56 protein-coding genes, 1 other RNA gene and 1 pseudogene (2 of these 58 running past the window's edge) are annotated in these 55982 nt (G+C 65.1%); 43 read left to right on the top strand and 15 right to left on the bottom strand.

Annotation, left to right across the window (positions count from 1 at the left end):
- Both SZ55_RS18545 and nfi read left to right on the top strand, forming a co-directional pair.
- On the top strand, positions 1-236 hold the end of the coding sequence (locus tag SZ55_RS18545; protein ID WP_044409625.1) for an acyl-CoA dehydrogenase family protein. The gene continues 901 nt to the left of window position 1, outside the view; the window shows 236 of its 1137 coding nt (coding positions 902-1137); its start codon lies off the left edge, out of view; its stop codon occupies positions 234-236.
- Positions 237-321: 85 nt separating this feature from the next.
- Positions 322-1032, top strand: coding sequence for a deoxyribonuclease V (gene nfi, locus SZ55_RS18540; protein WP_044409622.1), 711 nt, complete (start codon positions 322-324; stop codon positions 1030-1032).
- A 1-nt stretch (position 1033) separates the two neighbouring features.
- Here nfi and SZ55_RS18535 read toward each other — a convergent pair whose 3' ends face one another.
- Positions 1034-2071, bottom strand: coding sequence for an NADP(H)-dependent aldo-keto reductase (locus tag SZ55_RS18535; RefSeq protein WP_044409619.1), 1038 nt, complete (start codon positions 2069-2071; stop codon positions 1034-1036).
- Positions 2072-2343: 272 nt separating this feature from the next.
- Here SZ55_RS18535 and rplM point away from each other — a divergent pair, with 272 nt between their 5' ends.
- From rplM to SZ55_RS18500, 7 genes are all read left to right on the top strand, one after another.
- Positions 2344-2772: a 50S ribosomal protein L13 gene (gene rplM / locus SZ55_RS18530; protein ID WP_044409616.1), complete on the top strand. Its 429-nt coding sequence runs from the start codon at positions 2344-2346 to the stop codon at positions 2770-2772.
- 15 nt (positions 2773-2787) lie between these two features.
- Positions 2788-3180, top strand: coding sequence for a 30S ribosomal protein S9 (gene rpsI, locus SZ55_RS18525; protein ID WP_044409613.1), 393 nt, complete (start codon positions 2788-2790; stop codon positions 3178-3180).
- 252 nt (positions 3181-3432) lie between these two features.
- Complete coding sequence (gene petA / locus SZ55_RS18520) at positions 3433-4026, top strand: ubiquinol-cytochrome c reductase iron-sulfur subunit (RefSeq protein ID WP_044409610.1); 594 nt, start codon at positions 3433-3435, stop codon at positions 4024-4026.
- Positions 4026-5237 (top strand): cytochrome b, encoded by a 1212-nt coding sequence (locus SZ55_RS18515; RefSeq protein ID WP_044409607.1) that lies wholly within the window; start codon positions 4026-4028, stop codon positions 5235-5237. The genes petA and SZ55_RS18515 overlap by 1 nt, the downstream gene beginning before the upstream one ends.
- Entirely contained in the window at positions 5237-6019 is a 783-nt protein-coding gene (locus SZ55_RS18510) for a cytochrome c1 (protein WP_044409604.1), read from the top strand. Before SZ55_RS18515 ends, SZ55_RS18510 begins: the two co-directional genes overlap by 1 nt.
- A gap of 83 nt (positions 6020-6102) precedes the next feature.
- Positions 6103-6720, top strand: a complete 618-nt coding sequence (locus SZ55_RS18505) for a glutathione S-transferase N-terminal domain-containing protein (RefSeq protein WP_044409601.1) — start codon at positions 6103-6105, stop codon at positions 6718-6720.
- 9 nt (positions 6721-6729) lie between these two features.
- Positions 6730-7155, top strand: coding sequence for a ClpXP protease specificity-enhancing factor (locus tag SZ55_RS18500; protein WP_044409598.1), 426 nt, complete (start codon positions 6730-6732; stop codon positions 7153-7155).
- A 44-nt stretch (positions 7156-7199) separates the two neighbouring features.
- Here the strand turns inward: SZ55_RS18500 and SZ55_RS18495 are convergent, their stop codons facing one another.
- Genes SZ55_RS18495 through SZ55_RS18480 form a run of 4 tightly spaced genes read right to left on the bottom strand, consistent with a single transcriptional unit; the run spans position 7200 to position 10526 of the window.
- Positions 7200-7730 (bottom strand): BON domain-containing protein, encoded by a 531-nt coding sequence (locus SZ55_RS18495; RefSeq protein WP_044409595.1) that lies wholly within the window; start codon positions 7728-7730, stop codon positions 7200-7202.
- Positions 7727-8320, bottom strand: a complete 594-nt coding sequence (locus SZ55_RS18490; RefSeq protein WP_044409592.1) for a phosphoheptose isomerase — start codon at positions 8318-8320, stop codon at positions 7727-7729. The genes SZ55_RS18495 and SZ55_RS18490 overlap by 4 nt, the downstream gene beginning before the upstream one ends.
- Positions 8321-8349: 29 nt before the next feature.
- Positions 8350-8718 (bottom strand): YraN family protein, encoded by a 369-nt coding sequence (locus SZ55_RS18485; RefSeq protein ID WP_044409589.1) that lies wholly within the window; start codon positions 8716-8718, stop codon positions 8350-8352.
- Positions 8715-10526: a penicillin-binding protein activator gene (locus SZ55_RS18480; protein ID WP_044409585.1), complete on the bottom strand. Its 1812-nt coding sequence runs from the start codon at positions 10524-10526 to the stop codon at positions 8715-8717. The genes SZ55_RS18485 and SZ55_RS18480 overlap by 4 nt, the downstream gene beginning before the upstream one ends.
- A gap of 122 nt (positions 10527-10648) precedes the next feature.
- Between SZ55_RS18480 and rsmI the strand changes: the two genes are divergently transcribed.
- The 18 genes from rsmI to lpxC all read left to right on the top strand — a co-directional run bounded on the left by rsmI (position 10649) and on the right by lpxC (position 29982).
- Positions 10649-11527, top strand: a complete 879-nt coding sequence (gene rsmI, locus SZ55_RS18475; RefSeq protein ID WP_044409582.1) for a 16S rRNA (cytidine(1402)-2'-O)-methyltransferase — start codon at positions 10649-10651, stop codon at positions 11525-11527.
- Positions 11528-11567: 40 nt separating this feature from the next.
- Positions 11568-11925, top strand: an RNA gene (gene rnpB, locus SZ55_RS27145) — RNase P RNA component class A.
- Between the two features lie 315 nt (positions 11926-12240).
- Positions 12241-12696 carry a division/cell wall cluster transcriptional repressor MraZ gene (gene mraZ, locus SZ55_RS18470; RefSeq protein ID WP_044409580.1) on the top strand — a complete coding sequence of 152 codons (456 nt, stop codon included), beginning with the start codon at positions 12241-12243 and terminating at the stop codon, positions 12694-12696.
- Between the two features lie 2 nt (positions 12697-12698).
- Complete coding sequence (gene rsmH / locus SZ55_RS18465; protein ID WP_107328728.1) at positions 12699-13640, top strand: 16S rRNA (cytosine(1402)-N(4))-methyltransferase RsmH; 942 nt, start codon at positions 12699-12701, stop codon at positions 13638-13640.
- A complete protein-coding gene (gene ftsL / locus SZ55_RS18460) occupies positions 13637-13930 on the top strand; it encodes a cell division protein FtsL (RefSeq protein WP_044409576.1) in 294 nt (97 codons plus the stop codon). The genes rsmH and ftsL overlap by 4 nt, the downstream gene beginning before the upstream one ends.
- On the top strand, positions 13927-15660 hold the full coding sequence (locus tag SZ55_RS18455; RefSeq protein WP_044409573.1) for a peptidoglycan D,D-transpeptidase FtsI family protein: 1734 nt from the start codon (positions 13927-13929) through the stop codon (positions 15658-15660). The genes ftsL and SZ55_RS18455 overlap by 4 nt, the downstream gene beginning before the upstream one ends.
- A complete protein-coding gene (locus SZ55_RS18450) occupies positions 15660-17120 on the top strand; it encodes a UDP-N-acetylmuramoyl-L-alanyl-D-glutamate--2,6-diaminopimelate ligase (RefSeq protein WP_044409570.1) in 1461 nt (486 codons plus the stop codon). Before SZ55_RS18455 ends, SZ55_RS18450 begins: the two co-directional genes overlap by 1 nt.
- Entirely contained in the window at positions 17117-18481 is a 1365-nt protein-coding gene (locus tag SZ55_RS18445; protein WP_044409568.1) for a UDP-N-acetylmuramoyl-tripeptide--D-alanyl-D-alanine ligase, read from the top strand. The genes SZ55_RS18450 and SZ55_RS18445 overlap by 4 nt, the downstream gene beginning before the upstream one ends.
- Positions 18482-18483: 2 nt before the next feature.
- Positions 18484-19566, top strand: coding sequence for a phospho-N-acetylmuramoyl-pentapeptide-transferase (gene mraY / locus SZ55_RS18440; RefSeq protein WP_044409566.1), 1083 nt, complete (start codon positions 18484-18486; stop codon positions 19564-19566).
- Between the two features lie 7 nt (positions 19567-19573).
- Complete coding sequence (gene murD / locus SZ55_RS18435) at positions 19574-20920, top strand: UDP-N-acetylmuramoyl-L-alanine--D-glutamate ligase (RefSeq protein ID WP_044409563.1); 1347 nt, start codon at positions 19574-19576, stop codon at positions 20918-20920.
- Complete coding sequence (ftsW, locus tag SZ55_RS18430; RefSeq protein ID WP_044409560.1) at positions 20920-22128, top strand: putative lipid II flippase FtsW; 1209 nt, start codon at positions 20920-20922, stop codon at positions 22126-22128. Before murD ends, ftsW begins: the two co-directional genes overlap by 1 nt.
- Positions 22125-23195 (top strand): undecaprenyldiphospho-muramoylpentapeptide beta-N-acetylglucosaminyltransferase, encoded by a 1071-nt coding sequence (gene murG, locus SZ55_RS18425; RefSeq protein WP_044409556.1) that lies wholly within the window; start codon positions 22125-22127, stop codon positions 23193-23195. The genes ftsW and murG overlap by 4 nt, the downstream gene beginning before the upstream one ends.
- Positions 23188-24648 (top strand): UDP-N-acetylmuramate--L-alanine ligase, encoded by a 1461-nt coding sequence (murC, locus tag SZ55_RS18420; RefSeq protein WP_044409553.1) that lies wholly within the window; start codon positions 23188-23190, stop codon positions 24646-24648. The genes murG and murC overlap by 8 nt, the downstream gene beginning before the upstream one ends.
- Positions 24645-25592: a D-alanine--D-alanine ligase gene (locus SZ55_RS18415; RefSeq protein ID WP_044409550.1), complete on the top strand. Its 948-nt coding sequence runs from the start codon at positions 24645-24647 to the stop codon at positions 25590-25592. Before murC ends, SZ55_RS18415 begins: the two co-directional genes overlap by 4 nt.
- A gap of 4 nt (positions 25593-25596) precedes the next feature.
- Entirely contained in the window at positions 25597-26460 is an 864-nt protein-coding gene (locus SZ55_RS18410) for a cell division protein FtsQ/DivIB (protein ID WP_044409547.1), read from the top strand.
- 16 nt (positions 26461-26476) lie between these two features.
- Positions 26477-27724: a cell division protein FtsA gene (gene ftsA, locus SZ55_RS18405; protein ID WP_044409544.1), complete on the top strand. Its 1248-nt coding sequence runs from the start codon at positions 26477-26479 to the stop codon at positions 27722-27724.
- A 43-nt stretch (positions 27725-27767) separates the two neighbouring features.
- Complete coding sequence (ftsZ, locus tag SZ55_RS18400; RefSeq protein ID WP_044409541.1) at positions 27768-28958, top strand: cell division protein FtsZ; 1191 nt, start codon at positions 27768-27770, stop codon at positions 28956-28958.
- A gap of 112 nt (positions 28959-29070) precedes the next feature.
- Positions 29071-29982 carry a UDP-3-O-acyl-N-acetylglucosamine deacetylase gene (gene lpxC / locus SZ55_RS18395; RefSeq protein WP_044409538.1) on the top strand — a complete coding sequence of 304 codons (912 nt, stop codon included), beginning with the start codon at positions 29071-29073 and terminating at the stop codon, positions 29980-29982.
- 83 nt (positions 29983-30065) lie between these two features.
- Here lpxC and SZ55_RS18390 read toward each other — a convergent pair whose 3' ends face one another.
- Positions 30066-30521, bottom strand: a complete 456-nt coding sequence (locus tag SZ55_RS18390) for a DciA family protein (RefSeq protein WP_044409535.1) — start codon at positions 30519-30521, stop codon at positions 30066-30068.
- An 80-nt stretch (positions 30522-30601) separates the two neighbouring features.
- On the opposite strand from SZ55_RS18390, the gene SZ55_RS18385 reads away from it, so the two are divergent.
- The 5 genes from SZ55_RS18385 to SZ55_RS18365 all read left to right on the top strand — a co-directional run bounded on the left by SZ55_RS18385 (position 30602) and on the right by SZ55_RS18365 (position 37417).
- A complete protein-coding gene (locus SZ55_RS18385; RefSeq protein ID WP_044409532.1) occupies positions 30602-31525 on the top strand; it encodes a M23 family metallopeptidase in 924 nt (307 codons plus the stop codon).
- Between the two features lie 117 nt (positions 31526-31642).
- Entirely contained in the window at positions 31643-34384 is a 2742-nt protein-coding gene (gene secA, locus SZ55_RS18380) for a preprotein translocase subunit SecA (RefSeq protein WP_044409529.1), read from the top strand.
- Between the two features lie 117 nt (positions 34385-34501).
- The gene (argJ, locus tag SZ55_RS18375; RefSeq protein ID WP_044409526.1) at positions 34502-35719 is read left to right on the top strand and encodes a bifunctional glutamate N-acetyltransferase/amino-acid acetyltransferase ArgJ; all 1218 of its coding nucleotides are present in this window, start codon (positions 34502-34504) and stop codon (positions 35717-35719) included.
- Positions 35720-35831: 112 nt separating this feature from the next.
- The gene (locus SZ55_RS18370) at positions 35832-36473 is read left to right on the top strand and encodes a glutathione S-transferase family protein (RefSeq protein WP_044409523.1); all 642 of its coding nucleotides are present in this window, start codon (positions 35832-35834) and stop codon (positions 36471-36473) included.
- Positions 36470-37417: a Nudix family hydrolase gene (locus SZ55_RS18365; RefSeq protein WP_044409520.1), complete on the top strand. Its 948-nt coding sequence runs from the start codon at positions 36470-36472 to the stop codon at positions 37415-37417. The genes SZ55_RS18370 and SZ55_RS18365 overlap by 4 nt, the downstream gene beginning before the upstream one ends.
- A gap of 94 nt (positions 37418-37511) precedes the next feature.
- On the opposite strand, the gene SZ55_RS18360 is transcribed toward SZ55_RS18365, so the two are convergent.
- The 5 genes and pseudogenes from SZ55_RS18360 to SZ55_RS18340 all read right to left on the bottom strand — a co-directional run.
- The gene (locus SZ55_RS18360) at positions 37512-37976 is read right to left on the bottom strand and encodes an REP-associated tyrosine transposase (protein ID WP_044409517.1); all 465 of its coding nucleotides are present in this window, start codon (positions 37974-37976) and stop codon (positions 37512-37514) included.
- Positions 37977-38049: 73 nt separating this feature from the next.
- The gene (locus SZ55_RS18355) at positions 38050-38625 is read right to left on the bottom strand and encodes a cob(I)yrinic acid a,c-diamide adenosyltransferase (protein ID WP_044409515.1); all 576 of its coding nucleotides are present in this window, start codon (positions 38623-38625) and stop codon (positions 38050-38052) included.
- 1 nt (position 38626) lies between these two features.
- Entirely contained in the window at positions 38627-40639 is a 2013-nt protein-coding gene (locus SZ55_RS18350) for a sensor histidine kinase (protein ID WP_044409512.1), read from the bottom strand.
- A gap of 49 nt (positions 40640-40688) precedes the next feature.
- Positions 40689-41600: a putative 2-dehydropantoate 2-reductase gene (locus SZ55_RS18345; RefSeq protein ID WP_044409509.1), complete on the bottom strand. Its 912-nt coding sequence runs from the start codon at positions 41598-41600 to the stop codon at positions 40689-40691.
- Positions 41597-42568, bottom strand: a pseudogene (locus SZ55_RS18340) (response regulator); the annotation flags it as partial. The gene SZ55_RS18345 and the pseudogene SZ55_RS18340, both read right to left, overlap by 4 nt.
- Before the next feature lie 215 nt (positions 42569-42783).
- On the opposite strand from SZ55_RS18340, the gene SZ55_RS18335 reads away from it, so the two are divergent.
- Positions 42784-43263 (top strand): YajQ family cyclic di-GMP-binding protein, encoded by a 480-nt coding sequence (locus tag SZ55_RS18335; protein ID WP_044409504.1) that lies wholly within the window; start codon positions 42784-42786, stop codon positions 43261-43263.
- 104 nt (positions 43264-43367) lie between these two features.
- Positions 43368-44192 (top strand): mechanosensitive ion channel family protein, encoded by an 825-nt coding sequence (locus SZ55_RS18330; protein ID WP_044409502.1) that lies wholly within the window; start codon positions 43368-43370, stop codon positions 44190-44192.
- A gap of 40 nt (positions 44193-44232) precedes the next feature.
- On the opposite strand, the gene SZ55_RS18325 is transcribed toward SZ55_RS18330, so the two are convergent.
- Together SZ55_RS18325 and SZ55_RS18320 are read right to left on the bottom strand one after the other, a co-directional pair.
- Positions 44233-45978, bottom strand: coding sequence for an AmpG family muropeptide MFS transporter (locus SZ55_RS18325; RefSeq protein ID WP_044409500.1), 1746 nt, complete (start codon positions 45976-45978; stop codon positions 44233-44235).
- A 75-nt stretch (positions 45979-46053) separates the two neighbouring features.
- Complete coding sequence (locus SZ55_RS18320; RefSeq protein ID WP_044409498.1) at positions 46054-46422, bottom strand: MGMT family protein; 369 nt, start codon at positions 46420-46422, stop codon at positions 46054-46056.
- Between the two features lie 171 nt (positions 46423-46593).
- Between SZ55_RS18320 and SZ55_RS18315 the strand changes: the two genes are divergently transcribed.
- Positions 46594-47598: a DUF481 domain-containing protein gene (locus SZ55_RS18315; protein ID WP_044409495.1), complete on the top strand. Its 1005-nt coding sequence runs from the start codon at positions 46594-46596 to the stop codon at positions 47596-47598.
- Positions 47599-47658: 60 nt separating this feature from the next.
- On the opposite strand, the gene SZ55_RS18310 is transcribed toward SZ55_RS18315, so the two are convergent.
- Positions 47659-48417 (bottom strand): SDR family oxidoreductase, encoded by a 759-nt coding sequence (locus SZ55_RS18310; protein WP_044409491.1) that lies wholly within the window; start codon positions 48415-48417, stop codon positions 47659-47661.
- Between the two features lie 112 nt (positions 48418-48529).
- Here SZ55_RS18310 and SZ55_RS18305 point away from each other — a divergent pair, with 112 nt between their 5' ends.
- The 8 genes from SZ55_RS18305 (at position 48530) to SZ55_RS18275 (ending at position 55706) form a co-directional block, all read left to right on the top strand.
- Entirely contained in the window at positions 48530-49261 is a 732-nt protein-coding gene (locus tag SZ55_RS18305) for a HugZ family pyridoxamine 5'-phosphate oxidase (protein WP_044409488.1), read from the top strand.
- A gap of 66 nt (positions 49262-49327) precedes the next feature.
- The gene (locus SZ55_RS18300) at positions 49328-49777 is read left to right on the top strand and encodes an FxsA family protein (RefSeq protein ID WP_044409485.1); all 450 of its coding nucleotides are present in this window, start codon (positions 49328-49330) and stop codon (positions 49775-49777) included.
- A gap of 219 nt (positions 49778-49996) precedes the next feature.
- A complete protein-coding gene (locus SZ55_RS18295) occupies positions 49997-50290 on the top strand; it encodes a co-chaperone GroES (protein WP_044409482.1) in 294 nt (97 codons plus the stop codon).
- A 40-nt stretch (positions 50291-50330) separates the two neighbouring features.
- Positions 50331-51971: a chaperonin GroEL gene (gene groL, locus SZ55_RS18290; RefSeq protein ID WP_044409479.1), complete on the top strand. Its 1641-nt coding sequence runs from the start codon at positions 50331-50333 to the stop codon at positions 51969-51971.
- A gap of 222 nt (positions 51972-52193) precedes the next feature.
- Positions 52194-52877 (top strand): response regulator transcription factor, encoded by a 684-nt coding sequence (locus SZ55_RS18285; protein ID WP_044409476.1) that lies wholly within the window; start codon positions 52194-52196, stop codon positions 52875-52877.
- Positions 52867-54153: a sensor histidine kinase gene (locus SZ55_RS18280; RefSeq protein ID WP_044409473.1), complete on the top strand. Its 1287-nt coding sequence runs from the start codon at positions 52867-52869 to the stop codon at positions 54151-54153. Before SZ55_RS18285 ends, SZ55_RS18280 begins: the two co-directional genes overlap by 11 nt.
- A 250-nt stretch (positions 54154-54403) precedes the next feature.
- On the top strand, positions 54404-54628 hold the full coding sequence (locus SZ55_RS27565; RefSeq protein WP_074971581.1) for a hypothetical protein: 225 nt from the start codon (positions 54404-54406) through the stop codon (positions 54626-54628).
- Between the two features lie 376 nt (positions 54629-55004).
- On the top strand, positions 55005-55706 hold the full coding sequence (locus SZ55_RS18275) for a lipopolysaccharide kinase InaA family protein (RefSeq protein WP_044409830.1): 702 nt from the start codon (positions 55005-55007) through the stop codon (positions 55704-55706).
- Positions 55707-55761: 55 nt separating this feature from the next.
- Here SZ55_RS18275 and SZ55_RS18270 read toward each other — a convergent pair whose 3' ends face one another.
- Positions 55762-55982, bottom strand: partial view of a multidrug efflux RND transporter permease subunit gene (locus SZ55_RS18270; RefSeq protein ID WP_044409470.1) — the end only. Its footprint extends 2839 nt past the window's final position; 221 of the gene's 3060 nt are visible here — the last part of the coding sequence; the start codon falls outside the window, past its right edge; its stop codon occupies positions 55762-55764.

The following is a 55982-nucleotide window of genomic DNA, read 5'->3' as shown; positions in this document are numbered from 1 at the left end:
ACCGCTGCCTGGAGCTGCACCTGCAGCGCAAGCTCGACGTTCCGACAGCCGCGATGCTCAAGTACTGGGGTACGGACCTGCAGTGCAAGGTGCTGGACGAGTGCGTGCAGCTGCACGGTGGCTATGGGTTCATGTGGGAGTACCCGGTGGCACGCGCCTGGGCGGATGCTCGCGTGCAGCGAATCTATGCGGGCACCAACGAGATCATGAAGGAGATCATTGCCCGTTCGCTGTAAGGCCCCGGGTCCGCCGCCGGGCAGTGCGGCGGACCCTTCCCGCTGGCTCCGTGTCTACCCTGTGTCGATTTTCCGGAGCCTGTTCATGAGTACTTCCCCCTTCGATGACTGGGACGGCAGCGTCCGCCATGCCAAGCGCCTGCAGGGCGAACTGGCTGCGCGGGTGGTGCTGGTGGATGACTTCGCGCCGCTTAAGGTGGTGGCAGGTGTCGACGTCGGTTTCGAGGAGGGTGGACAGATCACCCGGGCCGCTGCGGTGTTGCTGGATGCCGATGACTACCGCCTGCTGGGCCAGGTGGTGGCGCGGGTGCCGACGTCCATGCCCTACGTGCCCGGGCTGTTGTCCTTCCGTGAACTGCCGGCGCTGTTGAAGGCGCTCGCTGGATTGCCGCAGCGGCCGGACCTGGTGTTCTGCGACGGGCAGGGGATCGCCCATCCGCGCCGGCTCGGCATTGCGTCGCACCTTGGCGTGGTGACCGGGTTGCCGACCATCGGCGTGGCGAAGAAGGTGCTGGTGGGGCATCACGCTGAGCCAGGCCTTGCCCGTGGCGAGCATGTGCCACTGGAGCACGAGGGCGAACAGATCGGCTGGATGCTGCGCAGTCGAGACCGCGTGGCGCCGCTGGTGGTGTCGCCCGGGCACCGGGTGTCTATGAACAGCGCGCTGGAGCTGGTCTTGCGTGGCTGCCGAGGCTATCGGCTGCCAGAGCCGACCCGGCTTGCGGATCGGCTGGCATCCCGGCGGGGCGACATGCCCGCTGCTGGAGCGGAGACGCTGCCGGGGTTGTTCGACTAGGTCAGGGGGCGGGGTTCGGCTGGTCGCGATGAATCTCGGCGATCCCCTCCAGTACGGCATCGGGCAGCTTCAGTTCGCTGCTGGCGAGGTTGCTTTCCAGCTGTTCGAGGTCGGTCGCGCCGATGATGTTGCTGGTGACGAACGGTTGGGCGGTGACGAAGGCGAGGGCCATCTGCACCGGGTCCAGCCCGTGCTCACGGGCCAGGGCGACATAGCGCGAGCAGGCCGCCTTCGCTTGCGGGTTGGTGTAGCGGGTGAAGCGGCTGAACCGGGTGATGCGCGCCTGGGGCGGTTGTGCGCCGTTCTCGTATTTGCCGGAGAGCATGCCGAAGGCCAGGGGTGAATACGCCAGCAGGCCGCACTGTTCGCGGATGGCAACCTCCGCCAGGCCCACCTCGAAGGTGCGATTCAGCAGGTTGTAGGGATTCTGGATGGATACGGCGCGGGGGAGCCCGAGACGGTCGGCCAGTTGCAGGAAGGTCATGGTTCCCCAGGGCGTCTCGTTGGACAGGCCAATGTAGCGGATCTTGCCGGCCTTGACCTGCTCGGCGAGTGCTTCGAGGGTCTCCTGCAGAGGCGTGAAGTCTTCGTCCTGGTGGCGATAGCCCAGTTGGCCGAAGTAGTTGGTGCTGCGTTCGGGCCAGTGCAGCTGGTAGATGTCGATCCAGTCGGTCTGCAGACGCTTGAGGCTGGCGTCGAGCGCAGCGGCGATGTGGTGCCGGTTGTGCTTCAGGTTGCCGTCGCGGATGTGGGTGATGCCGTTGCCCGGCCCCGCGACCTTGCTCGCCAGGACCCAGTCAGCCCGATCCCGCCTGGCGGCGAACCAGTTGCCGATGATGGTTTCGGTGGCGCCGTAGGTCTCGGGGCGAGGAGGGACGGGGTACATCTCCGCCACATCCATGAAGTTGATGCCATAGGCCTTGGCGCGTTCGATCTGTGCGAATGCCTCGGCCTGGGAGTTCTGCTCGCCCCAGGTCATGGTGCCGAGGCAGAGGCTGCTGACCTTCACGTCCGTGCGGCCGAGTTGACGGTATTGCATGGTGGCTCCTCGTCGGGCGAAAGATCGTTATCAAATCAGGTTGAAATTTTTCCTGCAATCGGCATAATTCCGCGGCTTTCTTTGCGGGGATGCCTAGCCTGCCGAGAAGGAAGGCGGGGATGCCTAGCCTGCCGAAAACCTTTTGCCGTAGCGGACGCGCTGACCCGAGCCCCCGATAGCGTCTGTTTCCGGCTGCCCTGTGTTGCCAGGGCGAGCACTATTCAGTAAGATCCGCCGTCTTATTTTCAGGGCGGCCCCTGAGGCTATAGCGAATGAAGACTTTTACTGCAAAACCGGAAACTGTTAAGCGCGACTGGTATGTCGTCGACGCTGCCGGTCAGACCCTGGGTCGTCTGGCCACCGAAATTGCAAGCCGTCTGCGCGGCAAGCACAAGCCGGAATACACTCCGCACGTTGACACCGGCGACTACATCGTCGTCATCAACGCCGAGCAGGTTCGTGTCACTGGTTCCAAGACCACCGACAAGAAGTACTACTCGCACTCCGGTTTCCCGGGTGGCATCAAGGAGATCAACTTCGAGAAGCTGATCGCCAAGGCGCCTGAGCGCGTGATCGAGACCGCGGTCAAAGGCATGCTGCCGAAGAACCCGCTGGGTCGCGACATGTATCGCAAGCTGAAGGTGTACAAGGGTGCCGTCCACCCGCACACCGCTCAGCAGCCCCAAGAACTGAAGATTTAACGGGATAGATTCATTATGTCGGCGACTCAAAATTACGGCACTGGCCGTCGCAAGACTGCAACCGCGCGCGTCTTCCTGCGCCCGGGTACTGGCAAGATCTCCATCAACAATCGCAGCCTGGAGCAGTTCTTCGGCCGCGAAACCGCTCGCATGGTCGTGCGTCAGCCGCTGGAGCTGACCGAGACCGTCGAGAAGTTCGACATCTATGTCACCGTTCTCGGTGGCGGTGTCAGCGGTCAGGCTGGTGCCATCCGTCATGGCATCACCCGCGCCCTGATCAGCTACGACGAGTCTCTGCGCAGCCCGCTGCGCAAGGCCGGCTACGTGACTCGCGATGCCCGCGAAGTCGAGCGTAAGAAAGTCGGTCTGCGTAAAGCGCGTAAGCGTCCGCAGTACTCCAAGCGCTAATACGGCGCTGCAAGAAACGCCCAGGTTCCTTTTGGCCTGGGCGTTTTTTTATGCCTGTGGAAAAGTGGGCTGCGACAGCTTGTCGCACTCCCGAATCCCTAGTGGTTCAAGGCTTTCAGCTGTTTTGTATCCGGCTATTACCTTGTCATCAGAGGGGGTTTTCTTTACCATTTGGCGAATTTTTTGCGCGGCTCGATTTTTACTTAGTAGAGGCCTGAACAACAGGCCGCAAAGCTGATGGGAGACGACTGAATGAGCAATGACGGCGTGAATGCAGGCCGGCGTCGCTTCCTTGTGGCAGCCACATCCGTGGTGGGTGCTGCAGGAGCGGTGGGTGCTGCGATCCCGTTTGTGGGGTCATGGCAACCCAGTGCCAAGGCCAAGGCCGCAGGTGCACCTGTGAAGGTGAACATCGGCAAGATCGACGCGGGCCAGCAGATTGTCGCCGAATGGCGCGGTCAGCCCGTGTTCATCGTGCGCCGCACGGAGGAAATCCTCGGCAATCTGGCCAAGATCCATGACCGCATGGCTGACCCGGAGTCCAAGGCATCCGTGCAACCGACCTACGTCGATCCGCAGAAGCGTTCGATCAAGCCGGAAATCCTGGTGCTGGTCGGTCTGTGCACCCACCTGGGCTGCTCGCCCTCCTTCCGTCCCGAGGTCGCCCCGGCTGACCTGGGTGCCGAGTGGGTCGGTGGTTACTTCTGCCCGTGCCACGGTTCCCGCTACGACCTCGCTGGCCGCGTCTACAAAGCGCAGCCTGCCCCCTTGAACCTGCCGGTGCCACCCCACTCCTACGAGTCGGATGATGTCATCATCATCGGCGTGGACCAGGAGAAGGCATGATGAGCAAATTCATGGAATGGATCGATGCGCGCTTCCCCGCCACCAAGATGTGGGAAGACCATCTGAGCAAGTACTACGCTCCCAAGAACTTCAACTTCTTCTATTTCTTCGGCTCGCTGGCTCTGCTGGTTCTGGTCAACCAGATCCTGACCGGTGTTTGGCTGACCATGAGCTTCACTCCGTCCGCGGAAGAAGCCTTCGCCTCCGTCGAATACATCATGCGCGACGTGGAATACGGGGTGATCATCCGTTACCTCCACTCCACGGGTGCGTCCGCGTTCTTCATCGTGGTTTACCTGCACATGTTCCGCGGCCTGCTCTACGGCTCCTACCAGAAGCCCCGTGAGCTGGTGTGGATCTTCGGCATGCTGATCTACCTCGCCCTGATGGCCGAGGCCTTCATGGGCTACCTGCTGCCCTGGGGCCAGATGTCCTACTGGGGTGCACAGGTGATCATCTCGCTGTTCGGTGCGATCCCGGTCATCGGTGACGACCTCACCCAGTGGATCCGTGGTGACTACCTGATCTCCGGCATCACCCTGAACCGCTTCTTCGCCCTGCACGTGATCGCTCTGCCGATCGTGATCCTGGGTCTGGTGGTCCTGCACATCCTGGCGCTCCACGAAGTGGGCTCCAACAACCCGGATGGCGTGGATATCAAGAAGAAGAAGGACGAGAACGGCATTCCGCTGGACGGTATCGCCTTCCACCCCTACTACACCGTGAAGGACATTGTCGGTGTGGTGGTGTTCCTCTTCGTGTTCTGCTTCGTGGTGTTCTTCTTCCCGGAAATGGGCGGGTACTTCCTCGAGAAGCCGAACTTCGAACAGGCCAACCCGTTCAAGACGCCGGCACACATTGCTCCGGTCTGGTACTTCACCCCGTTCTACGCGATTCTGCGTGCGGTACCTGACAAGCTCATGGGCGTCATCGCCATGGGTGCAGCCATTGCGATTCTCTTCGTCCTGCCATGGCTGGATCGCAGCCCGGTGCGCTCCATGCGCTACAAGGGCTGGCTGAGCAAGATCTGGCTGCTGGTGTTCTGCGTTTCCTTCATCATCCTCGGCGTGCTGGGTGTTCTGGCGCCGACCCCGGGCCGTACGCTGGTATCGCAGGTGTGCACCATCCTGTACTTCGCGTACTTCATCCTGATGCCGTTCTACACCAGGATGGAAAAAACCAAACCGGTTCCGGAAAGGGTGACAGGCTGATGAAAAAGCTATTTGCTGCATTTGTTATCGCTCTCCTGCCGGTTGCCGTGTTCGCTTCCGGCGGCGAAGAGGTTGAACTGGATCATGTCGAAATCGACCTGACCGACAAGGCCGCCATGCAGGACGGTGCACGTACCTTCGCCAACTACTGCATGGGCTGCCACGGTGCCAAGTTCCAGCGCTATGAGCGCGTAGCCAAGGACCTGGGCATTTCCGAAGAGCTGATGATGCAAAACCTGGTGTTCACCGGTGCGAAGATCGGTGATCACATGCAGAGCGCCATGAAGCCGAACGACGCCAAGGTGTGGTTCGGTGCAGCTCCGCCGGACCTGACCCTGGTGGCTCGCGTCCGTGGCACTGACTGGCTGTACAGCTACCTGCGTGCCTTCTACGAAGACCCGGCCCGTCCGTGGGGTGTCAACAACAAGGTCTTCCCGAACGTGGGCATGCCCAACGTGCTGGTTGGCCTGCAGGGTCGCCAGGTTGTTGGCTGCAAGCAGGTCCAGGTCGTCGAGCATGGCAAGAAGCAGTTCGACCCGCTGACTGGTGCGCCGATCACCCATGAAGCGTGTGACCAACTGACCATCGTTCCGAAGACCGGCAAGCTGACCGAGGCCGAGTTCGACCAGAAGATCCAGAACCTGGTGACCTTCCTGGCCTACTCCGCTGACCCGAACAAGCTGCACATGCAGCGCATCGGGACCTACGTTCTGCTGTACCTGGCCTTCTTCTTCGTGTTCGCCTACCTGCTCAAGCGTGAGTACTGGAAAGACGTTCACTGATCGAACGCTGATGCTGTAACGCGCGCGCCCTGATGGGCGCGCGCTTTTTTTGACCCCGCATAACTTCAAGCGAGGAGGGCGCCATGGCGGCTATCACCAAGCTGACCTGTTACTCCGACCCCGCGGACCACTACTCCCATCGTGTACGTATCGTCCTTGCCGAGAAAGGCGTTGCCGTGGACATCATCGATGTCCTCAACGGCCAGTGCCCGCCGAAGCTGATCGAGTCGAACCCCTACGGCACCGTGCCTACGCTTCTGGACCGTGACCTTGCGCTCTATGAGCCGACGGTGGTGATGGAGTACCTGGAAGAGCGCTATCCGCACCCGCCGCTGATGCCTGTCTATCCCGTTGCGCGGGGTAATACCCGGCTGCTCATGCACCGGGTTCAGCGCGATTGGTGTTCGCTTGTTGACCTTGTGCTGGATCCGAAGGCCAAGGATGCTGCCAAGGCGCAGGCACGAAAGGAGCTTCGGGAAAGCCTTACCGGTGTGTCCCCGTTGTTTGCCGACAAGCCTTTCTTTCTCAGTGAAGAGATGAGTCTTGTAGACTGCTGCCTGTTGCCCATCCTCTGGCGTTTGCCGAAGTTGGGTATCGAACTGCCTCGTCCGGCCAAGCCGCTTCTCGAGTATATGGATCGCCATTTCTCGCGGCCGGCTTTCCAGGCGAGTCTTTCGGACGTTGAGCGCGATATGCGTTGAGGTGAATCGATGAAATCCAGTCGTCCCTATCTGGTTCGGGCCCTGTATGAGTGGATCGTCGACAACGATTGCACGCCCCACCTGCTCGTCAATGCGGAGCACGCAGGCGTTCGTGTGCCGCCGGGTTATGCGAGCGACGGCCAGATCGTGTTGAACGTGTCGCCCAGCGCTGTCCGTCATCTGCACATGGACAACGAGGCGGTCAGCTTCGAGGGTCGCTTCGGAGGCGTTGCCCACAGTCTCTATATTCCGAGCGCTGCGGTCATGGCCATCTATGCACGTGAGAACGGGCAGGGGATGGTCTTCGACCTGGAGTCGCCGGTAATGGATGAAGGTGATGGACCTGAAGACGACGGCCCCTCGGGTGACGGCGCGCCGCCTTCGTCAGGCGGTGGTCGACCGGCCGGGCGGCCCAGCCTGAAAGTGGTGAAATAAAAAAAGGCGATCCGATTGGATCGCCTTTTTTATGGCTGGCGGGTTCAGTTGGTGTATTCGAAGAGCTTGATGATCTTCTGCACGCCGGAAACCCCCTGTACCACGCTGGTGGCTAACCCTGCTTCCTGGCGGCTGACCAGACCCAGCAGGTAGACGATCCCGTTCTCGGTCACCACCTTGATGTTGGAGCTGGGGATCTGGCTGTTGGCGAGCAGTTGGGTGGTGATCTTGGTAGTGATAGCGCTGTCGTTCATGCGTGCCAGGGTCGACGAGTTGGCTCCGACCTGCAGTTCGTTATGAACCTTCTTGACGCCCTGCGCGGTACGCGCAGCCTGCTCGGCGAGTGCCTTCAGGTTCTGGTTGGGGGTCTGCCCAGCCAGCAGCACCACGCCGTTGAAGCTGGTGACCACGATGTGCGAGTTGGTCTTGAGCTCGGGGCTTGCGGCGTCGATCTTGGCGCGCACCTTCGAGGGTGTGGACTGGTCATCGATGGTCTTTCCGATGGTTCGGCCACCGCAGCCGCCCAGCACGAGGGTGAAAGCCAGCAGGGCCAGGATCAGGGGGGAACGGGTCATTCTTCACTCCCAAACAATTGACGGTCGATCAGGTCGCAGAGGCAGTGGATGGCCAGGAGGTGCACCTCCTGGATGCGTGCGGTGACTTTGGAGGGCACGCGAATCTCGACATCTTCTGGCAGAAGCAGAGACGCCATACCGCCGCCGTCGCGGCCGGTCAGGGCCACGATGGTCATCTCGCGGTCGTGCGCAGCCTGGATGGCCTGGATCACGTTGGCCGAGTTGCCGCTGGTGGAGATGGCGAGCAGCACGTCGCCCGGCTGACCAAGTGCACGGATCTGCTTCGAGAAGATTTCGTTGTAGCTGTAGTCGTTGGCGATCGAGGTGATGGTGGAGCTGTCCGTGGTCAGTGCCAGGGCTGGCAGGCTGGGGCGCTCCCGCTCGAAGCGGTTGAGTAGCTCGGAGGAGAAGTGCTGGGCATCGCCAGCGGAACCGCCGTTGCCGCAGGCGAGGATCTTGCCCTCGTTCAGCAGCGCATTGACCATCACCATGCTGGCATGCTCGATGTGGGGGGCCACGACTTCCATGGCGAGCAGCTTGGTGTCGATGCTGGCCTGGAACAGCTGGCGGATTCGGGGTTGCATGTCCATCGGTATGACCTTCAGTGGAAAGCGACTGTTCAGGTTTCGAAGGCGTTTTTCAGCCAGGTCAGTCGCACGGGTGAGTCGCCATCCATCGAGTCGATGGCGATCACGTCAAATCGGCAAGGGTGATTGGCCCAGCGGGATTCCTTCTGCAGGAAGTACTGCGCCGCACTGATGAGTTTTGCGCGCTTGCGCGCGTCCACGCTTTCCAGTGCTCCGCCCCAGGCTCTGTGCCGCCTGTAGCGGACTTCGGCGAATACTACTGTATCGCCGTCCAGCATGACCAGATCGAGCTCGCCACGAGGGCAGCGCCAGTTGCTGGCGAGCAATCGCAGGCCGTGCTTTTGAAGGTGTTGGCGGGCGGCGGCTTCCGCTTTTCGCCCGCTGTCTCCGCTCGCGGTCAAGAGTCGCTGTCGGGCAGGCGCTGGACCTGGCCGTCGCGGAATTCTGCCCACGGCAGCTGGCGCTCGACGCGCTGGGATGGCGTCAGGCTGAGTCGGCCGGAGAGGCCGTCGACGCGGCTTTCCGGCAGGGCCTTCAGCTCTGCGAGGCGGGGCGCCAGCCGGTAGGCGTCAACGCCCATGGCGTACAGCCGACCGAGACTGCCGCCGGCCTGGGGCCACTGGCGGTCGACCTGCTGGCGAAGTGGGTCGTCGCGGTTCAGTAGCCAGGGGGTTTCGCAGAAGCGGATGCCGCTCAGATCCTGGTATTGGGCCATGTCGTTGCCACCGGAATAGAGGTGGGACGTGGCGTAGACCGGCACATCCCCGGCGTACTGGAAGGCCAGTGTGGGCTTGATCTGCTGGGCTTGTTGCGGTGTAGCAGCGAGGAAAATGAAGTCGACGTCCTGGCGGCGGGTCGGCTGGGTGGCGATGGAGGTGCCGAGGGTGCTTTGCAGGCGCTTGGCGCGTGCTTCGCTCTGGCGAAGCTGGAACAGGTCAGCGATCTGCTGTGCCAGCTGAACCGGCTGGTCCACGTGCTCGGCCGCGATCAGGCTGCCGCCGGCCTCTTGCCAGCTCTGGCGGAAGGCGGCCAGGACGCGGTCACCCCATTCGCCTCGTGGCACCATGGCGACGGCACGGCGCATGCCGTCCGCCCAGGCGCGGCGTGCCACTTCGCGTGCTTCATCCTCGGCCGCGAGACCGAACTGGAAGAGCTGCGCCGGGCCTTCCTGTCCGGCATCGCTGTAGTTCAGGGCGAGGGTGGTGATGGGCAGCTGCTGACGCTCGTTCATCTGCTTGACCAGCGGCTTCTCCAGCGGGCCGACCACCAGTTGCACGCCATCGGCCTGGGCCTGGCGATAGAAGTCGTCGAGCGACGTCAGGTGGGCGCTGTCATAGATCTGGATGGCGGGCGGGTTTTGGCCCGCTTGCTGCGCCTGATAGTGGGCGGCGAGGAAGCCATCGCGCAGCGCACGGGCTACCGAGGCCAGTGGTCCCTCCTGCGGCAGCAGCAGGGCGATCTTGGTCAGGGGCTGGTTGGCGAGCTCCTTCAACTTGGCCAGCGGTGCCGGCAGCTGTTCGGCTGCCGGGTGCTGCGGATGCTGGCTGCGCCAGGCTTCGATGGCCGCCTGCTGCTGGGAAAGGGTGCCGGCACTGCGAATCGCGCGGGCGAGCTCCATCCATCCTGCCAGGTCGGCATCGCCGGTCGACTGCAATTGCTCCATGGGCAGGCCGGAGATCAGTGCCCAGATGGCCTCATGGTTCTGCTTCTCAGCTTTGCCATTGAGCAGCGGAGCGATGAAGACGCGCTCGCGTGCGGCGGCAAGGTTCTGCCCGTCCGCTTCCAGGGCGCGCGCGCGTACGAGTTGGGTGCGTACCTGTTGATCAACCGGGAGCTCCGCCAGGCGATCGAGGCTGGGATGACTCAGTGCTTTCAGGGCGCTCTTGGGCTGGTTGCGAGCCATCGCCAATTCGGCTGCGAGCGTGCTGGCGAACACCTGTTGCGCGGGCTTCAGGCCGTCCATCGGGACTTGTTCGAGAATGCGGGCTGCACGACCGATGTCCTGCTGGCGATAAGCCAGGTCCGCAGCCGAAAGTCGCAGCAGGGCGGCTTGCTCGGGTTTGCTCTCTCCGGCCTTTTGCAGGAGCTGCTCGATACTGGCCTGGGGAGTGCGGGGCAGTTCGCCGAGGTTGGACGTGGGCGAGCTGCCACAGGCGACAAGGAGGCCGGCGAGGCAGAGGGCGGAGAGCGGGCGCAGACGAGCGATCATTTAACGATCCCGGTACTAGATCAACGAAGCCCGCGATTGTACCGGAGGGGCGGGCGGGGTGCGATGTCGGTGGCTGGAAACGGGCTACAATGCGCGCCTTTCAGTTTATTCCGAGGTGACCTGTGACTCTTTCCACGTCTTCCGTTGCTGCCGCTCAGCCCGGCAAGCTCTACGTGGTCGCCACACCCATCGGTAACCTCGATGACATCAGCCCGAGAGCCTTGCGCACCCTGCGGGAAGTGGCCCTGATCGCAGCGGAGGATACGCGTCACTCGATCCGCCTCTTGCAGCATTTCGGAATCACCACGGCCCTCGCGGCCTGTCATGACCATAACGAACGTGAGCAGGGTGGCCGCTTCGTGGCTCGGCTGCTGGCGGGAGATGACGTCGCGCTGATTTCGGATGCGGGAACGCCCTTGATCTCCGATCCGGGCTACCACCTGGTACGGCAGGTTCGCGCGGCCGGTATCGAGGTGGTGCCGGTACCCGGACCCAGTGCGCTGATCGCAGCGCTATCGGCTGCTGGTCTGCCATCCGATCGTTTCATCTTCGAGGGTTTCCTGCCGGCGAAGGCGGCGGCGCGAAGGGGGCGGCTGGATCTATTAAAGGAAGAGCCGCGTACGCTCATCTTCTATGAGGCGCCTCATCGTGTTCTGGAGTCGGTCCAGGACATGGCGTCTCTGTTTGGCAAGGATCGCCATGCCGTACTTGCCCGTGAACTCACCAAGACGTTCGAGACGTTGAAGGGGGCGCCACTCGGTGAGCTGGCCGAATGGATCGCTGCCGACAGTAACCAGCAGCGAGGTGAATGCGTGCTGCTTGTAACCGGTTGGCAGGCTCCTGAAGGAGAAGATGCGATCAGTGGCGAGGCGTTGCGCGTACTGGATCTTCTGCTGGGCGAACTCCCGGTGAAGCGTGCGGCAGCCTTGGCCGCGGAGATCACCGGCGTGCGCAAGAACCTCCTTTATCAGGCTGCTCTGGAGCGCCAGGCTGATTCCTGAGCTTGTGTCCTGGGCGGTCTGCCGCTAACCTTCGCGCCGGAGAGTCGATCGGACAGTCGCTGTCCCGTTTCGTTCGCGATTTCGGGAGGGAGGAAAGTCCGGGCTCCATAGGGCAGAGTGCCAGGTAACGCCTGGGAGGCGAGAGCCTACGGAAAGTGCCGCAGAAAATAACCGCCTAAGCGCGCAAGCGCCGGTAAGGGTGAAAAGGTGCGGTAAGAGCGCACCGCACGACTGGTAACAGTTCGTGGCTAGGTAAACCCCACTCGGAGCAAGACCAAATAGGAATCCTTGGCGTGGCCCGCGTCGGATTCGGGTAGGTTGCTAAAGGCTGTCAGTGATGGCAGCCGTAGATGAATGACTGTCCACGACAGAACCCGGCTTACAGATCGACTCTCCACTTTTCCCCACTTTCCCCTCAGAAATACCCCGCCTTGCCTCCTGTCTGAAATTTCAGAAACCCCAACTCTTAAGAAACTACTTTAAGTTTGCATATCAGGGTCATTGTTGGCGCTGATTTTTCATTCCGAAACACACTGAAAAACTCCCTCCGCTTCGCCAAAAAGTTCTCTAAATCACCGTCCCGTAAGGAATTTTCCGTTCTGGCGCGCCTTGACGGTGGGGCGGAGCCATTTCTATAGTGTGCGCGAGTGGTGGAAAGTGGGTAGAAGTGGGATTAATTGGTACGGATAGCCTAATTCAGGGGAAGCGCAGCCGTGTTTCGCGGAGCAAATGCCATCAGTCTCGATGCCAAGGGGCGCATCGCGATGCCGAGTCGGTATCGCGACGAGCTTCTATCGCGTTGTGCTGGGCAGCTCATCGTGACCATCGATGCGGTTGACCGTTGCTTGACCCTCTACCCCCTCCCCGAGTGGGAAATCATTGAAGCCAAGCTTCGCGAGTTGCCTTCCCTGCGTGAAGAAACGCGCCGCCTGCAGCGTTTGCTGATCGGTAACGCGGTTGATCTCGAGCTGGATGGCAACGGCCGTTTCCTGGTTCCGCCCCGCCTGCGTGAGTACGCCGGGCTGGACAAGAAAGCGATGCTGGTGGGGCAACTGAACAAATTCCAGATCTGGGATGAAGACGCCTGGAACGCCGTTTCCGACGCTGATCTCCTGGCCATAAAACAACCCGGCGGCCTGCCGGACGAACTACGTGACCTTATCCTGTGAGCATTGAAAGCAGCTTCCGCCACATCACTGTCCTGCTCGACGAGGCCGTTGAAAGCCTTGCCGTGCGTGCGGACGGCTGCTACCTCGATGGCACCTTCGGGCGTGGCGGGCACAGTCGGCTCATCCTTCGGCATCTCGGTAGCGAGGGGCGGCTTCTCGGATTCGATAAAGACCCCCAAGCCATCTCCACGGGGCAAGCGCTGGCGGCCGAAGACGGCCGCTTTGTCATTGTGCAGCGCAGCTTTGCCGAGCTTGGCGAGGAGCTCGCCGAGCGCGGGCTGGTCGGGCAGGTCGATGGTGTGCTGCTGGACCTCGGGGTCTCGTCTCCGCAGCTGGATGATGCCGAGCGCGGCTTCAGCTTCCTCAACGATGGCCCGCTGGACATGCGCATGGATCCCGAGCGTGGCCAGAGCGCAGCGCAGTGGATCGCCACGGCGAGCGAAGACGAGATCAGTCACGTGCTCAAGGAGTACGGTGAGGAGCGCTTCGCCCGCCGCATGGCACGTGCCATCGTGCAACGGCGTGCCGAGCGCCCCTTCGAACGTACCGCCGACCTGGCGGCTGTGATCGCCGCTGCCAACCCGGCCTGGGAGAAGGGCAAGAACCCTGCGACCCGTGCCTTCCAGGGCATCCGAATCCACATCAACAATGAGTTGGGCGACCTTGAGCGCGGCCTGCAGGCTGCGCTGGACAGCCTCGCCATCGGCGGTCGCCTGGTGGTGATCAGTTTCCACTCGCTGGAAGACCGCATCGTCAAACAATTCATGCGCCGCCAGGTCAAGGGCGAGGCGGACAACCTGCCCCGCGACCTGCCTGTGCGCCAGGCCGTGTTCGAGCCGCGTCTGCGACTGCTCGGCAAGCCCCAGTACGCCTCCGAGGCGGAACTCAAGGCCAACCCCCGCTCCCGCAGCGCAGTGATGCGCGTGGCGGAGAAATTGCGATGAGCCGCCTTTTCTCCAAGCCCCTGCCGCGTGGCAGCTTCATCATGTTGCTGCTGTTCGTCGGCGTGCTGCTGTCCGCCATTTCGGTGTCCTACAGCGCCTACTGGAACCGGCAGCTGCTCAACAAGCTGTACGCCGAGCTCAGCGTCCGCGACAAGGCCCAGGCGGAGTGGGGGCGCTTGATCCTCGAACAGAGCACCTGGACGGCCCATAACCGCATCGAGTCCCTGGCCACCGAGCAGCTCAAGATGCGCATCCCCGAGCCGGCGGAAATCCGCATGGTGGCTCCATGATGAACCTGGAAGGCGCGCTCTATCCGTGGCGCTTCCGGATCGTCCTCGGGCTGCTTGGCCTCATGGTCGCTGCGATTTCCTGGCGCATCGTCGACCTGCATGTCATCGACCACGATTTCCTCAAGGAACAGGGCGATGCGCGCAGCGTCCGCCATATCCCGATCCCGGCCCACCGTGGTTTGATCACCGATCGCAATGGTGAGCCCCTGGCCGTCAGTACCCCGGTGACGACCCTGTGGACCAACCCCAAGGACCTCATGGCGTTCCGTGACCAGTGGCCGGTGATCGCCGGTGCCCTGGGGCAGGACCCACGCATCTTCGCCGAGCGCATCGAGCAGAATGCCAACCGCGAGTTCCTCTACCTGGCGCGTGGCCTTACGCCCGAGCAGGGGCAGGTGATCCTCGATCGCAAACTCCCGGGCGTCTACGCCATCGAGGAGTTTCGTCGTTTCTACCCCGCCGGCGAAGTCACTGCCCATGTGGTCGGCTTCACCGACGTGGATGACCGTGGTCGCGAGGGCGTCGAGCTGTCCTTCGATCAGTGGCTGGCTGGTGTTCCCGGCAAGCGCCAGGTCCTCAAGGACCGTCGCGGACGCCTGATCAAGGACGTCCAGGTCACCCGTAACGCCAAGCCTGGCAAGACCCTCGCGCTGTCCATCGACCTCCGCCTGCAGTACCTCGCCCACCGCGAGCTGCGCAACGCGCTGGTGGAGAACGGCGCCAAGGCGGGCAGCCTGGTCATCGTCGACGTGAAGACCGGCGAAGTGCTGGCCATGGCCAACCAGCCCACCTACAACCCGAACAACCGCCGCAACCTGCTGCCGGCGGCCATGCGCAACCGCGCCATGATCGACGTGTTCGAGCCAGGCTCCACGGTCAAGCCGATCTCCATGGCCGCTGCCCTGCAGAGCGGCCGCTGGAAGCCAGAAGATAAGGTCGAGGTCTACCCCGGTTCCCTGCAGATCGGGCGCTACACCATCAAGGACGTGTCCAAGACCGAGGGCCCGATCCTCGACCTGACCGGCATCCTGATCAACTCCAGCAACGTCGGCATGAGCAAGATCGCCTTCGACATCGGTGGCGAGAACATCTACGACACCATGCGCCGGCTCGGGCTCGGCCAGGACACCGGCCTCGGCTTCCCCGGCGAGCGCGTCGGCAACCTGCCCAACCACCGCGAGTGGCGCAAGGCCGAGACCGCGACCCTGTCCTATGGCTACGGCCTGTCGGTCACTGCCGTGCAGATGGTCCATGCCTACGCCACCCTGGCCAACAACGGCCTGGCGGTCCCGTTGTCGATGACCCGCGTCGACAACCTGCCGAGCGGCTCCCAGGCCATCCCGCCCGAGGTCGCCAAGACCCTGCAGGGCATGCTGCAGCAGGTGGTCGAGGCGCCGCGCGGCGTGTTCCGCGCCCAGGTCCCCGGCTATCACGTCTCCGGCAAGAGCGGTACCGCGCGCAAGGCCAGCGTGGGCACCAAGGGCTACACCCAGAACGCCTACCGCTCGCTCTTCGCGGGCTTCGGGCCCTCCACCAACCCGCGCCTGGCGATGGTGGTGGTGATCGACGAGCCCAGCAAGGCCGGCTACTTCGGCGGCCTGGTATCGGCACCCGTATTCGGCAGGGTCATGGCCGGCGCGCTGCGCCTGATGAACATCGCCCCGGACAACCTGCCCACCGAGGAACAACAGACCGCCAACGCGGCCAGCGGCAAAGGAGGGCGCACCTGATGCCCATGCCATTGAATCAACTGCTTCCCCAGGCGCAGGGTGCTGCGCTGATCCGTGAACTCACCCTGGATAGCCGCAAGGTACTCCCCGGTGACCTGTTCCTGGCCGTCCCCGGCGGCCAGCACGATGGCCGCCTGCACATCGCTGATGCCCTCGCCCGGGGCGCGGCGGCGGTGGCGTATGAAAGCGAGTCCGCCCCTGATCTGCCTGCGTCTGCCCAGGCCGAACTGATTCCCATCAAGGGACTGGCTGGCCAGCTTTCGGCAATTGCCGGTCGCTTCTACGGCGAGCCCAGCCGTGCGCTGGACCTGGTCGGCGTGACCGGCACCAACGGCAAGACCAGCGTCAGCCAGCTCGTGGCTCAGGCCCTGGATCGACTGGGCGAGCGGTGTGGCATCGTCGGCACCCTCGGTACCGGCTTCCACGGAGAGCTGGAGAGCGGCCGTCACACCACGCCGGATCCCCTTGCCGTCCAGGCCACCCTGGCCCGCCTCAAGCAGGCCGGTGCCCGTGCAGTGGCGATGGAAGTGTCTTCCCATGGCCTGGAGCAGGGGAGGGTGGCAGCGCTCGCGTTCGACGTGGCGGTGTTCACCAACCTGTCCCGCGACCACCTGGACTATCACGGCTCGATGGAAGCCTACGGCGTCGCCAAGGCCCGCCTGTTCGACTGGCCGGACCTGCGCTGCCGGGTGATCAACCTGGACGACGCGTTCGGCCGTGAACTGGCTGGTCGCGAGCACGATGCTCGCCTCATCGGTTACAGCCAGATCGATCCGGAAGCCTTCCTTTATTGCCGCGAAGCCACATTCGACGACGATGGTGTCCGCGCCCACATCATCACGCCCCAGGGAGAAGGCCTGCTGCGCAGCCCGCTGCTGGGTCGCTTCAACCTGAGCAACCTGCTGGCCGTGGTCGGTGCCCTGCTGGGCATGGGCTACCCCCTGGGCGATGTACTGGCCGTGCTGCCCGAACTGCAAGGGCCGGAAGGCCGGATGCAGCGCCTGGGCGGCGGTGAAAAACCACTGGTGGTGGTCGACTACGCCCACACCCCCGATGCCCTTGAGAAGGTGCTCGAAGCCCTGCGCCCCCACGCGCGCGGCCGCCTGCTCTGCCTGTTCGGCTGTGGCGGTGACCGGGACCGTGGCAAGCGCCCGCTGATGGCTGCGGTGGCCGAGCGTCTGGCCGATGCCGTGCTGGTCACCGACGACAACCCGCGCACAGAAGATCCGGCCCGAATCTTCGATGACATCCGCCCTGGCTTTGCCGAGCCGGCCAATGTCGAGTTCGTCCATGGCCGTGGCGCTGCCATTGCGCAGTTGATTGCATCGGCCGGTGTTGACGATGTCGTCCTGCTGGCAGGCAAGGGGCATGAGGATTACCAGGAGATCCAGGGTGAGCGCCTGCCGTTCTCCGATCTCGTCGAAGCCGAACACGCCTTGTCCACCTGGGAGCGCCCATGATCGAAGCCTTCCGCCTCAGCAGCCTGCAGTCCCCCTTGGCGGGGCGGCTCGTTGGCGAAGACGCCACGTTCACCTCGGTGTCCACCGACAGCCGACGTGTCGAGGCAGGCCAGCTGTTCATCGCCCTGACCGGGCCGAAGTTCGACGGCCATGACTATCTGGCTGACGTGGCCGCCAAGGGCGCCGTCGCTGCGTTGGTGGAGCGTGTGGTCGACGGTGTCGGCCTGCCGCAGTTGGTGGTGGCCGATGCCCGCGAGGCCCTCGGGCGACTGGGTGCGCTCAATCGTGACGCCTTTACCGGCCGTGTCGCCGCGGTGACCGGCTCCAGCGGCAAGACCACCGTCAAGGAGATGCTCGCCAGCATCCTGCGTACCCAGGGGCCGGTACTGGCCACCCGGGGCAACCTGAACAATGACCTCGGCGCACCGCTGACCCTGCTGGAGCTCGCTCCCGAGCACCGCAGCGCCGTCATCGAGCTGGGCGCTTCCCGCGTGGGCGAGATCGCCTATACCGTTGGCCTCACCCGTCCGCACGTGGCGATCATCAACAACGCCGGTAACGCCCATGTTGGCGAATTCGGCGGGCCGGAAAAGATCGTCTTGGCCAAGGGGGAAATCCTCGAAGGCCTGGCGAGCGACGGCACCGCCGTGCTCAACCGTGACGACAAGGCCTTCGAGACCTGGCGCGAGCGTGCTGCCGGCCGCCCGGTACTGAGTTTTGCCCTGAACGACGCCCGTGCCGACCTGCGGGCCGAGTCCATCGTGCGCGACGCCCGCGGCTGCATGGGCTTCCGCCTGGTGGGCGTGGTTGGCGAGGCGGACATCCAGCTCAACCTGCTGGGCCTGCACAACGTGGCCAACGCCCTGGCTGCCGCTGCCGCTGCCCACGCCCTGGGTGTGCCGCTGGTCGGCATCCGCGATGGGCTGCAGAACTTGCAACCGGTCAAGGGCCGCACCGTAGCGCAGTTGGCGACGAGCGGCATGCGGGTGATCGACGACAGCTACAACGCCAACCCCGCGTCGATGATGGCCGCCGTTGATATACTCGCCGGCTTTTCCGGCCGCACCGTCCTGGTGCTGGGGGACATGGGTGAACTGGGCGAATGGGCCGAACAGGGCCACCGCGACGTGGGGCTCCACGCGCGGGGCAAGGTCAGCTCGCTCTACGCCGTTGGCCCCCTGATGCGCCACGCCGTCGAGGCGTTCGGCGCAGGCGGCCGTCATTTCGCCGACCAGGCCAGCCTGATCGAGGCGCTGTCCGGCGAGCAGGACGCAAACACCACCATTCTGATCAAAGGTTCCCGTAGCGCGGCGATGGACAAGGTCGTCGCGGCCTTCTGCGGGACGGGGGAGGCTCACTAATCATGCTGCTGCTGCTCGCTGAGTACCTGCAACAGTTCTACAAAGGGTTCGGCGTATTCCAGTACCTGACCCTGCGCGGGATTCTCGGCGTCCTGACGGCCCTGTCGCTGTCGCTCTGGCTCGGTCCCTGGATGATCCGCACCTTGCAGATCCGCCAGATCGGCCAATCCGTGCGCAATGACGGCCCGCAATCGCACCTGTCCAAGTCCGGTACCCCCACCATGGGCGGCGCACTGATCCTCACGGCCATCGGCATCAGCACGCTGCTGTGGGCCGACCTGTCGAACCGCTACGTCTGGGTGGTGCTCGCCGTCACCCTGCTGTTCGGAGCCATTGGCTGGGTGGATGACTACCGCAAGGTGATCGAGAAGAACTCCCGTGGCCTGCCGAGCCGCTGGAAGTACTTCTGGCAGTCGGTGTTCGGCATCGCTGCAGCCGTCTTCCTTTATATGACCGCCACCACGCCGGCCGAGACCACCCTGATCCTGCCGCTGGTGAAGGATGTGGGCATCCCGCTGGGCGTTGGCTTCATCGTGCTGACCTATTTCGTGATCGTCGGCTCCAGCAACGCGGTGAACCTCACCGACGGCCTGGATGGCCTGGCGATCATGCCGACCGTGATGGTCGGCGGTGCGCTGGGGATCTTCTGCTACCTCTCCGGCAACATCAAATTCGCCGAATACCTGCTGATCCCCTACGTACCGGGTGCGGGCGAGCTGATCGTGTTCTGTGCTGCCCTGGTGGGTGCCGGCCTCGGCTTCCTCTGGTTCAACACCTACCCGGCCCAGGTATTCATGGGTGACGTCGGCGCCCTGGCGCTGGGTGCCGCTCTGGGCACCATCGCCGTAATCGTGCGCCAGGAAGTGGTGCTGTTCATCATGGGGGGCGTGTTCGTCATGGAAACCCTGTCCGTGATGATCCAGGTCGCCTCGTTCAAGCTCACCGGCCGCCGCGTGTTCCGCATGGCGCCCATTCACCACCATTTCGAACTCAAGGGCTGGCCCGAGCCCCGCGTGATCGTGCGCTTCTGGATCATCACCGTGATCCTCGTGCTGATCGGCCTGGCCACCCTGAAACTGCGTTGAGGACAGCATGAGCCTGATCGCTTCCGACCACTTCCGCATCGTTGTCGGCCTCGGCAAGAGCGGCATGTCCCTGGTGCGCTTCCTGGCGCGCCAGGGCGTGCCGTTCGCGGTCGCCGACACCCGCGAGAACCCGCCGGAGCTGGCGACGCTGCGCCTCCAGTTCCCGCAGGTCGAAGTGCGTTGCGGCGAGCTGGACGTGGAGTTCCTCTGCCGCGCGCAGGAGCTGTACGTGAGCCCCGGACTGGCCCTCGCCACGCCGACCCTGCAGGAAGCGGCCAAGCGCGGTGTGAAGTTGTCGGGCGACATCGAACTGTTCGCCCGCCACGCCAAGGCGCCCATCGTCGCGATCACCGGCTCCAACGCCAAGAGCACCGTCACCACCCTCGTCGGGGACATGGCGCGCGCGGCTGGCAAGCGGGTTGCGGTGGGAGGAAACCTCGGTACGCCGGCGCTGGACCTGCTGGCCGACGACATCGAGCTGTACGTGATGGAGCTGTCCAGCTTCCAGCTGGAGACCACCGAGCGGCTGAATGCCGAGGTGGCCACGGTGCTCAACGTCAGCGAAGACCACATGGACCGCTACGCCGACATGCAGGCCTATCACCTCGCCAAGCACCGCATCTTCCGTGGCGCCCGCCAGGTGGTGGTGAACCGTGGCGACGCATTGTCCCGTCCGCTGGTGGCCGACCAGCTGCCGTGCTGGAGCTTTGGCCTGAACAAGCCGGATTTCAAAGCCTTCGGCCTCATCGAGGAAGACGGCGAGAAATACCTGGCCTACCAGTTCGAGAAGCTCATGCCGGTGCGTGAGCTCAAGGTCCGTGGCGCCCATAACCATGCAAACGCCCTGGCAGCCCTGGCGCTGGGCCATGCCGTCGGCCTGCCGTTCGGGCCGATGCTGGCTGCGCTGCGGGAGTTCACCGGCCTCGCTCACCGTTGCCAGTGGGTTCGCGAGCTGCGTGGCGTGGCCTACTACGACGATTCCAAGGCCACCAATGTCGGTGCGGCCCTGGCTGCCATCGAAGGCCTGGGGGCCGACATCGACGGCAAGCTGGTGCTGATTGCCGGTGGGGATGGCAAGGGGGCCGATTTCTCCGGCCTGACTGCTCCGGTTGCGCGCTACTGCCGCGCCGTGGTCCTGCTGGGGCGCGATGCCGAGTTGATCGCGGCCGCCCTGGGTGATGCAGTGCCGCTGGTCCGCGTGAAGACCCTCGATGAGGCCGTGCAGCGTTGCGCCGAGCTGGCCCGGGAAGGGGATGCGGTGCTGCTGTCGCCCGCCTGCGCCAGCCTCGACATGTTCAAGAACTTCGAAGAACGCGGGCGTCTCTTCGCCCAGGCTGCGGAGGGGCTGTCCTGATGCTCGCCCGCCTGTTCGCCCAGCAGTCGCCGCTGCGCAACCGCCGCGGCATCGATCTGGACTTCCCGCTCCTGGCAGGTTGTCTGGCGCTGCTCGGCCTCGGGCTGGTGATGGTCACCTCCGCCTCTTCGGAAGTGGCCTCGGCCCTGTCCGGCAACCCGCTCTATCACAGCATTCGTCACCTCATTTACCTGGCCATTGGCGGCGTGGCGTGCATCATCACGCTGCAGGTGCCCATGGCGTTCTGGCAGCGCCACGGTGCGCGCCTGATGCTGGTGGCGTTCGCGCTGCTGATCATGGTGCTGCTGCCGGGCATTGGTCGCGAGGTGAACGGTGCCAAGCGCTGGATCGGCTTCGGCCTGTTCAACCTGCAGCCCTCGGAGCTGGCCAAGCTGTTCACCGTGATGTTCATCGCCGGCTACCTGGTGCGCCGGCAGGACGAGGTGCGCTCCAAGCTCACCGGCTTCATCAAGCCCATGCTGGTGCTCGGCCCCATGGCCGTGTTGCTGCTGGCGGAACCGGACTTCGGGGCCACCGTGGTGTTGGTCGGCTCCTGCATCGCCATGCTGTTCCTCGGTGGCATCAACCTGGTGCGCTTCATTCCCCTGGCTGCTGGGGTGCTGGGCGCCGGCGTGCTGGTGATGACCAGCCAGAGCTACCGGATGCAGCGCCTGACCAACTTCATCGACCCCTGGGCCGACCAGTACGGTGCCGGCTACCAGTTGAGCCAGGCACTGATCGCCTTCGGTCGCGGCGAGTGGTTCGGTGTCGGCCTGGGCAACAGCATCCAGAAGCAGTTCTACCTGCCGGAAGCCCACACCGACTTCGTGTTCGCCGTGCTGGCCGAGGAGCTGGGCATGGTCGGCGCCCTGGCCACCGTTGCGCTGTTCGTGTTCGTCAGCGTGCGCGCGCTGTACATCGGGCTCTGGGCGGAGAAGGCCCGGCAATATTTCTCGGCCTACGTGGCCTATGGCCTGGCGTTCCAGTGGATCGGCCAGGTGCTCATCAACATCGGTGTGAACGTCGGCCTGCTGCCCACCAAGGGCCTGACGCTGCCGTTCCTCAGCTACGGCGGCAGCTCCCTGGTGATCTGCTGCGTCTGCATGGGCCTGCTGCTCCGGATCGAGTGGGAGCGCAGGACCTACCTGGGTAACGAAGACGTGGAGTTCGACGAGAGCGACTTCGCGGAAGAGGAGGTGCGCACATGACCGGCAATGTGCTGATCATGGCCGGCGGCACCGGCGGACACGTCTTCCCGGCGCTGGCCTGTGCCCGCGAATTCCAGGCACGCGGCTACAGCGTGCACTGGCTGGGTACGCCCCGCGGCATCGAGAACGAACTGGTGCCCCAGGCCGGCCTGCCGCTGCACCTGATCCAGGTAAGCGGCCTTCGCGGCAAAGGTATTAAGTCCCTGCTCAAGGCACCGTTCGAGTTGCTGCGTTCGCTGTTCCAGGCCCGCCGCGTGGTGCGTGAGCTCAAGCCCGTCTGCGTGCTGGGCATGGGCGGCTATGTCACCGGCCCCGGCGGTCTGGCCGCGCGCCTGGCCGGCGTACCGCTGGTGATCCACGAGCAGAACGCGGTGGCCGGTACGGCCAACCGCAGCCTGGCGCCTCTGGCGAAGCGCATCTGTGAGGCATTCCCCGACACCTTCGCGGCCAGCGACAAGCGCCGCACCACCGGCAATCCGGTACGTGAGGAGCTGTTCCTGGAAACCCCGCGTGATGCGCTGGAAGGCCGTCAGCCGCGCCTGTTGGTGCTGGGCGGGAGCCTGGGTGCCGAGCCGCTGAACAAATTGTTGCCCGAGGCCCTGGCGCTTGTGCCGGCGGACATTCGCCCCCAGGTGTTCCACCAGGCCGGGAAGAATCACGATCAAGTCACTGCCGAGCGTTACCGCGCGGCAGGGGTAGAGGCCGAGGTTGGCCCCTTCATCAAGGACATGGCCCGGGCCTACGCCTGGGCCGACATGGTGGTGTGCCGTTCTGGTGCGCTGACAGTGAGCGAGCTGGCCGCCGCCGGGCTGCCCTCGTTCCTGGTGCCGCTGCCCCATGCGATCGACGACCACCAGTCGCGCAATGCCGATTATCTGGCGAAGGAGGGCGCAGCCTTCCTTCTGCCGCAACATGCCACCGACGCGGCGACCCTGGCCGCGCGGTTGACCGAGGTACTGATGCAACCCGAACGACTCAAGGCCATGGGCGCCATTGCCCGCCGTCTGGCCAAGCCTGCTGCTACCCGCACCGTGGTCGATATCTGTCTGGAGGTGGCCCATGGTTGAGAGCCAGAAAGCCGCTCCCCAGCCGGAAATGCGCCGCATCCGCCGCATCCACTTCGTGGGCATCGGTGGCGTGGGCATGTGCGGCATCGCTGAAGTGCTGCTGAACCTGGGCTACCAGGTCTCCGGTTCCGACCTGAAGGCCTCGGCCGTCACCGCTCGCCTGGAGAGCTTCGGCGCCCAGGTCTTCATCGGCCACCGTGCCGAGAATGCCGAGAACGCTGATGTGCTGGTGGTATCCAGCGCCGTGAACAAGGCCAACCCCGAGGTGGCCGTTGCGCTGGAGCGCCGCATTCCCGTGGTCCCGCGCGCCGAGATGCTTGCCGAGCTGATGCGCTATCGCCACGGCATCGCCGTCGCCGGCACCCATGGCAAGACCACTACCACCAGCCTGATCGCCTCGGTTTTCGCCGCGGGCGGCCTGGATCCGACCTTCGTCATCGGCGGGCGCCTGAACGCCGCCGGCACCAACGCGCAGCTGGGCACCAGCCGCTACCTGGTGGCCGAGGCCGACGAGAGCGATGCCAGCTTCCTGCACCTGCAGCCGATGGTGGCCGTGGTGACCAACATCGACGCCGACCACATGAGCACCTATGGCGGCGACTTCAACAAACTGAAGAAGACCTTCGTCGAGTTCCTGCACAACCTGCCGTTCTACGGGCTGGCGGTGATGTGTGTGGACGACCCGGTAGTTCGCGAAATCCTGCCCCAGGTCGCGCGCCCGACCGTGACCTACGGCTTCTCCGAAGATGCCGACCTGCGCGCCATCAATGTGCGTCAGGAGGGTATGCGCACCTGGTTTACCGTGCTGCGCCGTGACCGCGAGCCGCTGGAGGTGTCGGTGAACATGCCCGGCAACCACAACGTGCTCAATGCGCTGGCCACCATCGCCATCGCTACCGACGAAGGCATCGACGATGCCGCCATCGTCCAGGGCCTCTCGGGCTTCCAGGGCGTCGGCCGCCGCTTCCAGGTCTACGGCGAGCTGCAGGTCGAGGGCGGCAGCGTGATGCTGGTGGATGACTACGGCCACCACCCCCGCGAGGTGGCGGCTGTGATCAAGGCCGTACGTGGAGGCTGGCCGGAGCGCCGCCTGGTGATGGTCTACCAGCCGCACCGCTACAGCCGTACCCGTGATCTCTACGACGACTTCGTGCAGGTGCTGGGCGAGTCCAACGTGCTGCTGTTGATGGAGGTCTACCCGGCAGGCGAAGAGCCGATCCCCGGTGCTGACAGCCGCCAGCTGTGCCACAGCATCCGCCAGCGCGGCCAGCTCGACCCGATCTACATCGAGCGCGGTGTCGACCTGGCGCCGCTGGTCAAGCCGCTGCTGCGACCCGGCGACATCCTGCTCTGCCAGGGTGCGGGCGATATCGGCGCACTGGCGCCCCAATTGATCCAGAACCCGCTGTTCAGTGGCACCGGCGATGCGGGCGCCGCGAGGAAGGACGCATGACCGACCATCTGAAATCCACCGTTCCGCCGAGCGCGTTCGGCCGTGTGGCGGTGCTCTACGGGGGCCGCAGCGCGGAGCGCGAGGTGTCCCTGAAGTCCGGCTCAATGGTGCTGGAGGCCTTGCTGTCGGCAGGTGTCGATGCCTTCGGGATCGACGTCGGCGACGACTTCCTGCAACGCCTGTCGAGCGAGCGCATCGATCGTGCGTTCATCGTCCTACATGGGCGGGGCGGCGAGGATGGCAGTATGCAGGGCCTGCTGGAATGCCTGGGTATTCCGTATACCGGCAGTGGCGTACTGGCGTCGGCCCTGGCGATGGACAAGCTGCGCACCAAGCAGGTCTGGCACAGCCTTGGCCTGCCCACGCCGCGTCACGCCGTGCTGGCAAGCGTCGAGGATTGTGAGCGCGCTGCGAGGGAACTGGGCTTCCCGTTGATCGTCAAACCGGCCCATGAAGGTTCGAGTATCGGCATGGCCAAGGTGGAAGACGTCGACGCGCTGGTGAATGCCTGGCGTGACGCCAGCCGCTACGACCCCCAGGTGCTGGTGGAGCAATGGATCCATGGCCCCGAGTTCACCATCGCCGTGCTGCGTGGCGAGGTGCTGCCGCCCATCCGGCTGGGGACTCCGCATACCTTCTATGACTACGAGGCCAAGTACCTGGCCAGCGATACCCGCTACCAGATCCCCTGTGGGCTGGACGCCGAGAAGGAAGCCGAGCTTAAGTCCCTGACAGCCCGTGCCTGCGAAGCCGTGGGTACCCAGGGCTGGGCCCGTGCCGATGTGATGCAGGATGCCGAGGGGCGCTTCTGGCTGCTGGAGGTCAACACCGTGCCTGGCATGACCGACCACAGCCTGGTGCCGATGGCCGCGCGCGCCGTGGGCCTGGATTACCAGCAACTGGTGCTGGCCGTCCTTGCCGACAGCGTCGAGGCGCGGGGTTAAGACCATGCGTGGCGCCTCCCTCCGTCACCCGCAACCCGGCCCCATCCGTGCGCCCCAGCGCAAGGATGTACCGCGGGGTGCCAGCCGGTTGGTGGCCAAGGAACCGCTGAGCGTCCGGCTGCCCAAGCCGAGCTTCGGCTTCCTGCGTCGGCTGACCTGGCCGGTGATGCTGGTGGTGCTGGGTTTTGGTGCCTACGAGGGTGCGCAACGGCTGTTGCCTTACGCGGACCGGCCGATTGCCAAGGTCAGCGTGCAGGGCGACCTCAGCTACATCAGCCAGCAGGCGGTGCAGCAGCGGATCGCGCCTTACATCGCGGCGAGCTTCTTCAGCATCGATCTCGCCGGCATGCGTCACGAACTGGAGCAGATGCCCTGGATCGCCCACGCCGAGGTTCGTCGGGTGTGGCCGGACCAGGTGATGATCCGGCTCGACGAGCAACTGCCCATCGCCCGCTGGGGTGATGAGGCACTGCTGAACAACAAGGGCCAGGCGTTCACCCCGCGTGAGCTGGCCCATTACGAACAACTGCCGCAGCTGTGGGGGCCACAGCGGGCCCAGGAACAGGTGATGCAGCAATACCAGATGCTCAGCCAGATGCTTCGCCCGCTGGGTTTTTCCATTGCCCGGCTGGAGCTTCGCGAACGTGGGAGCTGGTTCCTGTCGACGGGGCAGGGCGTGGAGATACTGCTGGGTAGGGATCACCTTGTGGAAAAGATGCGTCGGTTCATCTCGATCTACGACAAGACGCTGAAAGATCAGATCGCCAACATCGAGCGTGTCGACCTGCGTTACCCCAACGGGCTGGCGGTAGCGTGGCGCACCCCGGTCGAGGCCCCCGCGGCGGCTGTGGCCAGCCGCGCGAATTGAGGAGAAGGTTAGGAACATGGCAAGCGTGCAGAGCGGCAAGATGATCGTCGGCCTGGATATCGGCACCTCCAAGGTGGTGGCGCTGGTGGGCGAGATCGCGGCCGACGGGCAGCTGGAAATCGTGGGCATCGGGACCCATCCGTCCCGCGGGCTGAAGAAAGGCGTGGTGGTGAACATCGAGTCCACCGTGCAGTCGATCCAGCGCGCGGTCGAGGAAGCCCAGATGATGGCGGGCTGCCGCATCCACTCCGCCTTCGTCGGTGTGGCGGGCAACCATATCCGCAGCCTGAACTCCCACGGCATCGTCGCGATCCGTGATCGCGAAGTCAGCCCGGCGGACATCGAGCGCGTGCTGGACGCCGCCCAGGCCGTGGCCATCCCTGCCGACCAGCGGGTGCTGCACACCCTGGCGCAGGACTACGTGATCGATAACCAGGAAGGTGTGCGCGAGCCCCTGGGCATGTCCGGTGTGCGCCTGGAAGCCAAGGTGCACGTGGTGACCTGTGCGGTGAATGCGGCGCAGAACATCGAGAAGTGCGTCCGTCGCTGCGGCCTCGAAGTGGACGACATCATCCTCGAGCAACTGGCGTCGGCCTATTCGGTGCTGACCGACGACGAGAAGGAGCTGGGCGTGTGCCTGGTGGACATCGGCGGCGGCACCACCGACATCGCGATCTTCACCGAAGGCGCGATCCGCCATACGGCGGTGATCCCGATCGCCGGCGACCAGGTGACCAACGACATCGCCATGGCCCTGCGTACGCCGACCCAGTACGCCGAGGAGATCAAGATCCGCTACGCCTGCGCGCTGGCCAAGCTGGCCGGTGCCGGCGAGACCATCAAGGTTCCCAGCGTGGGTGATCGTCCTCCGCGCGAGCTGTCCCGCCAGGCCTTGGCCGAGGTGGTCGAGCCGCGTTACGACGAGCTGTTCACCCTGATCCAGGCCGAGCTGCGCCGCAGCGGCTACGAGGACCTGATCCCTGCCGGCATCGTGCTGACCGGCGGTACGGCGAAGATGGAAGGGGCGGTCGAACTGGCCGAAGAGATTTTCCACATGCCGGTGCGCCTGGGCGTGCCGCATAGCGTCAAGGGGCTGAGCGACGTGGTGCGCAACCCGATCTACTCCACGGGCGTGGGCTTGCTGATGTACGGTCTGCAGAAGCAGTCCGATGGCCTGTCCCTCTCCGTGGGGAACAGCTTCAGCGACGAACCGAAGGCACCTGTCCTGGAACGTTTCAAGCGCTGGATCCAGGGCAATTTCTGAGTTTGCAGTAGGCGATACAACTAGAAAGGAAGGAGAGGGGAAAATGTTCGAACTCGTAGATAACGTTCCGCAAACAGCGGTCATCAAGGTTATCGGCGTCGGTGGTGGCGGTGGCAACGCCGTGAACCACATGGCCAAGACCAACATCGAAGGCGTGGAATTCATCTGCGCCAACACCGATGCGCAGGCGCTGAAGAACATCGGTGCGCGCACCGTTCTGCAGCTCGGCCCGGGCGTCACCAAGGGCCTGGGTGCGGGTGCCAATCCGGAAGTCGGTCGTCAGGCCGCGCTGGAAGACCGCGACCGCATCGCCGAAGTCCTGCAGGGCACCGACATGGTCTTCATCACCACCGGCATGGGTGGCGGTACCGGTACCGGTGCAGCGCCGATCATCGCCGAGGTGGCCAAGGACCTGGGCATCCTGACCGTGGCCGTGGTCACCCGTCCGTTCCCGTTCGAAGGTCGCAAGCGCATGCAGATCGCCGATGAAGGCATCCGCGCGCTGGCCGAGAACGTCGACTCGCTGATCACCATCCCCAACGAGAAGCTGCTGACCATCCTGGGCAAGGATGCGAGCCTGCTGTCGGCCTTCTCCAAGGCGGACGACGTGCTGGCCGGCGCCGTGCGCGGCATCTCCGACATCATCAAGCGTCCGGGCATGATCAACGTCGACTTCGCCGACGTGAAGACCGTCATGAGCGAAATGGGCATGGCGATGATGGGCACCGGCTGCGCCAGCGGTCCGAATCGCGCTCGCGAGGCCACCGAGGCGGCCATCCGCAACCCGCTGCTGGATGATGTCAACCTGCAGGGCGCCCGCGGCATCCTGGTCAACATCACCGCCGGTCCGGACCTGTCCCTGGGTGAGTACTCCGACGTGGGCAGCATCATCGAGCAGTTCGCTTCCGAGAACGCCACCGTCAAGGTGGGCACCGTGATCGATCCGGACATGCGCGACGAACTGCACGTCACCGTGGTTGCCACCGGCCTGGGCGCGCGCCTGGAGAAACCGGTCAAGGTTGTGGACAACACCGTTCAGGCCGCTGCGGCCGTGGCTGCCCCGGCTGCTCCCCAGCGTGCCGAGCAACCGTCGGTCAACTACCGCGACCTGGACCGTCCGACCGTGATGCGCAACCAGTCCCATGGCAACACCGCAGCCGCGGCGAAGCTGAACCCGCAGGATGACCTGGATTACCTGGACATCCCCGCGTTCCTGCGCCGTCAGGCCGATTGATGGAGTCAATCAGCGCTATGTCTGTGATTGGTGTTCAGCAAAGGCCGGTTCTGCTATTATCCCCGGCCATTGTTGAAAACAGTTCGCAACTAGCGCGAAAGCGGCCACAGCCATGATCAAACAACGCACTCTCAAGAACGTCATCCGTGCCACGGGTGTCGGGCTGCACTCCGGGGAAAAGGTCTACCTGACCCTCAAGCCCGCTCCCGTGGACACCGGCATCGTGTTCTGCCGTACCGACCTGGACCCGATGGTCCAGATTGCCGCCTATGCCGAAAATGTTGGCGAGACGACCATGTCCACCAATCTTTTCAACGGCGACGTCAAGGTCGGCACGGTTGAACACCTGCTCTCGGCCATGGCCGGCCTGGGTATCGACAACGCCTACGTCGAACTGTCCGCCGCCGAAGTGCCGATCATGGATGGCAGCGCCGGTCCGTTCGTCTTCCTGATCCAGTCCGCTGGCCTGGAAGAGCAGGACGCACCCAAGCGTTTCATCCGTATCAAGCGTGAAGTGAGTGTGCAGGATGGCGACAAGCGCGCCACCTTCGTTCCCTTCGATGGCTTCAAGGTCACTTTCGAGATCGACTTCGACCACCCGGTGGTCAACGGTCGCACCCAGAAAGCGTCGGTGGACTTCTCCAGCACCACCTTCGTCAAGGAAGTCAGCCGTGCGCGTACCTTCGGTTTCGTGCGCGACCTGGAGTTCCTGCGGTCCCACAACCTGGCACTCGGCGGCAGCGTCGACAACGCCATCGTGGTGGACGAGGACAGCGTGCTGAACGAAGACGGCCTCCGTTACGAGGACGAGTTCGTCAAGCACAAGATCCTCGACGCCATCGGCGACCTGTACCTGCTCGGCAACAGCCTGATCGGCGAGTTCCGTGGCTACAAGTCGGGCCATGCGCTCAACAATCGCCTGCTGCGCGCATTGATCGCCGACAAGGATGCCTGGGAAGTGGTGACCTTCGAGGATGCCAGTACCGCACCGATCTCCTACATGCGCCCGGTAGCGGCCGTGTAAGCAACAATACCTTCCTTTCTTTCGAGGCCACCCGATGGGTGGCCTCTTTTTTTCCGGATTATTGTCGCCTGGGTAGGAAAGGGTCAGTCCGTCGGACGAGCTCTGGAGGCCAGGCGTTCGAGTGCGGCACGCAGTCGCGGGTCGCTGATGCCTTCGGCCGTGGATTGCAGGCTTTCCGCCGCGTAGGCGGACAACGCAGCGCCCTGAGAGGGGTTGCGCCCAGCGCTTCTGGAAGGTTGCACCTTGAAGATGATTTTCGTTAAGTTCGCGAACTCTTCGAGTGCCTGCAGCTGACGTTGCAGGCGCCGCTGCTGATAACGCAGGCGGGTCGCCCAGTGACCGTCGCTGATGATCAGCAGCAGGCAGCCGTCCCGCCACGATGCCACCCGGCAGTGCTCGCGGGCCGCCGGTTGCAGTTGACCTTCCAGAACGCGTTGCAGATGGTCGATGCGCTGGGCTTGGTCGAACAGGGCCCTCAGGGGCTTCTCCTCCTTCAGCAAGGCGACGGGGGAGCGGGCCGGCAAGGGACGAAAAGACATGGCAGGACGCCTGAAGAATACAGAGCGGGCATGGTAGCAGAAGGCTGCACCAGCGACCCGCCGGATCACATGGGGAAGTCATGCACATCATTTTTCTGAGCCGCGACCGCGGTGCGGCACGGTCGCTCAGCCTGGACGTTCGCTGGCTGCTGTTGGGCGGCCTGCTGAGCCTCGGGCTGGTGCTTGGCACCGGCGTTGCCCTGGGCTCGTGGATGAACGCGAGCGAGTCGGTATCCGCTGATCCTCGCCTGGCCGATGCGCTCGATGCCCAGCGCAGCGAGATGACCCAGGCCCGCGAGGATGCCCAGCGACAGCTGGATGCCTTCGCCGCCCATATCGCCGAACTCCAGGCCCGCCTCACACGGCTCGATGCCCTGGGCGAGCGTGTCGCCGAGCTGGCCGAACTGGATGCCAGCGAATTCGACTTTTCCCTGGGTGTCGGACAGGGCGGGCCGGAGGATGCGCTCGACGCACCGGCCTACCAGCCGCCGCCGTTCATGGAGGTCCTCGACCAGCTCGGTGAGCGGCTGCACAGCCGCGAGCAGCAGCTGGAGGTGCTTGAGCAGCTGCTGGGTGAGCGCCGCCTCAACGACGCCACCAGCCCGGCTGGCCGCCCGGTCCGCCAGGGCTACGTGTCCTCCCCATTCGGTGTACGCAGCGACCCGCTGACGGGTCGGCTCAGCCACCACAAGGGTGTCGACTTCGCCGCCAAGGCCGGCAGCGATGTGCTGGCAGTCGGCGCCGGTGTGGTGACCTGGTCAGGCCGCAAGAGCGGCTACGGCAATCTGGTCGAGATCAGCCATGCCGACGGGTACCGGACCCTCTACGCGCACAACCAGCGCAACCTCGTCGAGGTGGGGGATCTGGTGCAGCGTGGACAGGCCATCGCCAGGGTCGGCAGCAGTGGCCGATCCACCGGCGCACACGTGCATTTCGAGGTCACCCGGGATGGCGAAGTCGTCAATCCGACCCTCTATATAGCGCGTTCCACCGACGCGGAATAACGCCGCTTTTCTCCAGAACGAATCCGAGTAGAATGCCCCCTTCGCATGCAGCCATGAAGGCTGCAAGGGCGACTTCGGGAGCGCCCCCCATCCATATATGTGGAAGATCCTTTCGATATGTTTGCGCCTTTGTTGAAGAAACTCTTTGGAAGCAAGAACGAGCGCGAAGTGAAGCGCATGACCAAGGCTGTCCAGGCAATCAACGCCCTGGAAGAGCAGATGGTCGCGCTGAGCGACGAGCAGCTCAGAGCCAAGACCGAAGAGTTCAAGGCCCGGGTGGCCAAGGGCGAAACCCTGGACCAGATCCTTCCCGAAGCATTTGCTGTCGTTCGTGAAGCGGGCAAGCGTGTGATGGGCATGCGCCACTTCGACGTCCAGCTCATCGGCGGCATGACCCTCCACGAAGGCAAGATCGCCGAGATGCGCACCGGCGAGGGCAAGACCCTGGTGGGCACACTGCCGGTCTACCTCAACGCCATGTCCTGCAAGGGCGTGCACGTGGTGACGGTGAACGACTACCTCGCTCGCCGCGACGCCAACTGGATGCGCCCGCTGTATGAATTCCTCGGCCTCACCGTCGGCATCGTCATGCCCTTCCAGCCGCCGGAAGAGAAGCGTGCCGCCTATGCCGCCGACATCACCTACGGCACCAACAACGAATTCGGCTTCGACTACCTGCGCGACAACATGGCGTTCAGCCTGGAAGACAAGTTCCAGCGCGAACTGAACTTCGCCGTGATCGACGAAGTGGACTCCATCCTCATCGACGAAGCGCGTACCCCGCTGATCATCTCCGGCCAGGCCGAGGACAGCTCCCGCCTGTACCAGCAGATCAACACCCTGATCCCGCGCCTGAAGAAGCACGTCGAGCCCGAAGAAGGCAACGTCGTCCAGGAAGGTCACTACACCGTCGACGAGAAGACCCGCCAGGTCGAACTCAACGAACAGGGCCACCAGTACATCGAGGAACTGCTCACCCAGGCCGGCCTGCTGGCCGAGGGCGAGAGCCTCTACTCCGCGCACAACCTGGGCCTGCTGACCCACGTCTATGCCGGCCTGCGCGCCCACACCCTGTTCCACCGCAACGTCGAGTACATCGTGCAGGACGGCCAGATCCTGCTGATCGACGAGCACACCGGCCGTACCATGCCCGGCCGTCGCCTGTCCGAGGGCCTGCACCAGGCCATCGAGGCGAAGGAAAACCTGCAGATCCAGGCCGAGAGCCAGACCCTGGCCTCGACCACCTTCCAGAACTACTTCCGTCTCTACAACAAGCTGGCCGGCATGACCGGTACGGCCGACACCGAGGCGTTCGAGTTCCACAGCATCTACGGCCTCGAAGTGGTGGTCATCCCCACCCACCGCCCGATCGCCCGCAAGGACTTCAACGACCTGGTCTACCTGACCCAGGAAGAGAAGTACGCCGCCATCATCACCGACATCAAGGAATGCCAGGCCAGCGGCCGGCCGATCCTGGTGGGGACCGCCTCCATCGACAGCTCCGAGTACGTCTCCCAGCTGCTGACCAAGGCCGGCATCGAGCACAAGGTGCTGAACGCCAAGTACCACGAGCGTGAGGCCGAGATCATCGCCCAGGCCGGCCGCCCCGGCGCCGTCACCATCGCCACCAACATGGCCGGTCGTGGTACCGACATCCTGCTGGGCGGTAACTGGGAGGTCGAAGTCGCCGCCCTGGAGAACCCCACCGAAGAGCAGGTCGCCCAGATCAAGGCCGAGTGGCAGAAGCGCCACCAGCAAGTGATCGAGGCCGGCGGCCTCCACGTGATCGCCTCCGAGCGCCACGAATCCCGCCGTATCGACAACCAGCTGCGTGGCCGTGCCGGTCGCCAGGGTGACCCGGGTTCCAGCCGCTTCTACCTGTCCCTGGAAGACAACCTGATGCGCATCTTCGCCTCCGACCGGGTGAAGAACTTCATGAAGGCGCTGGGCATGCAACAGGGCGAGGCCATCGAACACCGCATGGTCACCAACGCCATCGAGAAGGCGCAGCGCAAGGTCGAAGGCCGCAACTTCGACATCCGCAAGCAACTGCTCGAATACGACGACGTGGCCAACGAGCAGCGCAAGGTGATCTACCACATGCGCAACAGCCTGCTGGCGGCCGAGGACATCGGCGACACCATCGCCGAGTTCCGCCAGGACGTGCTGGGCCGCACCATCGACGCCCACATCCCGCCGCAATCGCTGCCGGAACAGTGGGACGTGGCCGGTCTGGAAGCGGCGCTCTACAGCGACTTCGGCATCAAGCTGCCGGTCCAGCAGTGGCTCGACGAAGACGACAAGCTGTTCGAAGACACCCTGCGCGAGAAGATCCTCGAGCAACTGGTGGCCGCCTACAACGAGAAGGAAGAACTGGCCGGCGCCGAGGCCCTGCGTTCCTTCGAGAAGCAGATGCTGCTGCGCGTGCTGGACGACCTGTGGAAGGACCACCTGTCCACCATGGATCACCTGCGCCACGGCATCCACCTGCGCGGCTATGCCCAGAAGAACCCGAAGCAGGAATACAAGCGCGAGTCCTTTGCCCTGTTCCAGGAGCTGATGGACTCCATCCGCCGCGACACCATCCGCGTCCTCTCCCACGTCCAGGTCCGCCGCGAAGACCCGGCCGAGGAAGAAGCCCGCCTGCGCCGCGAGGCCGAGGAACTGGCCAAGCGCATGCAGTTCCAGCACGCCGAAGCTCCGGGCCTCGACGAGCCCGAAGAGGCGATGGAGGAGGGCGATGTCGCCACCGCTGCCGCCGTGGCGCCGGTTCGCGCCGAGCCCAAGATCGGCCGCAACGAGCCCTGCCCCTGCGGTTCCGGCAAGAAGTACAAGCACTGCCACGGCCAGATCAGCTGACCTGCCCGGCATGACGACAGCGCCGCGACCGGCTTGAGCCGCTCGCGGCGTTTTCACACTGACCCCCTGAACAGCGGCACCCCGCCGTCTGTCCACCTCACGACAAGGAGCGCTTCCATGGCTGTTGGTCTCGGCCCTCTGCCCACCCTCCACCCGGTTCCCGGTTTCGAACTCGGCATCGCCTCTGCCGGCATCAAGCGACCCGGGCGAAAGGATGTGGTGGTGATGCGATGCGCGGAAGGCTCCACTGTCGCCGGTGTGTTCACCCTCAATGCTTTCTGCGCCGCGCCGGTGATCCTGGCCCGCAAACGCGTTCTCGGCCCGGTGCGCTACCTGCTCACCAACACCGGCAACGCCAACGCCGGCACCGGTGAGCCCGGCCTGGCTGCTGCAGCGCGTACCTGCGCCCGCCTCGCCGAACTGGCTGGCGTGGATGAAAGCGCCGTGCTGCCGTTCTCCACCGGCGTGATCGGCGAGCCACTGCCGGTCGAGAAGATCGAAGCCGTGCTGGGCGATGCCCTGGCGGACCTCTCCGAGAACAACTGGGCGGCGGCTGCCACCGGCATCATGACCACCGACACCCTGCCCAAGGGCGCCAGCCGCCAGTTCGTGCACGACGGCGTCACCGTCACCGTCACCGGCATCAGCAAGGGCGCCGGGATGATCAAGCCCAACATGGCCACCATGCTCGGTTACATCGCCACCGACGCGAAGGTTGCCCAGGGCGTCCTGCAAGACCTGCTGCGCGATGCTGCCAACAAGTCCTTCAACCGCATCACCATCGACGGCGACACTTCCACCAACGACTGCTGCATGCTGGTCGCCACCGGCCGCGCCGCGCTGCCGGAGATCACCCAGGCTTCCGGCGAGCTGTTCGCCGCCCTGAAGCAGGCGGTGTTCGACGTGTGCATGGAAGTGGCCCAGGCCATCGTCCGCGACGGCGAAGGCGCCACCAAGTTCGTCACCGTGCAGGTCAACGGCGGTGGCACCCACCAGGAGTGCCTGGACGTGGCCTACGCCGTGGCCCACTCCCCGCTGATCAAGACCGCCCTGTTCGCCTCCGACCCCAACTGGGGCCGCATCCTCGCTGCGGTCGGCCGCGCCGGCGTGCCGAACCTGGACGTGAGCAAGATCGACGTGTTCCTCGGTGACGTCTGCATCGCCAGCAAAGGCGGCCGCGCGTCGACCTACACCGAAGCCCAGGGCGCCGAGGTGATGGCCCGCGAGGAAATCGGTATCCGCATCGAGCTGGGCCGTGGCAACTGCAACGAGACCATCTGGACCACCGACCTGTCCCACGAGTACGTGAAGATCAACGCCGAATACCGTACCTGACAGCCCGGCATTCCCATCGCTCATGCCCCCATGAGCGATGGGAATTGCCAGGCCTCGGCGGCCCCTCTAGGGTGCGTGTTCGGCCCCTGGAGCAGCCCCTGAGGAGAACGTCATGCCCCTGAACCTGGTGATCGGCAACAAGAACTATTCGTCGTGGTCCCTTCGCGCCTGGCTCGCCATCGAGCTGACCGGCGCCGCCTATGGCGAGACCCTCATCCCCCTCTTCCAGCCCGACAGCCGCCAGCGCCTGCTGACCCACTCCCCCACGGGCAAGGTGCCGGTCCTGCTGACCGAGGCCCATGGCGCCATCTGGGACTCCCTGTCCATCGGCGAATACCTCGCCGAGCGCTTCCCCGAGGCGGGCCTCTGGCCCCGCGATGTCGCCGCGCGAGCCCTTGCCCGTTCGGTATGCGCCGAGATGCACAGCGGCTTCATGGCCCTGCGCAGCCACATGCCGATGGACATGGCGCGTCGCCAGGCCCTGGACACGGTGCCGGCGGAGGTGGAGGCGGACATCCAGCGGGTCGTGGTGTTGTGGGCGGAGTGCCGTCACCGCTTCGGCCAGGGCGGGCCCTACCTGTTCGGCCAGCCGAGCCTGGCGGACGCCTTTTTCGCACCGGTGGCGAGCCGGTTGCGCAGTTATGCGGTGGCGCTGCCGGACGAGGCCGCCGCCTATGTCGAAACCCTCTACCAGTGGCCTGCCTTCCAGCGTTGGTACCAGGCGGCCCTGGAGGAAGCGGAGAGCAGTGAATGAAGCGAGTACACGTAGCGGCAGCCGTGATCCGTGGTGCCGATGGCCGGGTGCTGATTGCCAAGCGCCCGGAGGAGAAGCACCAGGGCGGCCTGTGGGAGTTCCCCGGCGGCAAGGTCGAAGACGGGGAGGCCGTGGAGGCCGCCTTGGCACGTGAGCTGGAGGAAGAGCTGGGCATCCGTGTCGAAGCCGCCCGCCCGCTGATCCAGATCCACCACGACTACCCGGACAAGCAGGTGCTGCTGGATGTCTGGGAAGTCACCGCCTTCTCCGGCGAGCCCCATGGCGCCGAAGGCCAGCCCCTGGCCTGGGTGGAGTCCCGCGACCTGCCCGACTACGCCTTTCCCGCCGCCAACCAGCCGATCATCGCTGCCGCACGGCTGCCGGACCGCTACCTGATCACCCCGGACGGGCTGGAGCCGGCGGAATTGCTGGCAGGCGTGCGGCGCGCCGTGGCCGAGGGTGTTCAGCTCATCCAGCTGCGTGCGCCGAACATGTTCGACCCGCAGTACCGCGACCTGGCGGTGGACATCCAGGGGCTCTGTGCGCGCAAGGCCCAGTTGATGCTCAAGGGGCCGCTGGAGTGGCTCGGTGACTTCCCGGCGGCGGGTTGGCACCTGACCGCCGAGCAACTGCGCAAGTACACCGCGAAGGGACGCCCGTTCCCCGAAGCGCGCTGGCTGGCTGCGTCCTGCCACAGCGAAGAGGAACTGGAGCTGGCGACCCGGATGGGGGTGGACTTCGTCACCCTGTCGCCCGTACAGCCCACCCAGACCCACCCGGATGCGCAGCCCCTGGGCTGGGAGACCGCGCAATCGATGATCCGCCGCTTCAACAAACCGGTATACCTGCTCGGCGGCGTCGGTCCCGATGACCGTGAGCGGGCATGGAAAGCCGGCGCCCAGGGCGTGGCGGGCATCCGTGCCTTCTGGCCCTGCCAAGGCTGAAGAGGGGCAGGGTGGGTGCCATTCCTTGCGCCCACCCATGGATGGCATGACCGTGTCTGCCGATTGATCGTGGGTTCGCGAGCAGAGCTCGCTCCTACGGGGCTTTGAGCCAGATGGCGTCCCAGAGCGGGTAATCGGCAAGCCGGCTGACCAGGCCAGCCCGTAATGGGTTGGCCACGACGTAGCGGGCCAGACCGATCAAATCTTCTTCTTTGCGCAGCGCACGGTCGTGATAACCCTTCTGCCAAACCCGCCCGTGCGTTCCAAGGTGTTGATTGACTGCCTTGGCACTTCGGGACTTGAAACGTCGCATTAGACTTACCAGCGAGTCGCGCTCCAGTTGCACCAGCCAGTGCAGGTGATCCGGCATCAGTACCCAGCAAAGCGTCTGAGCCAGTCCGCTGGACTGAGTTTCGCGCAGTTGCTCGACTACCTTTCGCCCGGCGTAGACATTGTCGAAAAGCGGCTGTCGATTGTGAGTGACTGTCGTTAGCAGGTAGATCCGGCCCGTTTCGGACACGCGTCCACGACGCAGGGCGCTGCTTTGATAACGCTGCACATCGAATTCCCTCTCCTGGCGGCAAGGTTCGTTCTACTGCGTAGGAGCGAGCTCTGCTCGCGAAGCCGTGGTTTCAGGCCTTTGCCGCTGCCTGCCACAGCACTTCGCCGATCCCCTGCCGACGGGCGATCAGGCGGGCGGCGACGAAGAGCAGATCGGAGAGGCGGTTGAGGTAGGCGAGCAATTCCCCCCGCAGAGGCTCTTCGGCGTTGAGGGCCTGGGCACGGCGTTCGGCGGTGCGGGCGGCGGAGCGGCAGACGTGGGCCTGGGCCACCAGGCGCGAGCCGCCGGGCAGGATGAAGTTCTCCAAGGGGCCCAGCTCCTCGTTCCAGCGGTCGATGGCCACTTCCAGCCGCTCCACTTCGCTGGCGCGCAGCGACTGGTACTCGGGCATCGAGAGTTCGCCACCGAGGTCGAACAGGCGGTGCTGGCAGGGCGCGAGCACCTCGATCACCTCGGCCAGTCCGGGCCAGTCGGCCTGGCGCTCGGTCATCTCGGCCAGCAGCAGCCCGATCTGGCTGTTGAGGCTGTCCACCTCGCCGATGGCTTCGATGCGGGGGTGGTTCTTGGAGACGCGACGGTTGCCGGAGAGGCCGGTCTGCCCCTGGTCGCCGGTGCGGGTGTAGATCTTCGAAAGGCGGTTTCCCATGTCAGGCTCCTGGGGCGCTGGCATTCAACGGCAGGCGCAGGGTGAAGCAGGTGCCCTGTCCGGGCTTGGACTGCACTTCCATCTGGCCTTTGTGGTTGTTGGTGATGATGAAGTAGGAGACGGAGAGCCCGAGTCCGGTGCCCTGGCCCACCTCCTTGGTGGTGAAGAAGGGTTCGAAGATGCGCTTGCGCACGTTCTCGGGGATGCCCACGCCGTTGTCCTCCACCTGGATTTCCGCCCAGGGCGGCGCCAGGCGGGTGCGCAGGGCGATATGGCCTTCCTGCTCGTCCTCGCGCTGGTGGATGGCCTGGGCGGCGTTCTTCAGCAGGTTGAGCAGCACCTGCTCCAGTTCGTTGGCGGTGCCGGGCACCGGGCCCAGCTTCGGGTCGAACTCGCGGGTGATGCGCATGCCCTTGAAGTCGAAGCCCTCGGTGAGGTCGAAGTCGTTGCTGGCGATCTCCACGGCCTGGTCCAGCAACTGGGGCAGCTGACAGGGCTCCATCTGACGGTTGCTGCGGCGGCTGAACGCCAGCATGTGGGTGACGATCTTGGCCGCGCGGCTGCCGGCCTGGTGAATGCCGTCCAGTAACTTGGGCACCTCGCGTGCCTCCAGGTATTGGTTGACGGCCTCCAGGCGTATGCCGGTGGCCTCGGCCTGCTCGCGGTTCTTCTCCAGCTCGGGGGAGAGGCGGCGGCGGATGTTCTGCACGTTGTGCAGGATGGCGCCGAGGGGGTTGTTGATCTCGTGGGCCATGCCGGCCGCCAGGCCGCCGACGGAGAGCATCTTCTCCGACTGCACCATCAGCTCTTCCATGGACAGGCGCTGGGTGATGTCGTCGATGCGGATCACCACGCCACGCCCGGTGCCGCCCATCAGCGGGTAGAAGGTCAGCGCGTAGTGGTGCACCTCTTCCCCCATCAGCCAACTGACCCGCTCGACCTTCTCCACCCGGTGATACTCGGCAGTGCGCTTGATCTGCGGCAGGAAGGGCTTGAGCGAGGGGAAGGCGAGGAACACCGGCTGGTTGAGCGCGTCGTCCAGCGGGGTGCCGGAGAGGGCGGTGGCTTCCTGGTTCCATTGGGTGACGTAGAGCTGCTCGTCGAGGGCGATCAGCGCCGACGGCATCGAGTCGATGATGCTGTTGAGGTAGTTCTGGAACCCCGTCAGCTTCTTTTCGATCTTGCTGCGCACCTGCACTTCCAGCTCCAGCTTGCGGTTGGAGTGGCGTGTCTCCTCGGCCAGGGCCTGGGCCTGGTTGAAGGCCGCCTGGGACTCGTCCCGTGCGCGCTTGAGCTGCTGCTCGCGGGCTTCCATGCGGCTGAGCATGGTGTTGAAGGCGTCGGCCAGGCTGCCGATCTCGTCGCGGTGGCCGCGCTCGGCACGCAGGGAGTAGTTCTCTTCCCGGGTCACCTGGCGCGAGAGTTCTTCCAGTTCGTGGATCGGCCGGGTGATCAGGCGGCGGATCTGCCGGGCCACCAGCATCCACATCAGGATGCTGCAGGCGAGGATCGCCAGGCTGGCGCTGAGGGTGCCGGTGTAGAAGGCGCCGGGCAGTTCGCTGGAGGCCACCAGCAGCAGGTGGCCCGGTGGGCCTGCCGGTTGCGGCAGCTCCACCACCTGGGTGGTGCGGAATTCATGCAGGCGCCAGCGCTTCAGGGCGTCGGCGTGCTGCGGGAGCTTCAGGCCGCTGCCGCTGATCCGTTCGGCCAGGCGCTGGCCCTGGCTGTCGTAGATCGCGGCGGCGCGCAGGGGGCCGTAGCCTTCCAGCTGGATGAGCAGATGCTCGGCGGCCTTCGCCGAGGACAAGGCTTCGCCGGCCAGTTGTGGGGTGGCGATCAGGCGGCCGAGGGTCTGCAGGGCCTGGGGCGCCATGCTCTCCTGGGAGATCCAGTAGGCGGCGCTGATGAAGGCCAGGTTGGCGATCAGCAGCACGGTGGCCAGCAGGACCAGCAGGGCGGCCAGCAGTTTGCGGCCGACGGACAGGTTCTCGAGGCGTTGGCGCAGGCTGTTCACGGGCAGGGTCCAGGCAGGGCGCGGGGAAGGCGGCAGGTTAGCGCGGGGCTCAGTCCTGGGGCAATCCGTGGGCGGCCAGGTGCTGGTGCAGGGCGTCCAGCAGCCGTTCCAGGCGTGGCAGCGGCACGCCCAGGCGCCGTGCCTCGGCAGTGGCGTGGCCGATCAGGTAGCGGATCTCGGTGCGCTGGCCGCGCGCCACGTCCTGGTACATGGAGGAGTAGTTGGCGGCGGTGGCGTCGATCACTCGCCACACCTCCTGGTGCAGGTCGTGTGCGGCGTCGGCCTGGCCGCAGGCTTGGAGCAGCCGGGCGAGCTCGTCGCACAGGCCGTTGACCGCCTCCGGCTGGGCGGCCAGTTCGCCGTTGCGGCAATGGTGCAGCACCGTCAGCGGGTTGATCGCGCAGTTGAGCGCCAGCTTGCGCCAGAGCCGGGTTTCGATGTTGGCGGTCCACCCGTGGGGGATGCCGGCTGCCTCCAGTTCGCCCAGCCAGGCCGGCGGGGCGGAGGCGAGTGGGGCGCCCAGCCAGGTGAAGCCCTGCCCGGCGAACACCACGCGGAAGTCTGCCTCGCGGAAGGCACCTTCGGTGCTGGAGGCGAGGATGCAGCGGGCCTGGGGCAGGCTGTCCGCCACGGCCTGCTGGCTACCGAGGCCGTTCTGCAGCAGCAGCACCTCGGCACCGGGAGCCAGCCGTGCGCGGACGCTGGCCACGGCGGCTTCGGCGTCATAGGCCTTGCAGGCGACGAGCAGGCGCTGGATCGGGTCGGGGGCGCTGGCGAGTTCGGCTGGCAGGATGCAGGTCCGGGCCTGGCCCTGGGTCACCAGGGTCAGCCCGCCCGCCTGGTGGTAGGCGGCCAGGCGGGCTTCGTCACGCAGCAGCAGGCGCACGTCCAGGCCCGCCTGGGCGAGGCGGCAGGCCCACAGTGTGCCGAGGCTGCCGCTGCCGAGGATGTGCCAGGTCATGCGCTGGGCAGGCGTACCGCGCTGACCCGGCCGCTGGCGTAGGAGTCCGGCAGGAGACGCTCGGCCCGTTCGAGCAGGGCCTCGACCTCCACCGGCAGGGCCTTGGCGTCCAGGCCCACCAGGCTGATGCCAGCCTTGAGGGTGATGAAGCCTTCGCTGGTTTTGAAGGCCTTGAGGTTCAGGCTTTCATGCAGGCGCTTGAAGCTGCTGGGAGAGCACTCGTGCAGGTCACCCAGCAGGGTGATCAGGCCGAAATGGTTGTCGTCCAGGCGGGTCAGCACGTCCAGCGGGCGGACCAGCTGCTGCAGCCGGCGGGAAACGCCCTGCAGCAGTTCGTTGTAGAACGCCGGGCCGTACTGGTTGCGCAGCTGCGGCGCATCCTGCAGGCCGATCAGCAGGTAGCACAGGGCGCCGCCACGGGACTCCACCTGGCGCAGGCTGTCGGCCAGCTTCTGCCGCAGGTAGCGCGGGTTGCCGAGGCCGGTCAGGGAGTCCACCAGGTTGCGCTGCTCCAGGCTGGCGATGTTCTGGGTCATCAGCCGGTTCTCGTGGAGCAGGCGCTGCAGGGTGTTGCACAGGCGGTCGGCGGCGTAGACGCGCGGCACCAGTTGCTCGTTCATCGAGGACTTGCTGATGAAGTCGTCCACGCCGCGGTCGAAGGCCTCGCCCAGGACGTTCTCGCCTTCCTTGCCGGTCAGCAGGATGACGTAGGTGTAGTGGTCGATCATCTCGTCGAGCTGGCGCACCCGCGCGGTGAGTTCCAGGCCGTCGATCTCGGGCATCAGCCAGTCCGCCAGCAGCACGTTCGCCGGTCGCTCTTCCAGCAGGCGCAGGGCCTCGCCCGCACTGTTGGCGAAGCGGACGTCCTGATAGCCGGCCTGGCTCAGCGCCCGGCCGATCATCGCACTGGAGAACTTGGCGTCATCCACCACCAGGATGCTGAGGTGAGGGTTGGGCATGGCAGGCTCGCAAGAAAGGCAGAAGAGGGGAGGTTGATGGCTTGGTGATATCAGTGCCTATTTCAGCAGGTTTTCATGCCGACGGTTAGCGCTGAATGTGTCGCTGCCACGCATTCCCGCAAAAAAGGGAATCCTGATCGTTATAATGGGCGCCCATTCTCACCCGTCAAGCCAGGCGCATCCCTTACGTGATGTGGGTCGCGCCGTCTATCTGGAGGAAACCCATGCCATCGTTCGACGTGGTGTCCGAGCTGGACAAGCACGAACTCACCAACGCCCTCGACAACGCCACCAAGGAGCTGGAGCGCCGCTTCGACCTGCGCGGCAAGTGCAGCGTGGAGTGCAAGGACAAGTCCGTCACCATCACCGCCGAGGCCGATTTCATGCTGGAGCAGGTGCTGGACATCCTGCGCAGCTGCCTGATCAAGCGGAAACTCGACATCCAGTGCATGGAGCTCAAGGACCCGTACCCGTCCGGCAAGGTGGTCAAGCAGGAAGTGAACTTCCGCGAGGGCATCGACAAGGAGCTGGCGAAGAAGATCGTCGCCCTGATCAAGGACAAGAAGCTCAAGGTCCAGGCCGCCATCCAGGGCGAGCAGGTGCGTGTCACCGGCAAGAAGCGCGACGACCTGCAGGAAGCCATCGCCCTGCTGCGTGGCGAATCCCTCGGCATGCCGCTGCAGTACACCAACTTCCGCGACTGACCCGGTTGAACCTTCGCGGTCTCCCCGCGTCGCACATAGGCCCGCTTGCCGCCCTGCTTGCCAGGGCGGCTGCGGTTTTCTCGAGTCGATAGAAGGAGGTCCGCATGGACATGAACCTCGACAACCTGGTCAGGCAGTCCGAAGCCTGGCTCCCCGTCATTCTCGAATACAGCGGCAAGGTCACCCTCGCCCTGGTGACGCTGCTGGTCGGCTGGTGGCTGATCAACCTGCTCACCAACCGGGTCAGCGCCCTGCTGTCGATGCGCCGGGTCGACCTGACCCTGCACCGCTTCATTTCCAACCTGGCCAACATCGCCCTCAAGGTGCTGCTGCTGGTCAGCGTCGCCTCGATGATCGGCATCGAGACCACCTCCTTCATCGCCGCCATCGGCGCCGCCGGCCTGGCCATCGGCCTGGCCCTGCAGGGCAGCTTGGCGAACTTCGCTGGCGGGGTGCTGATCCTGTTCTTCCGGCCGTTCAAGGTGGGCGACTTCATCGAGGCCCAGGGCATCTCCGGGACCGTCGACAGCATCCAGATCTTCCACACCGTGCTGCGCACCGGCGACAACCGCACGGTGATCGTGCCCAACGGCGCGCTGTCCAACGGCATCATCACCAACACCTCCAGCCAGCCCACCCGGCAGGTGATGTACGACGTGAAGGTCGACTACGCCAGCGACCTGGCCAAGGCGCGCGAGGCCCTGCTGGCCCTGGCGGTCGATCCTCGTGTGTTGCCTGACCCGGCACCCGTGGTGGTGGTGGCTGCGCTGACGGATACGTCCATCAACCTGTCCCTGCGTCTGTGGACGGCTGCAGGCGACTACGGTGCGGTGATCTTCATGCTCAACGAGCAGGTGCGTGACCGCTTGCGCGCAGCCGGCGTGGAGCTGGCCCAGCCGCCCAGGCTGGTGCAGGTCCAGCCGGGCTAGGCCCGGATGATGGAAAAGGCCGGCGTGATGCCGGCCTTTTTCATGGGCGTTCGGAGGAGGGGGGCCGTGCCGGCTCCTCGGCCTTGGGTTCGGCGGGCTGCACCGATTTACGCGACTCGCGGCTCCACTGGATGGCGATCAGCACCAGGGTCGGGATGCCGAGGATGGCGGTCAGCTGGAAGAACTGGTGATAGCCCAGGCTCTCCACCATCACCCCGGAATAGCCGCCGATCAGGCGCGGCAGCAGCATCATCAGCGAACTGAGCAGCGCGTACTGGGTCGCCGAGAACTTCAGGTTGGTCAGGCTCGACAGGTAGGCCACGAAGGCCGAGGTGGCGAGCCCGGCGCTGAAGTTGTCGCAGGAGATGGTGAGGATCAGCATCTGCAAATGCGCGCCCATGTCGCTGAGCACCACGAACATCAGGTTGGTGGCCGCCGACGCGGCACCGCCGATGAACAGGATGGGCAGGATGCCGAAGCGCACGATCAGCACCCCGCCGGCGCCGGCGCCCAGCAGCGTCATCACCAGGCCGAAGACCTTGCTGACGCTGGCGATCTGGTCCTTGGTGAAGCCCTGGTCGATATAGAAGACGTTGGCCATCACCCCCATCACCGTGTCCGACATCCGGTAGGTGGCGATCAGCCCCAGCAGCAGCAGGGCCTGCCAGCGGTAGCGCTGGACGAACTCGCTTATGGGGGTCACCACCGGCGCCATCAGCAGGCGCCCCGGTGCGGAGAAGCAGGCCAGGGTGATCAGCACGAACAGCGTGCCCCGGGGCCAGGCGCCCGAGGCGTAGGCCTTGATGGCTGCCGCCGTGGTCACCAGGATCACGATCAGCACGATCATCGACACGGCCTGGTGCACGAAATCGAAGTTGGGAATCACCTTGCCCCGCGCTGCCGCCAGCAGTTGCCGGCGTTGCTGGCTGAGCAGGTCGCGCACCGGGGCGATCTGGCGGCGCCCCCAGGGCGACAGGCACGCCACCAGGAACAGGAAATACAGCAGGGCGCGTGGCCAGGCGCGGTCGAGCATGCCGGTGATCATCGCCGGCAGGGAAATCAGCATCACCAGCAGGATCAGCACCGAGGCGAGCTGGTCCTTGAGGCGGAAGCGCGAGGTGCTGGTCTGCACCTGGGCATCGATGTGGGGTTCTCGCATCCACAGGCTGGTGATCAGCCCCGGCAGCATCAGCAGCGCGAACACCAGGTAGGTGCTGGCCCAGGCGCCGTATTCATAGGCACCGGCGGTGGAACCGAACCCCTCGGCGAAATACAGGGCGCCCGCCGTGGCGAGCAGGGCCGAGACCCGGTAGCCCAGCATGTAGCTGGCGGCCAGGGCGGCCTGGCGGCTGTCGTCGGCGATTTCCAGGCGGTAGGCATCCACCGCGATATCCTGGGTGGCCGAGGCGAAGGCCACCACCACCGCGAGGGCGATCAGCCAGGTCAGGTGTACCTTGGGGTCGGCCAGGGCCATGCCGATCAGGCCGAGTGCAACCAGCGCCTGGGACAGCACCAGCCAGGAGCGGCGCCGGCCGAGGCGGCCCAGCAGCGGCAGGCGGAACTGGTCCAGCAGCGGCGACCAGATCCATTTGAAGGCGTAGGCCAGGCCAATGAGGCTGGCGAAGCCGATGGTCTCGCGGGCGACGCCGGCCTCGCGCAACCAGACGGAGAGGGTGGAGAACACCAGCATGTACGGCAAGCCTGCCGCAAAGCCCAGCAGGAGCAGGGCCAGGGTGGCCGGGCTGGCATAGGCGGCCAGGGCGGCGCGCCAGGTTCGGTGGGACATCAGGCGTGAGATCCAGAGGGCACGGGGCGGTCCTTGACGGCGTGCGCGCCTGGGGACCGCAACAAAGCGCGCACTCTAACCCTTGGGTGGCATGGGAAGCCAGCCGTGCCGACGCATGTCCACCCGTTCGTTGTGGATGAAGACCCCTTCGGCCCGCAAACGTGCCCGTTGTTCGTCACCGGAGACGGTTCCGGCGGGCAGGCTGAGCCGTCCGCCCGCCGCGATCACGCGGTGCCAGGGCAGGCGGGTGCCCTCCGGCAACTGGCCGAGGGTACGGCCCACCCAGCGCGCCGCGCGGCCCAGTCCTGCCATTTCGCCCAGTTGCCCATAGCTGACCACCTTGCCGGGCGGAACCTGGGCCAGCGTGAGGTAAAGGGCTTCGCGACGGGCTTCCGGGCTGGAGAGCCGCAAATCGTCCTGGGCAGGGGGCGTTGACGGGGGCATGGCGGGTTCCGGCGGGCGGTGGCGGCCAGCATAGGGCGGCGCCAGGGGAGGGGCAATGTGGGAGGCGGCGACGGGAACTTGGCGACGATACGTCGGTCAGTCCTTGCTCAGCCGCCGGGCTTGCGGATAATGCCCGGTTTTTCCGCAAAGTCCTGAGCCTGCGTATCCGCCATGTTGTCCAGAAAACTCCTTTGCCTGGCCCTTGCTGCCGCTTCGACCTCCACCTTCGCCGACACCGTCTGGATGAAGAACGGTGACCGCCTGACCGGCAAGATCCGCGTCTTCGACGGCGGCAAACTGATGTTGCAGACCGACTACGGCGGTTCCATCCCGCTGGACTGGTCCAAGGTTGCCACCCTGCAGAGCGACCAGGAACTGATGGTCAAGCAGGACGACCTCACCGGCGAGCGCGCCAAGACCCTGATGCCGGCCGAGCCGGGCAAGGTGATCCTGGCCAACGGCGAGGCGCCCAAGACCGTCGAGCTGGCCAGCATCGAACAGATCATGAAGCCCAAGCCCTTCGTCGAGGACCTGACCTGGACCGGCAACGTCGACGTCTCGCTCGACTACAAGCGCGCCGAGAAGGACACCGACGACTACGACGTCGACTTCAAGACCAAGGCCCGTCATGGTCGCTGGCGGCACAACGCCAACGGCGAGTACAACCGCGAATTCCAGAACGAGGTGAAGACCACCGAGAACTGGGAGCTGGAGTACGCCCTCGACCGCTTCATCACCGACAAGTTCTTCTGGCAGGGCCGCGCCGGCTACAAGCGCGACAAGATCGAGGAGCTGCGTCGCCAGCGCACCGTGGGTACCGGCCCCGGTTACCAGTTCTGGGACGACGAGCTGGGCGCCTTCTCCCTGGCCTCCCTGATCAACCGCACCGACTACCAGTACGACACCGGCGAGAAGGACAACTTCTATGCCCTCGGCGTGAAGTGGGACTACAACCGCTACCTGGTGGGCAAGACCGTCGAGTTCTTCACCACCGGCGAGGTGGGTCGCCCGCTGGGCAACGCCGCCGATTACTCCCTGGATGCCGAGGTGGGCCTGCGCTACAAGGTCACCGACTGGGCGTCGCTCAACATGAAGGCCGAGCGCGACCTGGTCAGCGGTGCCGAAGGGGACACCGATCGCACCCGCTACACCGTTGGCTTCGGTATCGGCTGGTAACGCCGACCGGCATGAAAAAGCCCCGCTTCGGCGGGGCTTTTTCATGGAGCGGGGCCCGCCTTACAGGCGCAGGCCGCCGTCCAGTTCCAGCACGCGGCCGGTGAAGTAGTCGTTCTCCAGGATGTAGGCCACCGAGTGGGCGATCTCCATCGGCTTGCCCAGGCGCTTGAGCGGAATGCCGGCGGTCATCTTCTCCAGGGCCTCGGGCTTCATGCTGGCGACCATCTCGGTCTCGATGAAGCCGGGTGCCACGGCGCCGACGCGGATGCCATAGCGTGCCAGCTCCTTGGCCCACACCACGGTATCGGCCGCCACCCCGGCCTTGGCCGCGGAGTAGTTGGCCTGGCCCATGTTGCCGGCGCGGGAAATGGAGGAAATGTTGACGATGGCGCCTTCGTTCTTCAGCTCGATCATCTTGGCGGCCACCTCGCGGGTGCAGAGGAACACGCCGGTCAGGTTCACGTCGATCACCGCCTGCCACTGGGCCAGGCTCATCTTGGTCAGCTCGCCGTCCTTGACCTTGATGGTCAGGCCGTCGCGCAGGATGCCGGCGTTGTTCACCAGGCCGTTGATTGCGCCGAAGTCATCCGCCACCTGGCTGACCAGGTGGGTCACCTGCTCTTCGTTGGCCACGTTGCACAGGTAGGCGCGGGCGTCGCCACCGGCTGCCTTGCAGGCCGCCACGGCCTCGTCCAGGCGCTCCTGGTTGAGGTCGACCAGCGCCAGGCGTGCGCCCTTGGCCGCCAGGTATTCGCCCATGGCTCGGCCCAGGCCCTGGCCGCCGCCGGTGATGATGATGACCTTGTCTTTCAGCTGCATGGTGTAGCCCCTCGAACTGGGAATTATGGATCGCTGTGCCCCGCTGGCAGCCCGGAACCGTTATCCTGAGCGCCCGTCCGTTTACGACGGATTCTCTGCGAGGAGTCAGAAGGTGAGCGTGAAAGCCGCAAAGAATGCCCGAGAATTGCTGCTCAAGGAATACCGGGGCGTGCTCTCGACCCAGTCCAAGGCCATGCCCGGCTACCCCTTCGGATCGGTGGCCCCTTATTGCCTGGACGCCGAAGGGCGGCCGCTCATCCTCATCAGCCGCATCGCCCAGCACACCCACAACCTGCAGAAGGACCCGAAGTGTTCGCTGCTGGTGGGTGAGCGCGGCGCCGATGACATCCAGGCCGTCGGCCGCCTGACGCTGCTGGCCGAGGCGCGCCAGTTGACGGAGCCCGAGGCCATCGCCGCCGCGGGTGCGCGCTACTACCGCTACTTCCCCCAATCCCGTGACTACCACCTGACCCATGATTTCGATTTCTGGGTACTGGAGCCGGTGCGTGCCCGTTTCATCGGCGGCTTCGGCGCCATCCACTGGATCGACGAGGTGGCCCTGGCCAACCCCTTCGCCGGGGAAAGCGAGACCGGGATGGTGGAGCACATGAACGCCGACCATCGCAGCGCCATCGACCACTACCTGGCCCTGCGCGGCCTGCCGGCCGATCCGGCGGCCGAACTGGTGGGCATCGACAGCGAAGGCTTCCATGTCCGGCTGGGTCAGAGCATTCACTGGCTGCCCTTCCCAACATCCTGCAACACACCGGGTGCAGTCCGTCAGGCCCTGGTGGCGCTGGCCCGGGCCGACCGCTGGCCGGATGCCGAGGCCCCCGACGCTTGAATTCGCCGAAGGCCGGCTTCATGTAGCTGTCTTACCGGAAGCCGTTCTTCCGCGAAGGAAACTTTCATGCGTGTCTTTGCGTTCCTCTTCCTGCTGTTCCCGCTCATCGAGCTGGCCGTCCTGATCAAGGTCGGCAGCGTCATCGGCGTCTTCCCGACCCTGCTGCTGCTGGTGGCCACCGCCTTGCTGGGCAGCTTCATGCTTCGCATCGCCGGCGTCGCCACCGCCTGGCGCGCCCGTGAGCGGCTGGCCCGGGGCGAGCTGCCGGAGCAGGAGATGCTCGAGGGGTTGATGATCGCGGTCGGCGGCGGCCTGCTGCTGCTCCCCGGCTTCATCAGCGACCTCTTCGGGCTGGTCTGCATCATTCCCTTCACACGTCGCCTGATCATTCGTCGTGTCCTGCAGCGTGCCGCTCGACAGGCCGAACGCCAGCGTGCCTTCTCCGACGACCCGCTGGCGCGCAATCAGCCGCGCCATAACGTCATCGAAGGCGAATACGAGCGTCGCGACGACTGATTCCGCCCCGTTATCGGGCGGCCCGAGGAATTTTTTTCGGGTGCCCCTTGAAATGCCGCCAGGCGACCCTATCTATCCGACACCGCAAGGTTACTGCCCCCAGGGGCAGTTCAGACTTCCGCAGCGTGTCTGGCACGCTGCTGCCGGCACCGCCGGCTTTTGCTAACCCGCCGGTGATTTTCACCGGCGCCGGAAAACACTGATTGGGAGAGTTAGACCATGAAGCTTCGTCCCCTGCATGACCGCGTCGTGATCCGTCGCAGCGAAGAAGAAACCAAGACCGCTGGCGGCATCGTGCTGCCGGGCTCGGCTGCCGAGAAGCCGAACCGCGGCGAAGTGGTTGCTGTCGGTACCGGTCGCGTGCTGGACAACGGCGAAGTCCGTCCCCTGGCTGTGAAGGTCGGTGACCAGGTTGTGTTCGGCCCCTACTCCGGCAGCAACACCGTGAAAGTTGACGGTGAAGACCTGCTGGTCATGGGCGAGAACGAAATCCTCGCTGTCATCGAAGCCTGAACCCGACCCCTTTCCCACTTAGAGATTCGAGGAAGACAACATGGCTGCTAAAGACGTCAAATTCGGCGATGCCGCTCGCAAGAAACTGCTCGTAGGCGTTAACACCCTGGCTGATGCCGTTAAAGCCACCCTCGGCCCGAAAGGCCGCAACGTGGTCCTGGAGCGCAGCTTCGGTGCTCCGCTGATCACCAAGGACGGCGTTTCCGTCGCCAAGGAAATCGAGCTGAAGGACCGCATCGAGAACATCGGCGCCCAGCTGGTGAAAGACGTGGCTTCCAAGGCCAACGACGCTGCCGGTGACGGCACCACCACCGCCACCGTTCTGGCCCAGGCCATCGTCACCGAAGGCCTGAAAGCCGTCGCTGCCGGCCTGAACCCGATGGACCTGAAGCGCGGTATCGACAAGGCCACCACCGCCATCGTTGCCGAGCTGAAGAACCTGTCCAAGCCGTGCACCGACACCAAGGCCATCGCCCAGGTCGGCACCATCTCCGCCAACTCCGACGACTCCATCGGCAACATCATTGCCGAAGCCATGGAGAAAGTAGGCAAGGAAGGCGTGATCACTGTTGAAGAAGGCTCGGGCCTGGAAAACGAACTGTCCGTCGTGGAAGGCATGCAGTTCGACCGTGGCTACCTGTCCCCCTACTTCATCAACAAGCCGGACACCATGGTGGCCGAGCTCGACGGCCCGCTGCTGCTGCTGGTCGACAAGAAGATCTCCAACATCCGCGAACTGCTGCCGGTTCTGGAAGCCGTTGCCAAGTCCGGCCGTCCGCTGCTGATCGTGGCTGAAGACGTCGAAGGCGAAGCCCTGGCCACCCTGGTCGTCAACAACATGCGCGGCATCGTCAAGGTTGCTGCCGTCAAGGCCCCGGGCTTCGGCGACCGCCGCAAGGCCATGCTGCAGGACATCGCCATCCTGACCGGCGGTACCGTCATCTCCGAAGAAGTCGGCCTGTCCCTGGAAAGCGCCACCCTGGAGCACCTGGGCAACGCCAAGCGCGTCGTCCTGAGCAAGGAAAACACCACCATCATCGACGGTGCTGGCGCCCAGGCTGACATCGAAGCCCGCGTTGCCCAGATCCGCAAGCAAGTCGAGGAAACCTCCTCCGACTACGACAAGGAGAAGCTGCAAGAGCGTCTGGCCAAGCTGGCCGGCGGTGTTGCCGTGATCAAGGTCGGTGCGGCTACCGAAGTCGAGATGAAAGAGAAGAAGGCCCGCGTGGAAGACGCCCTGCACGCCACCCGTGCTGCAGTGGAAGAAGGCGTGGTTCCTGGCGGTGGCGTGGCACTGGTTCGTGCCCTGTCCTCCATCAAGGACCTGACCGGTGCCAACGAAGAGCAGACCGCGGGTATCAACATCCTGCGTCGCGCTGTCGAGGCTCCTCTGCGCCAGATCGTCACCAACGCCGGTGACGAGGCTTCCGTGGTTCTGGACAAGGTCAAGCAGGGTTCCGGCAACTACGGCTACGATGCTGCCACCGGCCAGTACGGCGACATGATCGAGTTCGGCATCATCGACCCGGCCAAGGTCACCCGTACCGCGCTGCAGGCTGCTGCCTCCATCGCCGGCCTGATGATCACCACCGAAGCCATCGTGGCTGACCTGCCGGAAGACAAGCCGGCTCCGGCCATGCCCGACATGGGCGGCATGGGCGGCATGGGCGGCATGATGTAAGCCACCCCAGCTCACGCTGATCGAAAAGCCCCGCCTTGTGCGGGGCTTTTCTTTTTGGGCGCCCAACCAGGCTGCGCCGACCGAGATGCCCCGCAACGTGGCTCTGCGCTTCCCAACCCAGGCCGCTCTCGCCAGAATGAGCGCCATTCCCGGAACCTGCGTCCCGGCCGTGGTCAAAGGCCGGCGCCGCGACGTGCGGGCAACCTGTTCGTGGAGGGGGCGATGCGCATCCTGCTGGTAGAAGACAACAAGGACATCCTGGCCAACATGGCCGATTACCTGGAGCTCAAGGGCTACACGGTGGACTGCGCCCAGGATGGCCTGTCCGGCCTGCACCTGGCGGCCAACGGGCATTTCGACCTGATCGTGCTGGACGTGATGCTCCCCGGCCTGGACGGCAACAGCCTGTGCCAGCGCCTGCGGGAAGAGGCCCGCCTGGACACCCCGGTGATCATGCTCACCGCCCGCGATGCCCTGGACGACCGCCTGCAGGGCTTCCGCTCCGGTGCCGACGACTACCTGGTCAAGCCCTTCGCCCTGTCCGAGCTGGCGGCCCGCATCGAGGCCGTCCTGCGGCGCAGCCGGGGCGGCGGCAAGCGTGCCCTGCAGGTGGGCGACCTGCACTACGACCTCGACACCCTGGAGGTCAGCCGGGGTGGCAAGCCGCTCAAGCTCAACCCTATCGGCCTCAAGCTGCTGGCGGTGCTGATGCAGAAGAGCCCGCACCTGGTACGCCGTGAAGTGCTGGAAGAGGCCCTGTGGGGCGACGACTGCCCCGACAGCGATGCCCTGCGCAGCCACATCCACCAACTGCGCCAGGTGATCGACAAGCCCTTCGGCAAGCCCCTGCTGCACACCCTGCACGGCCTTGGCTACCGGCTCTCGGAGTCGATCGATGGAGTTTAGGCAGAGCCTCGCCCGCCGCATCGTCATCGCCTTCACCCTGATGACCGTGCTGGTGGGCGGCACCTTCTCCCTGGGCATCATCGAAGTGGTGCACGTGATCGAGGAGCAACTGATCTCCCGCGACCTGAGCAACGAGCTGGATCGCGTGCTGGAGCAGAACATCTACCAGGGGCGCCCGCCGATCCTGGACAGCGACACCCGTTTCTACATGGATGACGGCGGCCACAACCGCTATTCCATGCCCGAGTCCTACCGCGAGCTGAGCGAGGGGTTCCACGAGATCTTCGAGGGCGCGCTGTCCTACCACGCCCTGGTGCGGGATGTGCACGGGCGCCGCTACATGCTGCTGCAGGACCAGAGCGACTTCGAAGACCGCGAGCGCGTGCTCTACGGCGTGGTGCTGGTGGGCTTCGTGCTCAGCGTGCTGCTCTCCGCCGTGCTCGGTTGGCTGCTGGCGCGCAAGGTCATCGAACCCGTGGTGCGCCTGGCCCGCCAGGTCCGCCACCGCGACCAGTTGCTCGGGCTCGCGCCGCCACTGGCGCCGGACTACGCCACCGACGAGGTGGGTCAACTCGCCCAGGCGTTCGACGACACCCTGGGCCGTCTGCACCAGGTGCTGACCCGTGAGCGCCTGTTCACCAGCGACGTCAGCCACGAGCTGCGCACCCCGCTGATGGTGATGGCCTCCTCCTGCGAGCTGCTGGAAGAGAACCACAGCCTCGACGGTCGTGCCCAGGCCCAGGTGGAGCGTATCGCCCGTGCCAGCGAGGAGATGCGCGACCTGGTGCAGACCTTCCTGATGCTCGCCCGCGCGCGCCAGGAGGAGGTCAACCTCGGTCCCCAGGCCAGCCTGCGGGAAGTGGCCGATGAGCTGGATGCCCTGTGGCGACCCGCCATCGAGGACAAGGGCCTGGCCTTCACCTACCTGCCCGGCGAGGCGGCCAGCGAGGTGCGCTACAACGCCGCCTTCCTGCGCTCGGTCATGGGCAACCTGCTGCGCAACGCGCTGCACTACACCGACAGCGGCAGCATCCGCCTTGAGCTCTCCGGTGCCGCCTTCGTGGTGCAGGACACCGGCGTCGGCATCCCCGAGGAGGACCGCGAGGCGATGTTCCAGCCCTTCGTCCGCGGCGGCGCCAAGCGGGGCGATGGGCTGGGGCTCGGCCTCTCGCTGGTGCAGCGGATCTGCGACAACCAGGGCTGGAGCATCGCCCTCACCGCCGTCGAGCCCAATGGCTGCCGCTTCGAGGTCGTGCTCGGCAAGCGCCCGACCTGAATTGACGCTTTTTTCACCTCCGCTTGATCTCCCCTTGACCCCCATCCGCGTAGCGTACTGACGCGCGGATGGGACGGCAGGGAACCTCGAACTGAAACAATTGTCTGCCAGCCTCAGCCGTTGAGTTTCTGCGGCGGTGCACCGAGCACCCCGGACCCGAAGGACCGTTCGTCACTCCAGGTCACGGTCACCGCCAGGTGTTCTACGGTTAAGTCACAGCGTTTGGCAGCGCTATCAAGGGGTTGCGATCATGAAATTAGAAATCACGCGAGCTTTGTTCCTCGCCGGCGCCCTGGGAGTCGCCTCTGCGGCGGCAGCGGCCTGGCACGAGCCATCGCCCTCGGTAGTCAGTTCCAACGGTCTCGGCTACTGCCCGGTACCGCCCAACGCCCGCCACAAGCCCCTGGCCAGGCCCGACGATAACCTCCTGTTGCTGATGTATGGCCTGACCCAAGGGCTGCGCGGCCAGTCCTGATCCTCGCCATGGTGCTCCTCCCTCATGACGGGGAGGAGCCCGTCAACACCTTCCCTGCTTCTGCTCCAATCGCCATTCCTCGATTCCCTGCTTCAATACCCTGCTAGCGGTACGGCCTTTGCAACGTCGCCGCTACGAGCCGACGAGCGCAGGGATGCTTCGGTGCAACTCCCGGGCTAGAGACGCTGCCGCCCATCCAGGCGATGCGATTCGGGGCTTGCCGTCGTGAAGGGGGTTACCCCGTGCACGATCCTGTTACCGCAGGCGACACAAAAAAGGGCAGGAATCATTCGCCCATTCGGACGGTCTCGATCAGAACGATGACCTGGAATTCACCAGGCGACGAACGGAGGGGTACCTGATGGCGGCAGGCGTGATGACGTTGACGAGGGCCATGGATGACCGGTTCGAACAGTTCTGGGACTGGCGAGGCGAATGGGTCGAGCCGCCGAACCTGAGGCGCGGCGGCGAGAGCGGGGTGGAGCGGGTGCGCCGCGACGACGGTGTGCTGCTCTACTGCAAGCGCCAGTGCGGCCACCTCTACCGCAGCCTGTTGCACCCCTTCGGGCGTCCGACGGTGCTGCGCGAGCGGGATGCCATCCGTGCCTTCGAGCGCCTGGGCGTGCGCGTGCCACGGCTCGTCTACTGCGGTGCCCGGCGTGGCGGGGACGCTGGTTGGCAGGCCCTGCTGGTGACCGAGGCGCTGGATGGCTTCATCGATTTCGAATGCTGGTACGCCTCCCTGGCGGGGCGGCCGGATACCGAGGATGAACGTGCCCGGGTGCTGGACCAGATCGCCACGGTCCTGGCGCGGTTGCACCGGGGTGGCTGGCAACATGGCTGCCTGTACCCCAAGCACATCTTCATCCGCCTCGGGGAAGGGCAGGGCGCCACGCCGGAGATTGCCCTGCTCGACCTGGAGAAGAGCCGTCGCCGCTTCGCCCAGGCGCGCGCGGCATTCAATGACGTCGGCAAGATCAAGCGCCACTCCGCCATCAGCGAGGCGGACTGGGCCCACCTGCTGACTGCCTACGAACGCGCCTTCGGCCACCGCGTAGAGGCCCTGCACCGGCTTTGAGCAGCCCCGAACGAAAAAGGCCCCGCATCTGCGGGGCCTTCTCGTTCTACGTGCCTCAGTGGCTCGAGACGGGCTCGGCCTGGGGCTGGTGCTGCGGGTCCTTGCGCGTCAGCAGCGTGTAGACGCATGGCAGGACGAACAGGGTGAACAGCGTGCCGATGGACATGCCGGTGGCGATCACCAGGCCGATGTCGAAGCGGCTCACCGCGCCCGCACCCGTGGCGAGGATCAGCGGCACCATGCCGAACACCATCGCCGCCGTGGTCATCAGCACCG

Source organism: Pseudomonas sp. FeS53a (assembly GCF_000931385.1).
GTDB classification, from domain to species: Bacteria; Pseudomonadota; Gammaproteobacteria; order Pseudomonadales; family Pseudomonadaceae; genus Metapseudomonas; species Metapseudomonas otitidis.
This window is presented reverse-complemented; position numbering and strand designations above follow the sequence as displayed.

Bases quoted from the DNA above. Each gene is read 5' to 3' on its own strand.
- SZ55_RS18320 (WP_044409498.1), bottom strand. From the start codon at position 46,422: ATGCCCCCGTCAACGCCCCCTGCCCAGGACGATTTGCGGCTCTCCAGC.
- SZ55_RS18295 (WP_044409482.1), top strand. From the start codon at position 49,997: ATGAAGCTTCGTCCCCTGCATGACCGCGTCGTGATCCGTCGCAGCGAA.
- SZ55_RS18355 (WP_044409515.1), bottom strand. From the start codon at position 38,625: ATGGGAAACCGCCTTTCGAAGATCTACACCCGCACCGGCGACCAGGGG.
- SZ55_RS18505 (WP_044409601.1), top strand. From the start codon at position 6,103: ATGGCGGCTATCACCAAGCTGACCTGTTACTCCGACCCCGCGGACCAC.
- SZ55_RS18345 (WP_044409509.1), bottom strand. From the start codon at position 41,600: ATGACCTGGCACATCCTCGGCAGCGGCAGCCTCGGCACACTGTGGGCC.
- nfi (WP_044409622.1), top strand. From the start codon at position 322: ATGAGTACTTCCCCCTTCGATGACTGGGACGGCAGCGTCCGCCATGCC.
- secA (WP_044409529.1), top strand. From the start codon at position 31,643: ATGTTTGCGCCTTTGTTGAAGAAACTCTTTGGAAGCAAGAACGAGCGC.
- SZ55_RS18495 (WP_044409595.1), bottom strand. From the start codon at position 7,730: ATGACCCGTTCCCCCCTGATCCTGGCCCTGCTGGCTTTCACCCTCGTG.
- SZ55_RS18450 (WP_044409570.1), top strand. From the start codon at position 15,660: ATGCCCATGCCATTGAATCAACTGCTTCCCCAGGCGCAGGGTGCTGCG.
- SZ55_RS18480 (WP_044409585.1), bottom strand. From the start codon at position 10,526: ATGATCGCTCGTCTGCGCCCGCTCTCCGCCCTCTGCCTCGCCGGCCTC.
- SZ55_RS18300 (WP_044409485.1), top strand. From the start codon at position 49,328: ATGCGTGTCTTTGCGTTCCTCTTCCTGCTGTTCCCGCTCATCGAGCTG.
- SZ55_RS18280 (WP_044409473.1), top strand. From the start codon at position 52,867: ATGGAGTTTAGGCAGAGCCTCGCCCGCCGCATCGTCATCGCCTTCACC.
- SZ55_RS18455 (WP_044409573.1), top strand. From the start codon at position 13,927: ATGATGAACCTGGAAGGCGCGCTCTATCCGTGGCGCTTCCGGATCGTC.
- mraY (WP_044409566.1), top strand. From the start codon at position 18,484: ATGCTGCTGCTGCTCGCTGAGTACCTGCAACAGTTCTACAAAGGGTTC.
- SZ55_RS27565 (WP_074971581.1), top strand. From the start codon at position 54,404: ATGAAATTAGAAATCACGCGAGCTTTGTTCCTCGCCGGCGCCCTGGGA.
- rpsI (WP_044409613.1), top strand. From the start codon at position 2,788: ATGTCGGCGACTCAAAATTACGGCACTGGCCGTCGCAAGACTGCAACC.
- rplM (WP_044409616.1), top strand. From the start codon at position 2,344: ATGAAGACTTTTACTGCAAAACCGGAAACTGTTAAGCGCGACTGGTAT.
- ftsA (WP_044409544.1), top strand. From the start codon at position 26,477: ATGGCAAGCGTGCAGAGCGGCAAGATGATCGTCGGCCTGGATATCGGC.
- SZ55_RS18315 (WP_044409495.1), top strand. From the start codon at position 46,594: ATGTTGTCCAGAAAACTCCTTTGCCTGGCCCTTGCTGCCGCTTCGACC.
- SZ55_RS18365 (WP_044409520.1), top strand. From the start codon at position 36,470: ATGAAGCGAGTACACGTAGCGGCAGCCGTGATCCGTGGTGCCGATGGC.
- groL (WP_044409479.1), top strand. From the start codon at position 50,331: ATGGCTGCTAAAGACGTCAAATTCGGCGATGCCGCTCGCAAGAAACTG.
- SZ55_RS18385 (WP_044409532.1), top strand. From the start codon at position 30,602: ATGCACATCATTTTTCTGAGCCGCGACCGCGGTGCGGCACGGTCGCTC.
- SZ55_RS18510 (WP_044409604.1), top strand. From the start codon at position 5,237: ATGAAAAAGCTATTTGCTGCATTTGTTATCGCTCTCCTGCCGGTTGCC.
- murC (WP_044409553.1), top strand. From the start codon at position 23,188: ATGGTTGAGAGCCAGAAAGCCGCTCCCCAGCCGGAAATGCGCCGCATC.
- SZ55_RS18415 (WP_044409550.1), top strand. From the start codon at position 24,645: ATGACCGACCATCTGAAATCCACCGTTCCGCCGAGCGCGTTCGGCCGT.
- murG (WP_044409556.1), top strand. From the start codon at position 22,125: ATGACCGGCAATGTGCTGATCATGGCCGGCGGCACCGGCGGACACGTC.
- murD (WP_044409563.1), top strand. From the start codon at position 19,574: ATGAGCCTGATCGCTTCCGACCACTTCCGCATCGTTGTCGGCCTCGGC.
- SZ55_RS18330 (WP_044409502.1), top strand. From the start codon at position 43,368: ATGGACATGAACCTCGACAACCTGGTCAGGCAGTCCGAAGCCTGGCTC.
- SZ55_RS18410 (WP_044409547.1), top strand. From the start codon at position 25,597: ATGCGTGGCGCCTCCCTCCGTCACCCGCAACCCGGCCCCATCCGTGCG.
- SZ55_RS18535 (WP_044409619.1), bottom strand. From the start codon at position 2,071: ATGCAATACCGTCAACTCGGCCGCACGGACGTGAAGGTCAGCAGCCTC.
- SZ55_RS18275 (WP_044409830.1), top strand. From the start codon at position 55,005: ATGACGTTGACGAGGGCCATGGATGACCGGTTCGAACAGTTCTGGGAC.
- SZ55_RS18370 (WP_044409523.1), top strand. From the start codon at position 35,832: ATGCCCCTGAACCTGGTGATCGGCAACAAGAACTATTCGTCGTGGTCC.
- petA (WP_044409610.1), top strand. From the start codon at position 3,433: ATGAGCAATGACGGCGTGAATGCAGGCCGGCGTCGCTTCCTTGTGGCA.
- SZ55_RS18335 (WP_044409504.1), top strand. From the start codon at position 42,784: ATGCCATCGTTCGACGTGGTGTCCGAGCTGGACAAGCACGAACTCACC.
- SZ55_RS18285 (WP_044409476.1), top strand. From the start codon at position 52,194: ATGCGCATCCTGCTGGTAGAAGACAACAAGGACATCCTGGCCAACATG.
- ftsW (WP_044409560.1), top strand. From the start codon at position 20,920: ATGCTCGCCCGCCTGTTCGCCCAGCAGTCGCCGCTGCGCAACCGCCGC.
- SZ55_RS18325 (WP_044409500.1), bottom strand. From the start codon at position 45,978: ATGTCCCACCGAACCTGGCGCGCCGCCCTGGCCGCCTATGCCAGCCCG.
- lpxC (WP_044409538.1), top strand. From the start codon at position 29,071: ATGATCAAACAACGCACTCTCAAGAACGTCATCCGTGCCACGGGTGTC.
- SZ55_RS18490 (WP_044409592.1), bottom strand. From the start codon at position 8,320: ATGGACATGCAACCCCGAATCCGCCAGCTGTTCCAGGCCAGCATCGAC.
- SZ55_RS18310 (WP_044409491.1), bottom strand. From the start codon at position 48,417: ATGCAGCTGAAAGACAAGGTCATCATCATCACCGGCGGCGGCCAGGGC.
- SZ55_RS18390 (WP_044409535.1), bottom strand. From the start codon at position 30,521: ATGTCTTTTCGTCCCTTGCCGGCCCGCTCCCCCGTCGCCTTGCTGAAG.
- argJ (WP_044409526.1), top strand. From the start codon at position 34,502: ATGGCTGTTGGTCTCGGCCCTCTGCCCACCCTCCACCCGGTTCCCGGT.
- SZ55_RS18445 (WP_044409568.1), top strand. From the start codon at position 17,117: ATGATCGAAGCCTTCCGCCTCAGCAGCCTGCAGTCCCCCTTGGCGGGG.
- SZ55_RS18515 (WP_044409607.1), top strand. From the start codon at position 4,026: ATGAGCAAATTCATGGAATGGATCGATGCGCGCTTCCCCGCCACCAAG.
- ftsL (WP_044409576.1), top strand. From the start codon at position 13,637: ATGAGCCGCCTTTTCTCCAAGCCCCTGCCGCGTGGCAGCTTCATCATG.
- SZ55_RS18500 (WP_044409598.1), top strand. From the start codon at position 6,730: ATGAAATCCAGTCGTCCCTATCTGGTTCGGGCCCTGTATGAGTGGATC.
- ftsZ (WP_044409541.1), top strand. From the start codon at position 27,768: ATGTTCGAACTCGTAGATAACGTTCCGCAAACAGCGGTCATCAAGGTT.